Origin of the sequence: Pandoraea thiooxydans (assembly GCF_001931675.1) — a bacterium.
Lineage (GTDB): Bacteria > Pseudomonadota > Gammaproteobacteria > Burkholderiales > Burkholderiaceae > Pandoraea > Pandoraea thiooxydans.
Map to the genome: position 1 here is coordinate 2680872 of NZ_CP014839.1, position 57047 is coordinate 2737918.

Annotated in this window: 49 protein-coding genes, 5 tRNA genes and 1 pseudogene (2 of these 55 cut by a window edge); 22 read left to right on the forward strand and 33 right to left on the reverse strand. The window is 62.2% G+C overall.

Annotated features, from left to right (window positions below; genetic code table 11):
- From PATSB16_RS12300 to PATSB16_RS12320, 5 genes are all read right to left on the reverse strand, one after another.
- On the reverse strand, positions 1–1786 hold the 5' portion of the coding sequence (locus PATSB16_RS12300; RefSeq protein ID WP_047214410.1) for a RelA/SpoT family protein. 434 nt of this gene lie to the left of the window's left edge; the window shows 1786 of its 2220 coding nt (coding positions 1–1786); the start codon lies at positions 1784–1786; its stop codon lies off the left edge, out of view.
- A gap of 40 nt (positions 1787–1826) precedes the next feature.
- Positions 1827–2189, reverse strand: coding sequence for a RidA family protein (locus tag PATSB16_RS12305; protein ID WP_047214411.1), 363 nt, complete (start codon positions 2187–2189; stop codon positions 1827–1829).
- Between the two features lie 31 nt (positions 2190–2220).
- Positions 2221–3090: an alpha/beta fold hydrolase gene (locus tag PATSB16_RS12310; RefSeq protein ID WP_047214412.1), complete on the reverse strand. Its 870-nt coding sequence runs from the start codon at positions 3088–3090 to the stop codon at positions 2221–2223.
- Between the two features lie 151 nt (positions 3091–3241).
- On the reverse strand, positions 3242–3880 hold the full coding sequence (locus tag PATSB16_RS12315) for a CoA transferase subunit B (RefSeq protein ID WP_047214413.1): 639 nt from the start codon (positions 3878–3880) through the stop codon (positions 3242–3244).
- A gap of 21 nt (positions 3881–3901) precedes the next feature.
- Positions 3902–4600, reverse strand: a complete 699-nt coding sequence (locus tag PATSB16_RS12320; RefSeq protein ID WP_047214414.1) for a CoA transferase subunit A — start codon at positions 4598–4600, stop codon at positions 3902–3904.
- A gap of 159 nt (positions 4601–4759) precedes the next feature.
- Between PATSB16_RS12320 and PATSB16_RS12325 the strand changes: the two genes are divergently transcribed.
- Complete coding sequence (locus PATSB16_RS12325) at positions 4760–5305, forward strand: PAS and helix-turn-helix domain-containing protein (RefSeq protein WP_047214415.1); 546 nt, start codon at positions 4760–4762, stop codon at positions 5303–5305.
- A gap of 27 nt (positions 5306–5332) precedes the next feature.
- Here the strand turns inward: PATSB16_RS12325 and PATSB16_RS12330 are convergent, their stop codons facing one another.
- Both PATSB16_RS12330 and PATSB16_RS12335 read right to left on the reverse strand, forming a co-directional pair.
- Complete coding sequence (locus PATSB16_RS12330; protein ID WP_047214416.1) at positions 5333–6400, reverse strand: DctP family TRAP transporter solute-binding subunit; 1068 nt, start codon at positions 6398–6400, stop codon at positions 5333–5335.
- Positions 6401–6531: 131 nt separating this feature from the next.
- Positions 6532–7308 carry an SDR family oxidoreductase gene (locus tag PATSB16_RS12335; RefSeq protein ID WP_047214417.1) on the reverse strand — a complete coding sequence of 259 codons (777 nt, stop codon included), beginning with the start codon at positions 7306–7308 and terminating at the stop codon, positions 6532–6534.
- Between the two features lie 144 nt (positions 7309–7452).
- Between PATSB16_RS12335 and PATSB16_RS12340 the strand changes: the two genes are divergently transcribed.
- Positions 7453–9126 (forward strand): electron transfer flavoprotein-ubiquinone oxidoreductase, encoded by a 1674-nt coding sequence (locus PATSB16_RS12340; RefSeq protein WP_047214418.1) that lies wholly within the window; start codon positions 7453–7455, stop codon positions 9124–9126.
- A gap of 79 nt (positions 9127–9205) precedes the next feature.
- On the opposite strand, the gene aroC is transcribed toward PATSB16_RS12340, so the two are convergent.
- The 3 genes from aroC to PATSB16_RS12355 form a co-directional block, all read right to left on the reverse strand.
- The gene (gene aroC, locus PATSB16_RS12345; protein ID WP_047214419.1) at positions 9206–10315 is read right to left on the reverse strand and encodes a chorismate synthase; all 1110 of its coding nucleotides are present in this window, start codon (positions 10313–10315) and stop codon (positions 9206–9208) included.
- A gap of 55 nt (positions 10316–10370) precedes the next feature.
- Entirely contained in the window at positions 10371–12281 is a 1911-nt protein-coding gene (locus PATSB16_RS12350; RefSeq protein WP_047214420.1) for an MFS transporter, read from the reverse strand.
- Between the two features lie 108 nt (positions 12282–12389).
- A complete protein-coding gene (locus tag PATSB16_RS12355) occupies positions 12390–12842 on the reverse strand; it encodes a CBS domain-containing protein (protein WP_047214421.1) in 453 nt (150 codons plus the stop codon).
- Between the two features lie 188 nt (positions 12843–13030).
- Between PATSB16_RS12355 and PATSB16_RS12360 the strand changes: the two genes are divergently transcribed.
- The 3 genes from PATSB16_RS12360 (at position 13031) to PATSB16_RS12370 (ending at position 15537) form a co-directional block, all read left to right on the forward strand.
- Entirely contained in the window at positions 13031–14317 is a 1287-nt protein-coding gene (locus PATSB16_RS12360; protein WP_047214422.1) for an O-acetylhomoserine aminocarboxypropyltransferase, read from the forward strand.
- A 12-nt stretch (positions 14318–14329) separates the two neighbouring features.
- The gene (locus tag PATSB16_RS12365) at positions 14330–15145 is read left to right on the forward strand and encodes an alpha/beta fold hydrolase (RefSeq protein WP_047214423.1); all 816 of its coding nucleotides are present in this window, start codon (positions 14330–14332) and stop codon (positions 15143–15145) included.
- Between the two features lie 74 nt (positions 15146–15219).
- The gene (locus PATSB16_RS12370; protein ID WP_047214424.1) at positions 15220–15537 is read left to right on the forward strand and encodes an Mpo1-like protein; all 318 of its coding nucleotides are present in this window, start codon (positions 15220–15222) and stop codon (positions 15535–15537) included.
- 20 nt (positions 15538–15557) lie between these two features.
- On the opposite strand, the gene PATSB16_RS12375 is transcribed toward PATSB16_RS12370, so the two are convergent.
- A complete protein-coding gene (locus tag PATSB16_RS12375; RefSeq protein WP_237170230.1) occupies positions 15558–16796 on the reverse strand; it encodes a YihY family inner membrane protein in 1239 nt (412 codons plus the stop codon).
- Positions 16797–16883: 87 nt separating this feature from the next.
- Between PATSB16_RS12375 and wrbA the strand changes: the two genes are divergently transcribed.
- From wrbA to PATSB16_RS12405, 6 genes and pseudogenes are all read left to right on the forward strand, one after another.
- A complete protein-coding gene (gene wrbA, locus PATSB16_RS12380) occupies positions 16884–17471 on the forward strand; it encodes an NAD(P)H:quinone oxidoreductase (RefSeq protein ID WP_047214425.1) in 588 nt (195 codons plus the stop codon).
- A gap of 3 nt (positions 17472–17474) precedes the next feature.
- A complete protein-coding gene (locus tag PATSB16_RS12385) occupies positions 17475–17852 on the forward strand; it encodes a DUF2069 domain-containing protein (protein WP_047214426.1) in 378 nt (125 codons plus the stop codon).
- 10 nt (positions 17853–17862) lie between these two features.
- Positions 17863–19290, forward strand: coding sequence for an FAD-binding oxidoreductase (locus tag PATSB16_RS12390; RefSeq protein ID WP_047214427.1), 1428 nt, complete (start codon positions 17863–17865; stop codon positions 19288–19290).
- 148 nt (positions 19291–19438) lie between these two features.
- A pseudogene (locus PATSB16_RS12395) lies at positions 19439–19702 on the forward strand (type B 50S ribosomal protein L31); the annotation flags it as partial.
- Positions 19703–19877: 175 nt separating this feature from the next.
- A complete protein-coding gene (locus PATSB16_RS12400) occupies positions 19878–21587 on the forward strand; it encodes an ArnT family glycosyltransferase (RefSeq protein WP_047214428.1) in 1710 nt (569 codons plus the stop codon).
- Positions 21588–21597: 10 nt separating this feature from the next.
- Complete coding sequence (locus PATSB16_RS12405) at positions 21598–22983, forward strand: MATE family efflux transporter (RefSeq protein WP_047214429.1); 1386 nt, start codon at positions 21598–21600, stop codon at positions 22981–22983.
- Positions 22984–23049: 66 nt separating this feature from the next.
- Here PATSB16_RS12405 and PATSB16_RS12410 read toward each other — a convergent pair.
- The 7 genes from PATSB16_RS12410 to rpsO form a co-directional block, all read right to left on the reverse strand.
- Positions 23050–23126 (reverse strand) — tRNA-Asp (locus PATSB16_RS12410).
- A 93-nt stretch (positions 23127–23219) separates the two neighbouring features.
- Positions 23220–23295 (reverse strand) — tRNA-Glu (locus PATSB16_RS12415).
- Between the two features lie 71 nt (positions 23296–23366).
- A tRNA-Asp gene (locus tag PATSB16_RS12420) sits at positions 23367–23443 on the reverse strand.
- A 94-nt stretch (positions 23444–23537) separates the two neighbouring features.
- A tRNA-Glu gene (locus PATSB16_RS12425) sits at positions 23538–23613 on the reverse strand.
- A gap of 105 nt (positions 23614–23718) precedes the next feature.
- A tRNA-Ala gene (locus tag PATSB16_RS12430) sits at positions 23719–23794 on the reverse strand.
- Positions 23795–23947: 153 nt separating this feature from the next.
- Positions 23948–26110, reverse strand: coding sequence for a polyribonucleotide nucleotidyltransferase (gene pnp, locus PATSB16_RS12435; RefSeq protein WP_047214430.1), 2163 nt, complete (start codon positions 26108–26110; stop codon positions 23948–23950).
- A gap of 263 nt (positions 26111–26373) precedes the next feature.
- Positions 26374–26643, reverse strand: a complete 270-nt coding sequence (gene rpsO, locus PATSB16_RS12440; RefSeq protein WP_047214431.1) for a 30S ribosomal protein S15 — start codon at positions 26641–26643, stop codon at positions 26374–26376.
- A 235-nt stretch (positions 26644–26878) separates the two neighbouring features.
- Here rpsO and PATSB16_RS12445 point away from each other — a divergent pair, with 235 nt between their 5' ends.
- Entirely contained in the window at positions 26879–27412 is a 534-nt protein-coding gene (locus PATSB16_RS12445) for a lipoprotein (RefSeq protein WP_047214432.1), read from the forward strand.
- A gap of 81 nt (positions 27413–27493) precedes the next feature.
- Here the strand turns inward: PATSB16_RS12445 and PATSB16_RS12450 are convergent, their stop codons facing one another.
- Positions 27494–29038, reverse strand: coding sequence for a 2-isopropylmalate synthase (locus PATSB16_RS12450; RefSeq protein ID WP_047214433.1), 1545 nt, complete (start codon positions 29036–29038; stop codon positions 27494–27496).
- A 297-nt stretch (positions 29039–29335) separates the two neighbouring features.
- Entirely contained in the window at positions 29336–30544 is a 1209-nt protein-coding gene (locus PATSB16_RS12455) for a BaiN/RdsA family NAD(P)/FAD-dependent oxidoreductase (RefSeq protein WP_047214434.1), read from the reverse strand.
- 85 nt (positions 30545–30629) lie between these two features.
- Here PATSB16_RS12455 and tsaD point away from each other — a divergent pair, with 85 nt between their 5' ends.
- Positions 30630–31658: a tRNA (adenosine(37)-N6)-threonylcarbamoyltransferase complex transferase subunit TsaD gene (tsaD, locus tag PATSB16_RS12460; RefSeq protein WP_047214435.1), complete on the forward strand. Its 1029-nt coding sequence runs from the start codon at positions 30630–30632 to the stop codon at positions 31656–31658.
- A 97-nt stretch (positions 31659–31755) separates the two neighbouring features.
- Here the strand turns inward: tsaD and folE2 are convergent, their stop codons facing one another.
- The 4 genes from folE2 to PATSB16_RS12480 all read right to left on the reverse strand — a co-directional run bounded on the left by folE2 (position 31756) and on the right by PATSB16_RS12480 (position 35823).
- The gene (gene folE2 / locus PATSB16_RS12465; RefSeq protein ID WP_047214436.1) at positions 31756–32565 is read right to left on the reverse strand and encodes a GTP cyclohydrolase FolE2; all 810 of its coding nucleotides are present in this window, start codon (positions 32563–32565) and stop codon (positions 31756–31758) included.
- A 120-nt stretch (positions 32566–32685) separates the two neighbouring features.
- Positions 32686–34599 (reverse strand): 1-deoxy-D-xylulose-5-phosphate synthase, encoded by a 1914-nt coding sequence (gene dxs, locus PATSB16_RS12470; RefSeq protein ID WP_047214437.1) that lies wholly within the window; start codon positions 34597–34599, stop codon positions 32686–32688.
- A gap of 54 nt (positions 34600–34653) precedes the next feature.
- A complete protein-coding gene (locus PATSB16_RS12475; RefSeq protein WP_047214438.1) occupies positions 34654–35553 on the reverse strand; it encodes a polyprenyl synthetase family protein in 900 nt (299 codons plus the stop codon).
- A gap of 9 nt (positions 35554–35562) precedes the next feature.
- The gene (locus tag PATSB16_RS12480; protein WP_047214439.1) at positions 35563–35823 is read right to left on the reverse strand and encodes an exodeoxyribonuclease VII small subunit; all 261 of its coding nucleotides are present in this window, start codon (positions 35821–35823) and stop codon (positions 35563–35565) included.
- A 664-nt stretch (positions 35824–36487) separates the two neighbouring features.
- Here PATSB16_RS12480 and PATSB16_RS12485 point away from each other — a divergent pair.
- Both PATSB16_RS12485 and PATSB16_RS12490 read left to right on the forward strand, forming a co-directional pair.
- The gene (locus PATSB16_RS12485; protein WP_047214440.1) at positions 36488–37591 is read left to right on the forward strand and encodes an aromatic ring-hydroxylating oxygenase subunit alpha; all 1104 of its coding nucleotides are present in this window, start codon (positions 36488–36490) and stop codon (positions 37589–37591) included.
- Between the two features lie 278 nt (positions 37592–37869).
- Complete coding sequence (locus tag PATSB16_RS12490; protein WP_047214441.1) at positions 37870–38748, forward strand: sulfurtransferase; 879 nt, start codon at positions 37870–37872, stop codon at positions 38746–38748.
- Positions 38749–38797: 49 nt separating this feature from the next.
- On the opposite strand, the gene PATSB16_RS12495 is transcribed toward PATSB16_RS12490, so the two are convergent.
- Together PATSB16_RS12495 and polA are read right to left on the reverse strand one after the other, a co-directional pair.
- Positions 38798–40144 (reverse strand): NAD(P)/FAD-dependent oxidoreductase, encoded by a 1347-nt coding sequence (locus PATSB16_RS12495; RefSeq protein ID WP_047216526.1) that lies wholly within the window; start codon positions 40142–40144, stop codon positions 38798–38800.
- Between the two features lie 125 nt (positions 40145–40269).
- Positions 40270–43023 carry a DNA polymerase I gene (gene polA / locus PATSB16_RS12500; RefSeq protein ID WP_047214442.1) on the reverse strand — a complete coding sequence of 918 codons (2754 nt, stop codon included), beginning with the start codon at positions 43021–43023 and terminating at the stop codon, positions 40270–40272.
- On the opposite strand from polA, the gene PATSB16_RS12505 reads away from it, so the two are divergent.
- The 4 genes from PATSB16_RS12505 to PATSB16_RS12520 all read left to right on the forward strand — a co-directional run bounded on the left by PATSB16_RS12505 (position 43024) and on the right by PATSB16_RS12520 (position 46189).
- A complete protein-coding gene (locus tag PATSB16_RS12505; RefSeq protein WP_047214443.1) occupies positions 43024–43758 on the forward strand; it encodes an LOG family protein in 735 nt (244 codons plus the stop codon).
- 157 nt (positions 43759–43915) lie between these two features.
- Positions 43916–44266 (forward strand): hypothetical protein, encoded by a 351-nt coding sequence (locus PATSB16_RS12510; protein WP_052892673.1) that lies wholly within the window; start codon positions 43916–43918, stop codon positions 44264–44266.
- Between the two features lie 105 nt (positions 44267–44371).
- Positions 44372–45355, forward strand: a complete 984-nt coding sequence (locus tag PATSB16_RS12515; RefSeq protein WP_047214444.1) for a homoserine kinase — start codon at positions 44372–44374, stop codon at positions 45353–45355.
- Positions 45356–45370: 15 nt separating this feature from the next.
- A complete protein-coding gene (locus PATSB16_RS12520) occupies positions 45371–46189 on the forward strand; it encodes a BPSS1780 family membrane protein (protein ID WP_047214445.1) in 819 nt (272 codons plus the stop codon).
- Positions 46190–46234: 45 nt separating this feature from the next.
- Here the strand turns inward: PATSB16_RS12520 and PATSB16_RS12525 are convergent, their stop codons facing one another.
- Positions 46235–48556 (reverse strand): UvrD-helicase domain-containing protein, encoded by a 2322-nt coding sequence (locus PATSB16_RS12525; RefSeq protein ID WP_047214446.1) that lies wholly within the window; start codon positions 48554–48556, stop codon positions 46235–46237.
- Between the two features lie 117 nt (positions 48557–48673).
- Here PATSB16_RS12525 and PATSB16_RS12530 point away from each other — a divergent pair, with 117 nt between their 5' ends.
- Both PATSB16_RS12530 and galU read left to right on the forward strand, forming a co-directional pair.
- Positions 48674–51529 carry a valine--tRNA ligase gene (locus tag PATSB16_RS12530; protein WP_047214447.1) on the forward strand — a complete coding sequence of 952 codons (2856 nt, stop codon included), beginning with the start codon at positions 48674–48676 and terminating at the stop codon, positions 51527–51529.
- A 113-nt stretch (positions 51530–51642) separates the two neighbouring features.
- Positions 51643–52518 carry a UTP--glucose-1-phosphate uridylyltransferase GalU gene (gene galU, locus PATSB16_RS12535; protein WP_072628642.1) on the forward strand — a complete coding sequence of 292 codons (876 nt, stop codon included), beginning with the start codon at positions 51643–51645 and terminating at the stop codon, positions 52516–52518.
- A gap of 68 nt (positions 52519–52586) precedes the next feature.
- On the opposite strand, the gene PATSB16_RS12540 is transcribed toward galU, so the two are convergent.
- Both PATSB16_RS12540 and PATSB16_RS12545 read right to left on the reverse strand, forming a co-directional pair.
- The gene (locus PATSB16_RS12540) at positions 52587–52814 is read right to left on the reverse strand and encodes a sulfurtransferase TusA family protein (protein ID WP_047214450.1); all 228 of its coding nucleotides are present in this window, start codon (positions 52812–52814) and stop codon (positions 52587–52589) included.
- A 74-nt stretch (positions 52815–52888) separates the two neighbouring features.
- A complete protein-coding gene (locus tag PATSB16_RS12545; RefSeq protein ID WP_047214451.1) occupies positions 52889–53422 on the reverse strand; it encodes an NUDIX domain-containing protein in 534 nt (177 codons plus the stop codon).
- Between the two features lie 87 nt (positions 53423–53509).
- Here PATSB16_RS12545 and PATSB16_RS12550 point away from each other — a divergent pair, with 87 nt between their 5' ends.
- Entirely contained in the window at positions 53510–54826 is a 1317-nt protein-coding gene (locus PATSB16_RS12550) for a chloride channel protein (RefSeq protein ID WP_156884739.1), read from the forward strand.
- A 28-nt stretch (positions 54827–54854) separates the two neighbouring features.
- On the opposite strand, the gene PATSB16_RS12555 is transcribed toward PATSB16_RS12550, so the two are convergent.
- The 4 genes in view from PATSB16_RS12555 to PATSB16_RS12570 are tightly spaced (at most 48 nt apart) and all read right to left on the reverse strand, a layout consistent with a single transcriptional unit that may run on beyond the window.
- Positions 54855–55910 carry a threonine aldolase family protein gene (locus PATSB16_RS12555; protein WP_047214452.1) on the reverse strand — a complete coding sequence of 352 codons (1056 nt, stop codon included), beginning with the start codon at positions 55908–55910 and terminating at the stop codon, positions 54855–54857.
- 15 nt (positions 55911–55925) lie between these two features.
- Entirely contained in the window at positions 55926–56111 is a 186-nt protein-coding gene (locus tag PATSB16_RS12560; RefSeq protein WP_047214453.1) for a 4-oxalocrotonate tautomerase, read from the reverse strand.
- A gap of 15 nt (positions 56112–56126) precedes the next feature.
- Complete coding sequence (locus PATSB16_RS12565) at positions 56127–56900, reverse strand: class II aldolase/adducin family protein (RefSeq protein ID WP_047214454.1); 774 nt, start codon at positions 56898–56900, stop codon at positions 56127–56129.
- A gap of 48 nt (positions 56901–56948) precedes the next feature.
- Positions 56949–57047 carry the end of a YbfB/YjiJ family MFS transporter gene (locus tag PATSB16_RS12570; RefSeq protein WP_047214455.1) on the reverse strand. The gene runs 1116 nt beyond the window's last position, so 99 of the gene's 1215 nt are visible here — the last part of the coding sequence; its start codon lies beyond the right edge, outside the window; it ends in the stop codon at positions 56949–56951.

The window sequence follows — 57047 nt, forward strand, 5'->3', positions numbered from 1 at the left end:
CGAGCACCAGCACGCCGCTCGACGCTCCCTGCGCCACGCTGCTCTCCAGGCTCTTCTTGGCAACCAGCGCGTCGTCGCTACGAGCTTCCGGCGACGGCGCTCCGGAGAGGGCGCTTTCGACATGCCTGAGACTGAACTCTTCCTTGGCAACCGCTGCGTAAAACTCGTCGGCATTCTTGAACCCGAGCCGTGTGGCCAGCTCATCCAGATTGGTCGACGTTTTGCCTTCGCGCTGCAGTGTCTTGTCAATGATCGCGCGGCCATGCGCGATCGTCTCTTGCAATTCGACCGCGTTAAACCACGCGCGCACCTTGTTCCGGGCTCGCTGGCTGTGCAAATAACCGAGCTGACTGTTGAGCCAGTCACGCGATGGTCCGCCCTGCTTGACAGCCACGATCTCGACGGTCTGACCATTGCGCAGCGGCGTATTGAGCGGCACCATTGCGCCGTCGACCCGCGCGCCGCGGCAGCGATGACCCAATTCGGTATGCAGGTAATAAGCAAAATCGACCGGCGTGGCGCCTTGCGGCAAGGCAATCACGCGCGCCTGCGGGGTCATGACATAGATATGGTCATCGATGTTGGCATGCTTGAGCTGCTCCCACGGAGCGACATCGTCCTGCTCGACGCGGTCAGCGACGTCGTCTTTCCAGGCCAGCAATTGCCTGAGCCAGGCGATCTTCTCGTCATAGCTTTCGTTGGCGACGACCTGCCCGGCATAGCCACGCTGCCCGGCCTCCTTGTAGCGCCAGTGGGCGGCCACGCCGTACTCGGCGAAATGGTGCATCTCGTGGGTGCGGATCTGCACTTCGAAGGCACGTCCCTGCTCGTCGATGACAACCGTATGCAGTGATTTGTAGCCGTTTGGCTTGGGCCGCGAGATGTAATCATCGAACTCTTTCGGGATCGGCTGCCACAGGTTATGGACGATGCCGAGCACCGTATAGCAGTCTTTCACGTCGTCGACGATAACGCGAAACGCACGCACGTCGTATAGCTCGGCAAAGTCCAGCTCCTTGCCGCGCATCTTGCGCCAGATGCTGTAGATGTGCTTGGGGCGCCCGGACACTTCCGCCTTGACGCCGGCGGTGGTCAGTTCATGCTGCAGGCGTTCGATCGCCTGGCGGATAAATTGCTCCCGCTCGACGCGCTTCTCGTCAAGCAGGCGAGCGATACGCTTATACGTGTCGGGGTGCTCGAACCGGAAGGCCAGGTCTTCGAGCTCCCATTTCAATTGCCAAATGCCCAGCCGGTTCGCCAGCGGCGCGTAAATCTCCAGTACCTCGTGTGCCAGCTCGGGCGGCGGGGCGAGCTTCTGCCCCGCATACCAGCGCAGCGTCTGCACCCGCGACGCCAGACGAATCAGCACGCCCCGAATATCCTGCGCAAAGGCCAGCAACATTTTGCGCAACGCTTCGACCTGCGCCTTGCGCGCCGCCTGGGGATCCCTGCCGACCGACCGCGCGTTGGCCGTCACGCGCGTGCTCACGCCACCCAGCAGTTGCAGCTTTCGGACATTGACCACCAGCGTGGCAATTTCGGCCCCGAAGCGTTGCGTCAGCGTCTCTTGCGCATCCGTCACTCGCTCGGCCACACCGAACAGCGCCGCGGCTTTGCGGGTCAGATCGTCCACCCGCAGCGTGTCCAGAATCGACAGCATGCCCCGGGCGTGCGCCATCATGGGCTCGCCAGAACTCAGCGTAACGTCGCCGCAGAGTTCATCTGCGAAGGCCAGTGCGTCCTCCAACGTCGATTCGATAACGGGCGTTGTCTCGGGATTGTTCATACCACTTTCAAGCAGAAGCGCCGACGGATCATGGGAAAGCTCAACCGCCGCGTTGGGCAGCAACCACCACGATCTCGATCAGCAATTCGGGGCGCGCCAGGCGCGCCTGCACGGTCGCGCGCGGCGGCGCATTGCCCGGGATGGCGGCCACCCACGCATCCCAAACGCGATTCATGCCTTCAAAATTGGCCATATCCGACAAATAAATCTGACACGAGAGAATCAGCGACTTATCGCTGCCGGCTTCGGTCAGCAAGCGATCGATGTGGCCAAGCACTTCCTGCGCCTGCCCCTCAATACCCTGAGCCGTGTCGTCCGCAACCTGCCCGGCCAGGTAGACCGTGCCGTTATGAACGGCGGTGTCCGACCAGCGGGATTCCACATGAAACCGTCGTACCGTCATGATGCAATCATCCTCGATAAATACTGACAAATCATTTGACGAAGAACTCGCGCGCCACGCGAATCTGATCGTCGTGAACAAAAGTTGGGGCGTGGCCAACGCCGGGAATCTCGACGCTGCTGACCTGGCGGCCGCGTGCCTTCATCTCCGCCACTGTCTCGCGGGAAAGCAGATCCGAGTGCTCGCCCCGCACCACCAGCACCTCTCCATCGAATGCTTCGAGCGAAGCCCATAGCGTCATCTCGCCGGCCATCGCGAGTTGCGGCGTCACCGCGGCAAACGGCACGGCGATCGCCGGGTCGTAACGCAGTACGAAATAGTCATTTTCCTGCCGGATCAGCGGCAAACTGAGCGCGCGCCACTGCTCCGCCGTGTGCGGGCCGAATGACAGCGAGGTCATGCGCAGGTAGTCGATGCACGCCTCGAGCGTTGGAAAATGCGGCGCCTGCCCCAGATAATCGCCGATGCGCACCAGTGCCGGCGCATTGATGCGTGGGCCGACGTCGTTGAGCAGCATTTTCTGAATCGGTGTCTGCGGCAAACCAGCCAACCCCATGCCGATCAGCCCGCCCATCGAGGTGCCGAACCAATCGACCTGCGCTACCCCGAGCCGGGCAATCAGCGTCACCATATCGCTCACATACTGCGGCACCGCATAGCCGGCAGGGTTCTTCAGCCAGTCGGACGCACCGCGTCCTACGACGTCGGGGCACACGACGCGGTATACGTCGCTCATCGCCTGTGCCATCACGTCAAAATCGCGTCCGCAGCGCGTCAGGCCATGCACGCAGAGCAACACGCGAGGATTGGCCGGATCGCCCCATTCCGTGTACGCCATGCGGTGCAATCCGGAGGGGCTGAGGCACTGCACTGTGGCGAAGCGCGGTTGTGATATCGACATGGTTCTCTCACCTGCAGGAACAAAGGGTAGTGTCGATTCTACCGCGCTTGATCGCTTCGGGGCTCGCCAGACATCGTCGCGCTATCGCTGAACAAAAAAAGGGCGAGACATTCCGTCTCGCCCCGCATTCAGGTCGTATGACCTGTTTCGGTCAAACCGCGCTCATGTCGAGCGGCGCTCCCGTTTTTTGCTGGATTTCCTCTTTCGTGACACCGGGTGCCAGCTCCACGACCTTCAGGCCATCCGGCGTCACATCGATCACGCCCAGGTCGGTGATGATCTGGTCGACCACACCCACCCCCGTCAGCGGTAATGTGCATTCCTTAAGAATTTTGTGCACATCGCCCTTGGCCACATGCTCCATCAGCACGAGCACCCGGCCCACGCCGGCTACCAGGTCCATCGCCCCGCCCATGCCTTTGATCATCTTGCCGGGGATCATCCAGTTCGCCAGATCGCCGTGCTCGCTGACCTGCATCGCGCCCAGGATTGCCAGATTGATATGCCCGCCGCGGATCATCGCGAACGAGTCGGCCGACGAGAAAATCGACGAACCCGGCAGGGTTGTCACCGTCTGCTTGCCGGCATTGATGAGATCGGCGTCGACTTCGTCTTCGGTCGGAAACGGGCCGATGCCCAGCAGACCGTTCTCCGATTGCAGCCAGACCTCCATATTGGCCGGCACGTGGTTGGCCACCAGCGTGGGCAAACCGATGCCGAGGTTCACATAAAAGCCATCCTGCAGCTCACGCGCCGCGCGCGCTGCCATTTCATCGCGATTCCATGCCATGTCTATCTCCTCGTCGGTCCGTTATTTGGCACGTACCGTGCGCTGTTCGATGCGTTTTTCCGGGTGTTGGTTGTGGACGATGCGCTGCACGAAAATGCCTGGCGTGTGGATCTCGTCCGGATCCAGCTCGCCGGTTTCGACCAGAACCTCCACCTCGGCCACCGTCACCTTGCCCGCCATCGCGCACACCGGATTGAAATTGCGCGAGGTGCGGCGGAAGATCAGATTGCCGGCCTTATCGGCCTTCCAGGCCTTGACCAGTGCGACGTCGGCGCGCAGCGTGCGCTCCATCACATATTGCTGTCCATCGAACTCGCGGATTTCCTTGCCGTCGGCGACCACGGTGCCGACCCCGGTTTTGGTGAAGAACGCCGGAATCCCGGCACCGCCCGCACGCAGCTTCTCGGCCAGCGTGCCCTGCGGGGTGAATTCGAGCTCCAGTTCGCCGGCCAGGTATTGCCGCTCGAACTCCTTGTTCTCGCCCACGTAGGATGAAATCATTTTGCGGATCTGGCGCGTCTCGAGCAACAGCCCCAGGCCGAAGCCGTCGACACCCGCATTGTTACTGATGCAGGTCAGCTGCTTGACACCGGAGTCGCGCAACGCCGCGATCAGCGCTTCCGGAATGCCACACAGCCCGAACCCGCCCACGGCGATGGTCTGCCCGTCTTGCACGACCCCCGCAAGGGCCTCTTTGGCACTGGCGTATACCTTGTTCATCGGTTGTCCCTTTTCCTCGGTGGATGATTCAACTCAGTCGAACGACAAAAAGCTGCGTTAAATCTTGTTGTTAGCTGATTAGCTTACGCCCGGGCGGCGATCGGGCACAATACGTGAAATTACATATCGGCCAACCAAGCTGCCGCTCCACGCTCGCGTATGACGACACTCGACTACCGTACCGCCTTCCACCTCGCCCCGATCGGCCTGGTGATCTCCCGACAGCGTGTGATCGAAGATTGCAACGCGCAGGTCAGCATGATTTTCGGCTACCCGCGCGACCAGCTCATCGGCCAGTCGTTCGAAGTGCTGTACCCGTCCTCCGATGAGTTCGAGCGCACCGGCGAGCGCATTCCGCCCATTATGGTGACCCAGGGCAGCTACTCCGACGAACGCATCATGCGGCGCGCCAGCGGCGAACTGTTCTGGTGCCACGTGACGGGCCGCTCGCTCGACCTGAGTGCCCCCCATGCAGCCGGCATCTGGACCTTCGAGGACATGTCGGCGACCCGCCGCGTGGCGGTCGCGCTGACAGCGCGCGAACGGGAAATCGCCGCCCAGCTGGTGCAAGGCAAGACCAGCAAGCAGATTGGCAAGACATTGGCCATCAGTCCGCGCACCGTCGACATCTACCGAGGCCGCCTGATGCAGAAATACGCGGCGGGCACAGCCACCGAGCTGGTGCAGCGACTGCTCGGCGCATGAGCCGCGGGCTCGCGCCGGCTCCTCGACTCAGCGCGCGGCGCGCTTCTGGATCGCCGCTTCGCGCCGGGTGGCCTGCGCGACTTCCCTTTCCGCCTCGGTGACCAGATCGCGTCCGATCAGCACCTTCCATTTCAAATAAACGGGACGAGTCGCATCGACAAAGCGCTGCCGTTCCGCCGGCGTCAGGCGGGTCACCTTGACGCCGCGCTTGGCCATCGCCTGCCACACGGTCTGACCGGAATCGAGCGTGTCGTCGCGCTCGAGCGAGACCTCCAGGTGCGCCGCGTCGATTGCCGCCTCCCGTACGATCTCCTGATCGCCTGTGGTCCAACTATCCCAGACCTGGCGGTTGACCACGAATACCAGTGGGTCCGCCATGTAATCCCAAAGCGTCACATAACGCTGGCCAAAGTTGAACAGCTTGGCGCTGCAGTAAATGGAAATGGGGTTTTCCTGTCCATCGATCTCGCGAGACTTGAGCGCCGGCAGCACCTGGGACCAATTCATTTGCGTCGGGTATGCGCCCAGTGCGGTGAAAATATCGTTGAATAACAGTGAACCGACCACGCGAAAGCGCAAGCCTCGCATATCTTCGGGAGTGCGAATCGGGCGGCGCGAATTACTCAGCTCGCGAAAGCCGTTTTCGCCCCACGCCAGGGGCACCACCCCCTGCTCCTCGATGCGGGCAAACAGCTCCCGCCCCACCCGCCCGTGCATGATGGCGTCCATCGAATGCGCATCGCGCAGCAGGAATGGCAACGAAAACAGATTGAATTCGGGAATCTGCGGCGACCAGTTGATGGTGGAGCCCACCGCCATATCGATGACGCCCTGGCGCAAGGCGGCGAATTCCCTGGTCTGATCCCCGCCGACCAGCGACGCGCCGGTGTACAGTTTGATTCTGATGCGGCCCTTGGTCCGCTGGCGCACCAGATCGGCCCAGATCTGCGCGCCACGCCCCCAGGGCGATGTCGCGTCCGGCATGACCGACAGGCGATATTCGGGTTTATACTCCTGCGCCCTGGCCGGCCCTCCCGCTACGCCCAAAAGAAATGCCGCGGCCGCCAGCAGCAACCGCCAGCGGTGCCTTTGCATGCTGACCTCAAGAAAATTTCGAGCGGCACCCCATCCATTCAGGACCGCCGGTGCTCGCTTTCCGGTAACCAGTCGACATTATGCCCGTCGTTAGCGCCGCAGCATGCCCGGAAAATCCCGTAGGACTGCAATCAGGCGGCACTCATGCCATCGTCGGCGGTCATGATGGCGCCATTGATGAAATGCGATTCGTCGGCTGCCAACAGCAGCAGTAAACCGTCGAGATCGGCCGCCGTGCCCACCCGCTTGCGCGGCAGCATGTCGATCAGCTTGCGCCCGGCCTCGGTTTCCCAATGGTGATGATTGATCTCGGTGTCGATATACCCGGGGCAAATCGCATTGACGTTGATGCCGTAACGCCCCCATTCGACCGCCATGGAACGTGTCATATGGATCACTGCGGCCTTGCTCATGCAGTACACGCCAATCTGCGGCAGAGCACGCAAACCGGCAATCGAGGCGATATTGATGATGCGATGTTGCTGCCCCGGCTGCCCCTTGGAACGCAAAATCATCCGCTTGCCGACTTCCTGGGCCATGAAGAAAGCGCCGCGCACGTTGGTGTCGAAGACGAAGTCGTAGCCCTGAGGCGTCACGTCCACCAGCCGCTCCGTGGTCGAGACGCCCGAGTTGTTGACCAGAATATCGATCGCCCCCGCCTCGGTTTCCGCATGCGCGACGGCCGCCCGAATACTGTCGTGATCGGTCACGTCGACACGCACCACATGCGCCTCGCCCCCGGCGGCCTCGATCTCGGCGCGCAGTTCCTTGAGCCGCTCGACGCGCCGGCTGGCCAGCACGACCTTGGCGCCGGCTTGCGCCAGCACCTGCGAGAACCGCATGCCCAGACCGCTCGACGCCCCTGTGATCAGGGCAACCTTGCCCTCCAGATTGAGCGATCGTCCCATGAATGTCTCCTTGCACCGATGAATTAGAGGCTTATTTTCACCCACGATCGAACGATCGTGCTAAAAATACTTCTTTGCGAGGTGGCCGGCATTCCCGGAAAATGCCCGCAACCCACGAATTCTAACGTTAAGTGAGGAGAAACAATGAGCCAGAACCTACTCGAGCAATATGGCCCGAGAGAGTCCATGGAATATGACGTCGTGGTCATCGGCGCGGGTCCGGCCGGATTATCCGCCGCGATCCACCTGAAACAATTGGCACAGGAGCAGAACCGGGAGGTCTCCGTTTGCGTGCTCGAAAAGGGCTCGGAAGTCGGTGCTCACATACTGTCGGGCGCCGTGATGGATCCGCGCGCCATGACGGAGCTGTTTCCCAACTGGCAGGAACTTGGCGCACCGCTCGACACCCCCGTCACGGAAGACCAGTTTCTGTTCCTCAACGAGAACGGCAGCGCGCGCCGCACGCCCAACTGGGCATTGCCCGCATGCTTTCAGAATCACGGCAACTATATCGTCAGTCTGGCCAACGTGGTTCGCTGGCTGGGTCAGCAGGCCGAAGCGCTTGGCGTCGAGATATTCCCGGGGTTTGCCGCCGCGGAAGTGCTCTACAACGACGACGGCTCGGTCAAAGGCGTCGCGACGGGCAACATGGGCGTGGGCCGAGACGGCGAGCCGACTGAAAATTTCCAGCTTGGGATGGAGCTGCACGCCAAATACATGCTGTTTTGCGAAGGTGCCCGCGGACATCTTGGCAAGCAGTTGATCGCCCGCTACAAGCTGGCCGACGGCAAGGATCCGCAAGCCTATGGCATCGGCATCAAGGAATTGTGGGAAATCGATCCGGCCAAGCACAAGGCGGGGCTGACCATTCATACCGCCGGCTGGCCGCTCGACAGCAACACCTATGGCGGCTCCTTTCTCTATCACATGGGCAACAACCAGGTGTCGATCGGCTTCGTGGTAGGCCTGGACTACGAGAACCCCTACCTGTCGCCCTACGAGGAATTCCAACGCTACAAGACCCACCCGGCGATCCGCCATTATCTGGAAGGCGGCAAGCGCATCGCATACGGCGCCCGGGCCATCACCGCGGGCGGCATCCTTTCGCTGCCCAAGCTGGTGTTCCCCGGTGGCGCGTTGGTGGGCTGCGAGGCCGGATTCCTCAATGCGAGCCGCATCAAGGGCAGCCACGCCGCACTCAAGACTGGCATGCTGGCGGCCAAGGCCGCGTTCGACGCGCTCGCCAGTGGCCGGCAGTTTGACGAATTGACCGACTACCCGCTGGCTTTCGAAAAGTCGTGGCTGCATGATGAATTGCAAAAAGCCCGCAACTTCAAGCAATGGTTCAAGAAAGGCCGCACGATCGCCACGCTGATGACCGGCATCGAGCAGAAGTTGCTCGGCGGCAAGATGCCTTGGACGATTCATCGCACCAAGGCCGATCACGAATGCCTGAAGCCGGCCTCGCAATGCCAGCCGATCGCCTATCCCAAGCCGGACGGCAAGCTCACGTTCGACCGGCTCTCGTCGGTGTTCATTTCGAACACCAACCACGAGGAAAATCAACCGTGCCATCTGACACTCAAAGACCCGACGGTGCCGGTGGGCGTCAATCTGGCCGAATACGCCGGGCCGGAGCAGCGCTACTGCCCGGCGGGCGTGTATGAATTCGTCAAGAATGACGATGGCGCCGAGCGGCTGCAGATCAACGCGCAGAATTGCGTGCACTGCAAAACCTGCGACATCAAGGACCCGACGCAGAACATCGTGTGGGTGGTTCCCGAAGGCGGCGGTGGGCCGAACTACCCCAATATGTGATACGTCCCATCGGGCAACAAAAAGCCGCGAGGCCCTCAACAGGCCTCGCGGCTTTTATTTGTCTGGCCCGCCGCGTTGTTCAGGTCGATTCGGGCGCGCGCGCGGCGATCACCGGTGTGTCGACCGAGACCTCGCCGCACTGGGCGCGGTGCCGCAGCGCGTGATCGATCAATACCAGCGCCAGCAGCGCTTCGGCAATCGGCGTCGCGCGGATACCGACGCAGGGATCATGCCGCCCGAATGTTTCCACCATCGTGGGCTGGCCGGCCTTGTCGATCGAGCGGCGCGGCGTGCGGATGCTGGAGGTCGGCTTGATCGCGATCGACACGGTGATATCCTGGCCGGTCGAAATGCCGCCCAGCACGCCGCCGGCGTTATTGCTGAGGAACCCGGCGGGCGTCAGTTCGTCGCCGTGCTCTGAACCCTTTTGCGCGATACAGGCAAAACCCGCACCGATTTCGACACCCTTGACGGCGTTGATACCCATCATGGCATACGCAATTTCGGCATCGAGCTTGTCGAACAGCGGCTCGCCGAGCCCGACCGGAATACCGCTGGCGACCACGTTGATGCGAGCGCCAACCGAGTCGCCGACCTTGCGCAGATCGTCCATATAGGTTTCGAGCCGTCCGACCACGTCGGGGTTGGCCGCGAAGAATGGATTGTTGCGCACATGTTCCCAGCCGACGAACGGCACGTCGATCTCGCCCAATTGCGCCATGTAGCCGCGAATCTGCGTGCCGAATTTCTCGTTCAGCCACTTGCGTGCAACCGCGCCGGCCGCCACCAGCGGGGCGGTCAGGCGCGCCGACGACCGGCCGCCGCCGCGATAGTCGCGTACCCCATATTTATGCCAATAGGTGTAATCGGCATGTCCGGGGCGAAAGGTCTCGACAATGTTGCCGTAATCCTTGCTGCGCTGGTCGGTATTGCGGATCAGCAGCGCAATTGGCGTGCCGGTGGTGATGCCTTCGAACACGCCGGACAGGATCTCGACCGTGTCGGGCTCCTTGCGCTGCGTCACATGGCGGGACGTGCCGGGTTTGCGGCGATCCAGGTCGGCCTGGATGTCGGCTTCATTGAGCGCGAGCCCGGGGGGACAGCCGTCGATCACACAGCCGATGGCCGGGCCATGCGATTCGCCGAAGGTCGTAACGGTAAACAGAGTCCCTAGAGTATTGCCGGCCATGCGTCGTTATTCGTGCAGATACGGAAACCGCCATTATGCCAGCGAATCAGGCCGATCAGCATGGCCACGGCCCGCGTAACGCCAACACCTGTTCGCGCAGGTGCTCCGGCGTAGCGTCGGCGGCGCTCACCGGATCGCCGATCACGAGTTCCAGACGGTTGAGCAGGCCACGCCGGAAGGGTCGCGTCATCGCAGCACCGTCCTTGCGAGAGAAGAAGCTGCCCCACAGGCCGCGCAAGGCCATTGGCAATACCGGCACTGGCGAGCGGGACAGAATGCGCTCGACCCCGCGGCGAAACGGCTGCATTTGCCCGGTATCGGTCAAGCGCCCCTCCGCAAAGACGCATACGATCTCGCCGGCCTGCAGCGCCTGGGCGATCTGGTCATAGGCTTGCGCCAGCGTGTCGGCATCTTCGTGCGCGGGCGCGATCGGGATCGCCTTGACCGTACGGAAGAACCACGCCAGCAACGGAATCCGGAAAATGCGATGATCCATGACGAAGCGCACCGGACGCCGGATCGTGGCCCCGATCACAACGGCATCGACGAAGCTGACGTGATTGCAGACAAAAAGGCATGCCCCCTCGTCGGGCACCCGCTCTGCGCCCGTGACACGAATGCGGTAAACGGTGTGCAGCAATAACCACATCACAAAGCGAATCAGAAACTCCGGCACCAGCAAGTAGATGTAGATCGCGACCGCGGCATTGAGCAGCCCCGTGACCAGGAAAATCTCCGGAATCGAGAATCCCGCATGCGTCAGCGCCATTGCCATGAGCGCCGAGGCGATCATGAAAAGTGCATTGAGGATGTTGTTGGCCGCGATAATGCGGGCGCGATGCGTCGGCGCGCAGCGACTCTGGATCAGGGCATAGAGCGGCACGCTGTAAAAGCCGCCAAACATCGCCAGCAGGAACAGATCGACAAGGATCCGCCAATGCACGCCTCGCCCGAGGAACTCCGTCACACCCTGCAAATGAGCAAGCACCGACAGGTGGTGACTGGCGAAATAGAGATCCATCGCGAACACCGTCATGCCGATCGAGCCGAATGGCACCAGGCCCACCTCCACCCGCCCGCCGGACAGGCGCTCGCACAGCAGCGAGCCGATGCCAATCCCGATGGAAAACATCGCCAGCATCAGCGTCACGACGTTCTGATCGGCCGACAGGACGTCCTTGCCGAAATTGAAAAAGGCGGTCAGGAAAGTCGCACCGAGGAACCACAGCCACGAAATGCCCAGCAATCCCGTGAAAACCACGCGGCTTTCGCGCGCCAGCGCCAGATTGCGCCAGGTTTCCGAAAAGGGATTCCAGTTGATGCGCAAATCGGCCTGCGCAGCCGCGGACTCGGGAATCCAATGGGAAGCCACCCGCCCGGCCAGCGCCACCGAAAGACAAACGCCGCCGATCGCCAGCAAACCCGGCTCCCCTAGCCCGGCGATTTCACCGCCCGCGATCGTGCCGATCAAAATGGCGACGAACGTACCCATCTCGACCATGCCGTTGCCGCCGACCAGTTCCCGTTGATTCAAATGTTGAGGCAAGTACGCGTATTTGACCGGCCCGAAAAGCGTCGAATGCAACCCCATCAGAAATGTGCCGGTATAGAGCAGCGGCGCGCTGTGCCAGTAAAAACCCGCGGTGCCGAGCAGCATGATGCCGATTTCGAGTGTTTTGACCAGCCGAATCAGGCGCGACTTCTCCCATTTGTCGGCAATCTGCCCACTGGTGGCGGAAAACAGCACGAACGGCACGATGAAGATGGCTGAAATCAGAAACGCCGCCGTTTTGCCGTCCACCCCGGCGAACAGCGCGGTATGGTAGGTCACCAGCGACGTAAAGGCGATCTTGAAAATGTTGTCGTTCATTGCGCCGAGAAACTGCGTCCAGAAGAAGGGCGCGAAGCGGCGCTGCTTGAGCAACTGGTATTGACTGGGGGACTGGCCAGGCGCGTTTTGCGTCATGCGTATCCTTACAGAGGGTCACCGGCACAACTTTGTTGGGGGGGAGGAAAGCGACGGCGCACAAAAAAGCGCGCTTCACAGGCGCGCTTTCGTCGGCGGGAGATCGGATCACCCGGCGTTCTGCTCCTCTTCGGGCCAGTCACGAATGTAGGCCTTCAGCATCTTGTTCTCGAACGACTGCTCTTCGACAACCGCCTTGGCGACGTCGTAGAAAGAAATCACGCCCATGAGCATGTTGCTGTCCATCACCGGCAGATAACGGGCATGGCGCTCGAGCATCATGCGGCGCACTTCGTTGACGTCGGTCTCGAGCGTGCAGATCAGCGGATGATCGTCCATCACCTTGCGGATCGTCGTGCTGCCGACCGAGCCGCCGTTGGCACTGATCGTCTCGATGATTTCCCGGAACGTCAGCATGCCGACCAGATTGCCGGACTCCATCACGACCAGCGAACCGATATCGTTCTGAGCCATCGTGATCACGGCTTCGTTCAGCAGCGTATCGGGCGTCACAGTGAACAGGGTATTGCCCTTCACTTTCAGGATGTCACTCACACGCATGATTCGCTCCTCATTTTGGGGTGGCAATGCCGTCACCATATTTTGACCGGCAGCATCAAGGCCATATTTCGATGCTAGCCGAAACGCCCTGAAAAATAAAGGCGAAACTGCCCTCGTCGCCGCGGCCGAATGGCAATGTTAGGATGCATCCTACTTCGACTCAAGCAGCCGACCAACGGCTTCCGACCATGCCCGCCAATCAATTCGACACGCTGGCCCTGCACGCCGGGGCCGCCCCGGACCCCGCGACCGGCGCGCGCGCCACGCCCATCTACCTGAGCACATCGTTCGTGTTTCGCGACAGCGACCATGCCGCCGCGCTTTTCAATATGGAACGCGCCGGCCACGTCTATTCGCGCATCTCGAATCCCACTACGGCCGTCTTCGAGGAGCGCATCGCCGCGCTGGAAAATGGCGTGGGTGCGATCGCCACTGCCAGCGGCCAGGCTGCGCTGCACCTGGCCATCGCCACCCTGATGGGCGCTGGCGCCCATATCGTCGCATCGAGCGCCCTGTACGGCGGTTCGCACAATTTGCTGCATTACACACTGCGTCGCTTCGGCATCGAGACCACTTTCGTGCGCCCGGGCGACCTGGCGGGCTGGCGCGCCGCGCTGCGCCCCAACACGCGCCTGCTGTTCGGCGAGACGCTGGGCAATCCCGGTCTCGACGTACTGGATATTCCGCAGATTTCCGCCATCGCGCACGATCACGGCGTGCCGCTGCTGGTCGATGCGACTTTCACCACCCCCTACCTGCAGCGTCCCTTCGAGCACGGCGCCGATCTGGTCTACCATTCCGCCACCAAATTCCTCGGCGGACACGGCACCACGATCGGCGGCGTGCTGGTCGATGGCGGCACATTCGACTTCGAGCGCTCCGGCAAATACCCCGAATTCACGGAACCCTACGACGGCTTTCACGGCATGGTATTTGCCGAGGAGAGCACCGTCGCCCCGTTTTTGCTGCGCGCGCGCCGCGAGGGACTGCGCGATTTCGGCGCCTGCATGCACCCGCAGGCGGCCTGGCAGTTGCTGCAGGGCGTCGAGACGCTGCCGCTGCGCATGGCCCGGCACGTCGACAATACCCGTCGCGTGGTCGAGTTTCTGGCCGCTCACCCGGCCGTCGAGTCCGTCGCATACCCGGAACTGCCAAACCACCCCGATTACGCGCTGGCCAAGCGGTTGCTGCCCAAGGGTGCCGGCGCGGTCTTCAGCTTCAATCTGCGGGGCGATCGCGCCGCTGGCCGGCGTTTCATCGAGAGTTTGCAGCTGTTTTCGCATTTGGCCAACGTTGGAGACGCGCGTTCGCTGGTCATTCATCCCGCCTCGACCACGCATTTCCGAATGGACGCCGCCGCGCTGGCGGCGGCAGGCATCGGCGAAGGCACGGTGCGCCTGTCGATCGGCCTCGAAGATCCGGATGATCTGATCGCCGACCTGAAACGCGGGCTCAAGGCCGCCCAAAAATCCTGAGAGACCGATCCCATGATCCTGAACATCGCCGGACAAACCGCCTACGCCTATACGGGCGGCAAGCCGTTCGACCCCGCGCTGCCCACCGCTGTATTTCTGCACGGCGCGGAGCACGACCACAGCGTCTGGATTCTGCAGACGCGTTACTTCGCGCATCATGGCTTCAATGTGCTGGCCGTTGATCTACCCGGTCATCATCGCAGCTCCGGCGCTCCGTTGACCAGCATCGAAGCGCTGGCCGACTGGACGGTCCAGTTGCTCGACGCCGCCGGCGTGGCCCGCGCGCTTCTCATCGGACACAGCATGGGGTCGTTGATCGCCCTGGAAACCGCCGCCCGTTACCCGGAACGCGTCGAAAAGATCGCGCTGGTCGGAACCGCCTACCCGATGAAAGTATCGGATGCTCTGCTCGATGCCGCCGCGCATCGCGAGGCCGAAGCGATCGACATGGTCAACACGTGGTCGCACTCGAGTATCGCCAACAAGCCGTCGTTTCCCGCGCCCGGATTTTGGATGCATGGCGGCAATCAACGCCTGATGGAGCGCGTATCTCGCAGCAACTCCGCGCAGGTATTCCTGGTCGACTTCTCGGCGTGCAACAGCTACCGGAATGGCCTTGCCGCGGCCGCGCGGATCCGGTGCCCGGTCCTGTTCGTTCTTGGGCGGCGCGACGTCATGACGCCTCCCAAGGCCGCTCAGGCGCTGATCGACGCCATGACCGCCAGCGGCGTGACAGTCGACACGAGGTTGCTGGATGCCGGTCATGCCATGATGGGCGAACAGCCCGATGCGACACTCGATGCGCTGTACGGGTTCGCGCGACGATGACGCCCGGCCCTCACTTGCCTGGGCGGGCGAACGGGACAACAATGAACCAATAGGGAGCCTCTTCGGAGCCTGGCATGAGCAATGTCCGTACCGATCAATTTCGCACGTTCGCCGAGTTTTATCCGTACTACCTGGGCGAGCACAGTAACCGCACCTGCCGTCGCCTGCATTTTGCCGGCTCGCTCGGCGCATTGGCGTTGGTGGCGGTTTTCGCTGTCACGGGTAACCCGTGGTGGCTGTTGGGCGTGCCGGTCTGCGGCTATGCGTTTGCCTGGGTCGGGCACTTCTTTTTCGAAAAAAATCGCCCCGCGACATTTCGCCACCCGTGGTACAGCCTGATCGGCGACTGGGCGATGTTTCGCGACATTTGCCTCGGACGCATCAAGCTGTAGCGCTGCCTTATGAGCGCTGCCTACGCCGCGGGCTGGCGCAACACCTGCGCCAGCGGAACATCCCAGCGCCCTTCGCGCAGCATCGTTGCGATGCGTTCGCCATCGAGCTGACGCCGCGTCAATTGCTGCGACAGTTCGCCGAAGTCGATCGTCAGTTGCACGATCAGCCGCTCCAATGACGCGGTCTCGGGATTGACCAGCAACACCCAGCGGTCGGGCCCTTTCGGATTGGCGAGGCGGCCGATCCATTGGAATTGCTCGAGATCGCCCAGCAATTTTGCCGCATGGGTCAAGTCGGAATGCGTCTGGCGGGCCAATTCAAGCTGCGTCAGCCCCGGCTTACCGCCATCGCGCGCCTTGTCGAGCGCCGACAGTATCGTCAGCGCATCGAGCAAATAACTGCCGGGAAACTCGCGATGATGAAAGTGGCGCTCCCGGAACGACGGCAGCACCGCCGTCAGGGTCGCCCCCCACAAGGTGACCAGCCAACTCAGATAAACCCATAGCAAAAAAATCGGTATGGCGGCAAAGGCGCCATAGACAGCCGTGTAAGTCGGGAATTTTTTGATGTACAAGGCGAAACCACGCTTGGCGATTTCGAAGGCCAGCGCGGCGATCGTCCCGCCGGTCAGCGCATCGCGCCAATCGACCCGGCAATGCGGCATGTAAAGGTAGAGCAGCGTGAACGCCACCGCCGACAGCAGCACTGGCAAAAAACCCAGCGGCCAAGCCACCGCCAGCGGCAGCGTATGCACCAGCGACATCGACTGGCTCAGCGCGTAGGAACTGATCGACAGGCTCACCCCGAACAGCAACGGCCCGAGCGTGAGAATCGCCCAGTAGACCAACACCCGCTGGGCCAGCGGCCGAGGCCTGGGCACGCGCCAGATCACATTGAAGACCGATTCGATGGTCATCATGGTGGCCACCGACGTCAGCAGCAGCCCGATCAGCCCTACCGTGGTCAAGCTTTTGGCCTTGGCCGCAAACTGATTCAAATAGCGGAAGATCTGGTCGTTGACCGTGTCGGGCATCAGATGCGAGAGCAGGAATCCCTGCAGCGCATCGCGAAACGTATTGAACATCGGAAATGCCGTGAACAGCGCGAACGCCACGGCCAGCAACGGTACCAGCGCGAGCACGGTGGTAAACGTCAGGCTCCCGGCGATCTGCGGTATGCGGTCTTCCCGGCTGCGGCGCATCACGAACCTGACGATTTCCCGGATGCTTTCGAAGTCCAATCGGCTCGGTTTGTGCAAGAGTGTCCTCCCGGAGGGCTTGTGGCCGGCCGCGCGCGTGGCCGCAGTGAGAGCCCCTATAATAACTGCTTGCCCAACGAGTTCGCCATGAAAGACATCCTGGTTTTGTTCTACAGCCGACACGGCACGACCGCCCAATTGGCACGTTTTATCGCGCAAGGCATCGACAGCGTGCCCGGCGCTCAGGCAAGAGTGCGCACCGTGCCCGGGGTCTCCACCGTGTGCGAGAGCAGTGCGCCGGAAATTCCTGACAGCGGCCCGCCGTACGCCGAGTTGCGCGATCTCGAGGAGTGCGTCGGACTGGCGCTGGGCTCCCCCACCCGCTTCGGCAACATGGCCGCCGCGCTCAAATACTTTCTCGACGGCTCGACCCCGCAGTGGCTCTCAGGCGCGCTGGCCGGCAAGCCGGCCTGTGTCTTCACCTCCAGCGGCAGTCTGCACGGCGGGCAGGAAAGCACACTGTTATCGATGATGATCCCGCTGCTGCACCACGGCATGCTGCTGCTCGGCCTGCCCTACACCGAAAGCGGCCTGATGAGCACACGCACCGGCGGCTCGCCCTACGGCGCGACGCACTTCGCCCAGACCGGCGGCACCATCAGCGACGACGAGCGGCAACTGGCCGTGGCGCTCGGCGCCAGGCTCGCGCAAACCGCGCTCAAATTGGCCCATTGACCCATGCGACGCATCTGTTATGCCGGTACCATCGTCAGCCTCGTGGCGCTGATCGCACTCTGCCTTGCCTGGGAACTCTGGCTGGCGCCTCTGCGCCCCGGCGGCTCGTGGCTGGCGCTCAAAGCCCTGCCGCTGTTGCTGCCGTTGCGCGGCGTGCTCAAGCGCAACGTCTACACCTTGCAATGGTCCAGCATGCTGATCCTGCTTTACCTGGCCGAGGGCACCGTGCGCGGCATGAGCGACCCGGCGGCCACATCGGCCTTGCTGGGCTGGATCGAGAGCGCGCTGAGCTTCGCTTTCTATCTGTGCGCGATACTGTATGTGCGCCCGTTCAAGCAGGCTGCACGTGCCAGGGCGCGGGCGACTCTGCCGCGTGACTGAATTGGAGGGCATGATGAGCGATGCCGAATTTTTATCGGAGTGCGCAGCGATTGTCGGCGATTCGCACCTGCTTTGTCAGGATATCGATACGGCACCCTATTTGACCGATTGGCGCCGCCGCTACACCGGTCGAGCCCTCGCCGTGGTGCTGCCGACCGATACCGCGCAGACGGCGGCCGTGGTGCGCGCCTGCAACCGCCATGGCGTTGCGATCGTGCCCCAGGGTGGCAATACCGGCCTGGTGGGCGGGGCGACCCCATGCGAGCCAGGGCGCCAGATCGTCCTGAGCCTGCGCCGGCTGAACCGCATTCGCGATATCGATCTCGACAACCACACCCTGACGGCCGAGGCCGGCTGCATTCTGCAGCACGTCCAGAACGCGGCCCACGACGCTGGTCGGCTCTTTCCGCTCAGCCTGGCCGCAGAAGGCAGTTGCACGCTGGGCGGCAACCTGGCGACCAACGCCGGCGGCACGGCCGTGCTGCGTTACGGCAACGCCCGGGAGTTGTGCCTGGGGCTGGAGGTCGTGACCGCGCAGGGCGAGGTTTGGGATGGCCTGCGAGGACTGCGTAAAGACAACACCGGCTACGATCTGCGCGATCTTTTCATCGGGTCGGAAGGCACGCTCGGCATTATTACCGCTGCGACCGTCAAGCTGTTCCCACAACCTCGCGCTCGCATGACGGCCCTGGCGGCCGTGAGTTCGCCGCGCGCCGCCGTAACCTTGCTCGGTATGGCGCAGGAGCAGGCCGGCCCGCTGCTGACCGGTTTCGAATTGATGTCGGATTTTTGCCTGCGGCTGGTGCAAAGCCATTTCCCGGCATTGCGCTATCCGTTTGCGACCCCGCAACCTTATATGGTCTTGCTCGAGTTGTCCGATAACGAGAGCGAAGCCCATGCGCGCGGCCTGCTTGAGTCGATACTCGAGGCAAGCCTGGAGCGGGGCGTCGTGGACGACGCTTTGGTGGCGGAAAACATGCGGCAATCGCATGCCTTCTGGCATCTGCGCGAGAGCATTCCATTGGCCCAGGCCCAGGAGGGCTTGAACATCAAGCACGACATTGCCGTGCCCGTGTCTCGCATCGCGGCTTTTATCGAGGCGACCGACCCATTGATCCAACGGGATTTCCCGGGGGCGCGCATGGTCACCTTCGGCCACCTGGGCGACGGCAATCTGCACTACAACGTGCAAGCGCCGGAAGGCGGCGATCCAAAGCATTTCTTACAACATGAGGCCGCCATCAATCGGCTTGTGTTCGACTCCGTGCTCGCGCAGCAAGGTTCGATCAGCGCCGAACACGGCCTGGGCCGCCTCAAGCGCAATGCGATCGAACGGTACAAGAGCCAGGTCGAAATCGGCCTGATGCGCGCCCTCAAGGCATCGCTGGACCCCAACGGCGTGCTCAATCCGGGCAAGGTGCTGCCGGACGCCCGGTAGATTTTGCGATACGGTGGTCGGTTGATTCCAAAATTTGCCGAAAATTTTGCGCAACCTGTTGTTTTTCTGGCATAATCCGCGTTTTATCCACTCGGCAAGTGGTTCGCACAGGGGTGCGGGCTGGCTACCCAACGACAAAGGCTTGATCATGAAAGAAGGCATTCACCCGAATTATCGCGAAGTCGTGTTCCTCGACCTGTCGAACGACTTCAGTTTCAAGACCCGCTCGACCATTCAGACCAAGGAAACCATCAAGTGGCAAGATGGTAACGAATATCCGCTGGTGAAGATCGAAGTGTCGTCGGAATCGCATCCGTTCTACACCGGCACGCAAAAGATCATGGACACTGCCGGGCGCGTGGAAAAATTCCGCCAGAAGTTTGGCAACCGGACTGGCAAAACCGCCGCAAAGTAAGCGCAGCGGCAGTCGGCACCAAGCCATCAAGGCAGCTTCGGCTGCCTTTTTTCATGGCGCGGGCCCACGCGCCGCGTGTTCGTTACGGGGCGTTACAGCACACGCGGTGTTATCGAATTAGCTGTCATACTCTCGGACTAACCGAATCGGCCATCATCTGTCCTATCACCTGATGAAACGCTTCCGTCTTACTGCCTCCGCCACCAGCGCGCTGCCCCGCTCCCTGCTTTTCGCGATTTGCGTCATCTATGTGCTGGCGGGATTGTTCGGCCGCGATCCATGGAAAAACGAAGACGCCGCGGGCTTCGGCGTAATGTGGACCATGGCGCAGGGTCATTGGCACGATTGGCTGCTGCCGAATATCGCCGGCAAGTCGGTATTCGACAGCGGCCCGTTGATCTTCTGGCTCGGCGCCTTGGTCATCCGCGTGATGCATCGCTGGATGAGCGCGCCGGACGCCGCCCGCATCGTCACCGGCCTTTGCTTCTACGCCACGTGCGCGTTCGTCTGGTACAGCACATATCTGCTTGGTCGCCGCGCCGAGGTTCAGCCGTTCAAATACGCTTTCGGCGGCGAACCCGAGCCTCGCGATTATGGCCGCACGCTGGCCGACGGCGCCCTGCTGATTCTGCTCGCGTGCTTCGGCCTGGCCGAGCGCGGCCACGAAACAACAGCCGAAGTCGGGCAATTGACGTTCGTCGCCATGACGCTTTACGGCCTGGTTCGATCGCTCGACAAGCCATGGCAGGGCGCGATCTGGTTCGGTCTCGCGCTGGGCGGGTTGACGCTGACCGGGTCGCTTGCGCTGTCGCTGGCTGTCCTGCTGGCCAGCGCCATCCTCCTGCTGGTGTGCCGCCCGCTGCCCCGCCTTGCGCTGCTGGCGGCCGGCGTCCCGATCGGCATCGTTGTGTCGGCCACTTGGCCGCTTGCCACGATGAAATGGGCGCCTGGCGGCCAGTTCTGGATCGGCGAGTGGCTGGACGTCGGCTTCGATACGTTCGGCGGCCCCAATAGCGATGCGCTCTTTTATACCGCCAAGAATTTGGCGCTGTTTGCATGGCCGGCATGGCCGCTGGCGCTATGGTCACTGCATAGTTGGCGGGGCCTTCGACGCGCGCCGCACGTTGCCACGCCGTTGGCGGTGCTGGCACCGTTGGCCTTGCTGGTGCTGCTGCAGGCCCACCAGAGCAACCGGTTCTTCATTTTGCTACTGCCATCGCTGGCGATTCTTTCGGCGTTCGGCTTGCCCACGCTCAAACGCGGCGCCATCAATGCTTTCGATTGGTTTGCCGTCCTGAGCTTTACGATTCTGGGCAGTTTCGTCTGGCTGGTCTGGCTTGCCGGACTGACCGGGTTTCCCGGCCAGATTTCCAGGAATCTCCATCGCCTGGTGCCCGGCTTTCAGGTGACGTTCAGTTGGGTCACGCTGGTCTGCGCCTTTGCCGTCACAGCCGCCTGGATCGTACTGGTGGTCTGGCGCATTTCGCGTAACCCCAAGGTGCTGTGGCGCAGCGTGGTGCTCTCGGGTGGCGGCACCACCTTGATGTGGGTGCTGCTGATGACGCTGTGGCTGCCGTTGGTCAACTATGGCAGAACGTACCGCGATGTCGCAGCGCAAATCGTCGCCCACCTGCCCCGCGACTATAGTTGCATCCGCACCGCTCGGGTTGGTGACGCACAACTGGCGTCATTCGCATATTTCGGCCACATGCGATTTGGCGAGGACAACTGCAACGTTCTGCTGCGCCAGGATACGCAGGATTACGATCAGCCAGGCGCACCCGCCCCCTATGAGTGGCACCTGCTGTGGGAAGGCCGGCGCGCGGCCGACCGCGACGAGCGCTTCCGCCTCTACGCATTGCAGGAACGGCCTCGCCATTGAGACGGCATCCATGTTGAGAGATATCCGCCGGATCATCAGCCTGGCATGGCCCGTGCTGATCGGCCAGTTGGCAGTGGTCGCCTTCGGCGTCATAGACACGGCCATGGTGGCGCGCTATACCGCGACCGATCTTGCGGCACTGGCGCTGGGGGGGTCGATATACATCACCGTCTACGTCGGCATGATGGGCGTGCTGGTGGCACTCTCCCCGATCGCGGCGCAACTGTATGGTGCGCATCGTCATGCCGAAATCGGCGAGGAGGTCCGGCAAGCCCTATGGCTGGCAGCCGGTCTTTCAGTGCCGGGCATGGCGCTCTTGCTGCATCCTCATATTCTGCTGCACATCGCCGACGCAAAGCCGATGCTGGAGGGGCGCACTGTCGCGTACCTGCAGATTCTCGCGCTGGGGCTCCCGGCCGCACTGGCGTTTCGCATCTATTCGTCGCTCAGCAACGCGATTGCCAGACCGCGCATCGTGATGATGATTCAGTTGATCGGCCTGGCACTGAAAATCCCGCTGAATTTCATTTTCATCTACGGCAGCGGCCGGCTTGGCATCTCGCTCGTGCCGGAGCTGGGCAGCGCGGGGTGCGCGCTGGCGACCACGCTTATCAACTGGGTGTCCTGTCTGCTGGGATTATTTCTGATGCAACGCCATTCGCTGTTGCGCCAGTTTGGTATCTACCGGAAATTTTCGTGGCCGCAATGGCCCCGCATCAGGGCATTGCTCAAGCTCGGGATTCCCATGGGACTGGGCTACCTCATCGAGGTCACCGCATTCACATTCATGGCCATCTTTATTGCACGGTTCGGCGCCACCGTGCTGGCGGGCCATCAGATCGCCGCAAACCTGGGAACCGTCCTCTACATGTTGCCGATGTCACTGGGCATCGCCACCGCGACGCTCGTGGCCCAGGCGCTCGGTGCACGGGACTTCGCCGCGGCACGACGGCTCGGCCGCCGCGGCATCTCGTTCGCGGTCGCGCTGGCGATGTGCATCAGCCTACTCGTATGGACGAGTCGTACGAGCCTTATTGCGGCGTATACACCCAACCCACTGATCGCACGTGCCGCAGCGCCGCTGTTCGTGTTCCTGACGTTCTATCATGTGTTTGATGCAATGCAGGTAAGCACGATTTTTGTGTTACGCGCCTATAAGGTTGCGGTCGTGCCAACGGTAATTTACGCAGTGGCGTTGTGGGGGGTCGGGCTTGGCGGCGGTTATGCGCTCGGTTTCGATACGTTCGGCATAACGCCACGCTATTTGCTCGGAGCATCGGGCTTTTGGTTTGCCAACAGCCTGAGTCTGGGCTTGGCCGCGGCAGGTCTGATGCTGTATCTGCGTTGGATCAGCGCCTGCAGCGCAGACCCTGTGCCCCGAACTCAGGCCAAATAAAAAAGCCCGCGACGACGCGGGCTTTAAGCGGTCTTTGAGTCGTCGACTGCGACGAGACCGAGCATTTGGCGGAGCGGACGGGGCTCGAACCCGCGACCCCCGGCGTGACAGGCCGGTATTCTAACCAACTGAACTACCGCTCCAAACTCAACAACACCCGCTTGTCTTGCGGGCTCGCACCAGCTTGCGCCAGCGTGTCATTCAAAACTCAACCGGATTGCTCCGGTGTCGAATCCTGGCGTCCCCTAGGGGATTCGAACCCCTGTACTCACCGTGAAAGGGTGATGTCCTAGGCCTCTAGACGAAGGGGACAAAATCAACGTGGATCCCTTCTTGGACCCACTCAAAAAATAAAAGCCCAGAATCTTTCCGGGCTTGTAGTTTGGCGGAGCGGACGGGGCTCGAACCCGCGACCCCCGGCGTGACAGGCCGGTATTCTAACCAACTGAACTACCGCTCCAAACTCCAACAAAAAACCCGCTCTTCTCGCGGGTTTGCACCGACTCGCGCCGGCGCCGTTCAGAACTCAACCGAATTGCTTCGGCGTCGAATCCTGGCGTCCCCTAGGGGATTCGAACCCCTGTACTCACCGTGAAAGGGTGATGTCCTAGGCCTCTAGACGAAGGGGACAAAATCTTGGCAGATTTCGCCTCTATTTCAGCGAAGGCGCATATTATATATGCTTTTACTTCGCTTGCGAAGTTTTGCTTGATCCGACCAAACAAAACAGTTCTGTGGTGGAGGTAAGCGGGATCGAACCGCTGACCTCTTGCATGCCATGCAAGCGCTCTCCCAGCTGAGCTATACCCCCCGAACAGAGAAATGAGATTTTATAGATGATCCAAAATCTTGTAAATACCTAGCCTCGCTTTTTTACCGGGTTGCGGCAAAAAAAAGCGAGCCGAAGCTCGCTTTTTCCGATGCAATCACCGAGCTGCTGCAAGCCCGGCGTTGATCTCCTCGATTACTGCGCCGGCGCCTCGGACTCCGACGAGCGCTTGACCAGCGGCGTGCCCTGCTCTTCCGGTGTCAGTGCCTTGACGGACAGACGCAGACGGCCCTTGTCATCATGCTGGATCACCTTGACACGCACCGCCTGGCCTTCCTTGAGCCATTCGTTGATGTCCTTGATTCGCTCGTTGGCGATCTCGGAGATGTGCAGCAAACCGTCCTTGCCCGGCAGGACGCTGACGATCGCGCCGAACTCGAGCAGCTTCAGCACGGTACCGTCGTAGACCTGCCCCACTTCGACTTCAGCCGTGATGGCTTCGATGCGACGCTTGGCCTCGGCCATGCCCTCCGAATTGGTGCTGGCGATGGTCACCACACCGTCGTCGGAGATGTCGATACTGGTGCCGGTTTCCTCGGTCAGCGCACGAATCACCGAGCCGCCCTTGCCGATCACATCGCGGATCTTTTCCGGATTGATCTTGAGCGACACCATGCGCGGCGCGAACTCGGACAACTCGGTACGGGCACCCGATACGGCGTCCTGCATCTTGCCGAGGATGTGCATGCGGCCTTCCTTGGCTTGCGCCAGCGCGACCTGCATGATTTCCTTGGTGATGCCCTGGATCTTGATATCCATCTGCAGCGCGGTCACGCCATCGGCGGTACCGGCCACCTTGAAATCCATATCGCCGAGGTGATCTTCGTCACCCAGAATATCGGTAAGGACGGCGAACTTGTTACCCTCGAGAATCAGGCCCATGGCGATGCCGGCGACGTGCGCCTTCATCGGCACGCCGGCATCCATCAGCGCGAGGCAGCCGCCGCACACCGAAGCCATCGACGACGAACCGTTCGACTCAGTGATTTCCGATACGACACGAATCGAATAGCCGAATTCCTGCTCGCTCGGCAAGCAGGCCAGCAGCGCTCGCTTGGCCAGACGCCCATGGCCGATCTCGCGGCGCTTGGGCGAACCGACACGCCCCGTCTCGCCGGTGGCGAACGGCGGCATATTGTAGTGAAGCATGAAGCGGTCGCGGTACTCGCCTTGCAGCGCATCGATGATCTGCTCGTCGCCCTTGGTACCCAGGGTCGCGACGACCAGCGCTTGCGTTTCGCCGCGCGTGAACAGCGCCGAGCCATGGGTGCGCGGCAGCACGCCGGTGCGAATGCTGATCGGGCGGACCGTGCGGGTATCACGGCCGTCGATACGCGGCTCGCCATTGAGGATCTGGCTGCGCACGATGCGCGCCTCGAGATCGAACAGGATGTTATCGACTTCGACGTCGTCGGGGGCGGCCGCGCCATTCGCGGCAGCTTGCTCGGCCAGCTTGGTCTTGACCTGAGCATACACACCGCGAACCTGCTGGGTGCGAGCCTGCTTTTCGCGCACTTGATAAGCGGCGCGCAAATCCTGCTCGGCCAGCGCCAACACATTGGCGATCAGCGGCTCGTTCTTGGCCGACGGCGTCCAGTCCCATTCCGGCTTGCCGCCTTCGCGCACCAGTTCGTGAATCGCGTTGATGGCCGTTTGCATTTGTTCGTGGCCGAACACGACCGCGCCCAGCATGACATCTTCCGGCAATTGGTCGGCTTCCGATTCGACCATCAAGACCGCGCGCTCGGTACCGGCGACCACCAGGTCCAGTCGCGACGACGCGATTTGCGTGCGCGTCGGATTCAGGACGTACTGGTTGTCGATGTAGGCGACCCGTGCCGCGCCAACCGGTCCGTTGAACGGCAGGCCGGAGACGGCCAGCGCAGCCGAGGCGCCGATCAGGGCCGGAATATCGGTCGGCACTTCCGGATTGATCGACAAAACGTGAATGACGATCTGGACTTCGTTGTAGTAGCCCTCCGGAAACAACGGGCGAATCGGACGATCGATCAGGCGGGAGGTCAGCGTCTCGTTCTCGGACGGGCGGCCTTCGCGCTTGAAGAAGCCGCCGGGGATCTTGCCGGCCGAATAGGTTTTTTCGATGTAATCGACGGTCAGCGGGAAGAAGTCCTGACCCGGCTTAGCATTCTTGGCGCCCACCACGGTGGCCAACACAACGGTTTCATCGATGTCCACCAGAACGGCACCGCTGGCCTGACGAGCGATTTCGCCCGTTTCCAGGCGTACCGTGTGCTGTCCCCACTGGAAGGTTTTCACGATTTTATTGAACATTTGCACTCCTGTATCGAGTCGCGCTCATTGGTGCAGCGGCGCGACAACGCTGCCGGGCAAACCCGACGAATCGTAGGGGGAGTGTTATGCCATTCCAACAACCGCCGCACCGTTTCAGTGCTGGTCTGGCTCGCTGCTGGAATGACACAAGTCCTACTTGCCGGGGTCCCGAGAATTCAGGCAAAACACTGTGCCAGCGCTTTGCCGCCAAAAAGCAAAATGCCTGCATCAGCGTGCTGATACAGGCATCTTCAATCAATTCCTCCGGCTTACTTGCGCAGCCCGAGCTTTTCGATCAACGAACGATAGCGGTCGGCGTCCTTACCCTTCAGGTAGTCGAGCAGCTTGCGGCGGCGGCTCACCATACGCAGCAAACCGCGACGGCTGTGGTGATCCTTCATGTGCGCCTTGAAATGCGGCGTCAGTTCATTGATGCGCGCCGTCAAGAGGGCAACCTGAACTTCGGGCGAACCGGTATCCTTGGCGCCTCGCGCGTATTGCGCAACGACGTCCGATTTTTTGATGTCTGCAACTGACATTGATTTTCCTTAAATGAACAAGCGGTCACGGAAGAAGGGCCGTGCCGTGGATTTACAAAAACCGCGCCTGATGAAATGCAAAAAACGCGGTTCAACTGCAAGTGCAGGATTATATGGCAAAAATCCCCTGATTGCCAGCACCACTCGCCCCGAAATACTCGGCGGCCATACCGCGTCGCCACCATCGCCCGCTCAGGCAGCGCATAATGAGGGCCAGGACGACCAAGGAGGAAACATGGCATTCTTGCGACGCATCGTCCGCCTTGCCCAGACTCGCAGAGGGTCGCTGGCCGCGTTGCTGGTGGCGGGCTGCCTGGCGGGCTGCACCCCGATTTGGCAGACCATTCCCGCGGGCGTATCCCGCGCGGACGTCGAAACCCGCCTCGGCACGCCGCGCGAGGTATATCAATTGCCAGATGGCGTCACGCGCTGGCTCTACCCGACCCGCCCATACGGCCAGCACACGATCGCCGTCGATTTCGACGCGCATGGCCGGGTGTTGCACGTGCAGGATGTCATGACCAGTCGGGCGTTCGACCAGGCCCAGATCGGCAAATGGACCGAGGACGACGTCCGGCGGCGTTTCGGCATTCCAGTGGAAACCGCCTATTTCCCGCTCATGAAGCGCGAAGTCTGGACTTACCGCTTCAAGCAATATGGCACCTGGGACATGCTGATGCATTTCTATTTCAGTCCGGACGGCATATTGCGCATGACCCAGACCACCCCCGATCCGCTGCACGACCCCGATCGGCGGTTGCTGTTCTGACATCGGCCCTGCCGTAATGCAAACGGCGCCCTCTTCGGGGCGCCGTTTGTGCATCGGGGGCGTGCCACCCCTGCCAACGTATCAGGGTGTCAATTGCGGGTTCAACTTCTCCGCCTTCGAGTACAACTTGTTCAGCGCCGAAAGATACGCCTTGGCCGACGCCGCGACGATGTCGGGATCGGTACCGACGCCGTTGACGATGCGGCCGGCCTTGGACAGGCGCACCGTCACCTCGCCTTGCGACTGCGTGCCGGTGGTGATTGCGTTGACCGAATAGAGCACCAGTTCAGCACCGCTCTTGACCTGTCCCTCGATCGCGTTGAACGTCGCATCCACCGGCCCATTGCCGTCGGCCTCTCCGGTCTGCTCGGAGCCGGCTGCCTGGAACACCACGCGCGCATGCGGGCGCTCGCCAGTCTCCGAATGCTGCGACAGCGAGACGAATTCGAAGTGCTCGCCGCTGCCGGTCTGCGCTTCGTTCGACACGATCGCCAGAATGTCTTCGTCGAAAATTTCTGCTTTCTGATCCGCAAGTTCCTTGAAGCGGGCAAAAGCACTGTTGACCTCACCCTCGGAATCCAGCGCGATGCCCAGCTCCTGCAGACGCTGCTTGAAAGCGTTGCGGCCGGACAGCTTGCCCAGCACGATTTTGTTGGTGCTCCAGCCCACGTCCTCGGCCCGCATGATTTCGTAGGTGTCCCGTGCCTTGAGCACCCCGTCCTGGTGAATGCCCGAAGCATGAGCAAAGGCATTGGCGCCGACCACCGCCTTGTTGGGCTGCACCACGAAACCGGTAATCTGGGAGACCAGCTTGGAGGCCGGTACGATTTGAGTCGTGTCGATGCCGAGGTCGAGCCCGAAGTAATCCCGGCGCGTCTTGACCGCCATCACGATCTCTTCGAGCGAGGTATTGCCGGCGCGCTCGCCCAGACCGTTGATGGTGCACTCGACCTGCCGCGCGCCGCCGATTTTCACGCCGGCCAGTGAATTCGCGACCGCCATGCCCAAATCATTGTGGCAATGCACCGACCATACCGCCTTGTCCGAATTGGGTACGCGCTCGCGCAGCGTGCGAATCAATTGGCCGTACAGTTCCGGCACGCCGTAACCAACCGTGTCGGTGACGTTGATGGTGGTGGCGCCTTCGTTGATCACGGTCTCCAGCACCCGGCACAGGAAATCCATGTCCGAACGGCTGCCGTCCTCGGGGGAAAACTCGATGTTGTCGGTAAATTGGCGCGCAAATCGCACCGCCAGTTTGGCCTGTTCCAACACCTGCTCCGGCGTCATGCGCAGCTTCTTTTCCATGTGCAGCGGAGAAGTCGCGATGAACGTGTGGATTCGTGAGGAGTTGGCGTCCTTGAGCGCCTCCGCGGCACGCCCGATGTCCCGGTCGTTGGCGCGCGCCAGGCTGCATACCGTGCTGTCCTTGATCAACCCGGCAATAGCCTTGATCGCATCGAAATCGCCATTGGAGCTGGCGGCGAATCCGGCCTCGATGACGTCGACTTTCAGGCGTTCGAGCTGACGGGCGATGCGAATTTTTTCTTCCTTTGTCATCGATGCGCCGGGCGACTGCTCGCCGTCGCGCAACGTCGTATCGAACACAATCAGCTTGTCAGCCATTTTTCTTCTCCTGTGGGGATCGTCGGTGCTTTGAATTCAGAATGTTTCCAGCCTGGGCCAGACAAAAAAATCGTGCTTGGAATACGCCGGGGGCGAAGTGCGAAAACGATAACAGCGTATTCAGCAGCGCGTCGAGCGCAATAGCAGCCCCGGCTCGACCAAAGGTAGCGGGCTGGCTGGCAAATGCGAGACGAAGGGACTGGCCGCAGACCGGGCCGAACGAAAGTTCATGGCGCAAATATAGACGCAAATAGGGTTTTCCGCAACGCCGCGCAGCCCTGTCCGAGGGCCCGATTTTCAACCGTTTTCGGCGGCAATGGCACTTGCCGCAGCCACCGCCGAAGCCCATGCCCACTGGAAATTGTAGCCGCCCAACCAGCCGGTCACGTCGACCACTTCGCCGATGAAATACAGGCCCCGCACGGCATTGGCCTGCATCGAGGCAGACGACAGTGCGCGCGTGTCGACCCCGCCGCGCGTGACTTCGGCCTTGCGCCACCCCTCCGAGCCGCACGGCTTGAGTGTCCAATGGTTCAGTGCTGCCGCCATGCGGCGCAGCGCCTTATCCGGCAACTCACTGGTGCGCGCCTGTGCCGGCAGCCCCTGGTGGCGGATCCAGACATCGGCAAGGCGGGACGGCAGCCATTGCGCCAGAAGATTCGACAGGTGCTTGCGCGACGCCGCCTTGCCCTCGAGCAGCAAGGGCTCGGCTGACGCGGCCGGCAACAGGTCGAGCTCAATGGCTTCACCCGGTTGCCAATAGCTCGAGATTTGCAGGATCGCCGGCCCGGAAAGACCGCGATGCGTGAATAACAGATCTTCGACGAAGCTGCCGCGCGAGCGCCCGGCCCCGGTCTCGACCCGTACTTCCAGCGAGACCCCGGCCAGCTCGGCAAATGGCTCCCAAGTGGCGGCGTCGAACATCAGCGGCACCAGCGCCGGACGAGGTTCGACCACCGGCAAGTCGAACTGCCTGGCCAGGCGATACCCCCAATCGGTCGCGCCGATTTTCGGGATCGACAAACCGCCGGTGGCCACCACCAGATGCCGGGCGAGCAACTCGCCGCCGTCAGCGGCGATCCGGAACGCGTCGCCACTGCGCGTCACCTCGCTGACACGACAGGGCATGCGCCAGTGCACCCGTCCGGCGTCGCACTCACGTCGCAGCATGGCGATGATGTCCTCGCTCGAGTCGTCGCAGAACAGTTGTCCCTTGTGCTTTTCGTGCCACCGAATGCGATGGCGTCGCAGCAGTTCCAGAAAGTCTTGCGGGGTATAGCGGGCCAGTGCAGAGCGGCAAAAATGCGGGTTTTCGGACAAAAAATTAGCCGGGCCGGCATGAAGGTTGGTGAAATTGCAGCGACCGCCCCCGGAGATGCGGATTTTCTCGGCCAATTTCTCCGCATGATCGATGATAACCACGCGCAACCCCGCCTGCCCGGCCCGCGCCGCGCACATCATGCCGGCCGCTCCGGCCCCCACTACCGCCACATCGAATTTATCCATGGCGCGCATTGTACCTGCGGGCGCGGCCGGGACGGCGCTGCTATACTGGCTGATTGATCCACCGACCTTCTGATTGGCCGTAGCTATGCTGGTGTTGGGTATCGAGAGTTCTTGCGACGAGACCGGGCTTGCCTTGTATGACACCGAGGCGGGTCTGCTTGCCCACGCGCTGCATTCCCAGATTGCCATGCACCAGGAATACGGCGGCGTGGTGCCGGAACTTGCCTCGCGCGACCACATCCGCCGCGCCTTGCCGCTGCTCGATCAGGTCTTGCTGGAGGCCGGCAAGACGCGCCAGGACATCGACGCCATCGCCTACACGCAAGGTCCCGGGCTGGCTGGCGCCCTGCTCGTCGGCGCCAGCCTGGCCAACGCGCTGGCTTTTGCGCTGGATATCCCCGTGGTTCCGGTCCACCATCTGGAAGGTCACCTGCTCTCGCCGCTACTGTCGGCCGATCCGCCGGCTTTTCCGTTTGTCGCGCTGCTGGTGTCGGGCGGTCATACGCAGTTGATGGAAGTCGACGGCTTTGCCCATTACACGATTCTCGGCGAGACACTCGATGACGCCGCCGGCGAGGCGTTCGACAAAACCGCCAAACTGCTGGGGCTGAGCTACCCCGGCGGCCCGGCCATCTCGCGCATGGCGGAGTTCGGTATTCCCGGGCAATACAAACTGCCTCGCCCGATGCTGCACTCAGGCAACCTGGACTTCAGCTTCAGTGGCTTGAAGACCGCGGTGCTGACCCAGGTGCGCAATGCCGGCACCAATATTTGCGATCAATACAAAGCCGATCTGGCGCGCGCGTTTGTCGACGCCATCGTCGAGGTACTGGTGGCAAAGTCGCTGGCGGCCCTGAAGCAAACGCACCTGAAAACGCTGGTGGTGGCCGGCGGCGTGGGCGCCAATAGCCAGTTGCGCGAGGCGCTGAACAACGCGGCCCGGCAACGAGGCTACCGCGTGCATTATCCCGAATTGGCGTTTTGCACCGACAACGGTGCGATGATTGCCTTTGCCGGCGCGATGCGGCTCAAGCACTGGCCCCAAACCGCCGACACGCGCTATGAGTACACCGTTCGCCCCCGTTGGGATCTGGCCGAGGTCATGCTGCCGTGAGGCCATCGGCCTCACTCCACACCGTCTTGCGCCATAAAAAAACCGCCTGGTCGAGAGGCGGTTTTTTATTTGATGGCGATCCTGCCGGTCGAGCAGATCATGCGTCAATACGCTTGTCCCGCTCGATAACCGCATAGGCGCTGTGGTTGTGGATCGACTCGAAGTTCTCGGCTTCGAGCACATACGCCACAATGCGCGGCTCTTCGTTCAGGCGGCGCGCCACGTCACGCACCAGATCTTCAACGAACTTCGGATTATCGTAGGCGCGCTCGGTGACGAACTTCTCGTCCGGGCGCTTGAGCAATCCCCACAACTCGCACGATGCCTCTTCTTCTGCCATGCGCACGATCTCCTCGACGCTGACGTCGGCCGCCAATTCTGCGGTGATCGTCACGTGCGAGCGCTGGTTGTGAGCGCCATAGTCCGAAATCTTCTTCGAGCACGGGCACAGGCTGGTGACCGGCACCAACACTTTGAGCCAGCAGCGCGCAACCCCTTCACGCAATTCTCCGACCAGCGCCACCTCGTAATCCATCAGGCTTTGCACGCCGGAAATCGGCGCTGTCTTGGTGATGAAATACGGGAAAGTCACTTCGATGCGCCCTGCCGTCGCTTCCAGCTTCTCCAGCATGCCGGCCAGCATACTGCGGAAGCCGGCCAGATCGAGGGGCGTCTTGCGCTCCTCGAGCAACGCCACGAAACGCGACATATGCGTGCCTTTTTGTTCGGCCGGCAGATGAACGTCCATATTGAATACGCCGACGGTCGCCTGCACCTGGCCGTCGGGCGTTCTGAGCGTAAGCGGATGACGCACCGCGCGCACCCCGACCCGTTGGATCGGAATCTGGCGCGTATCGACGCTGCTCTGCACGTCGGGCATCACGAAAGCGGGGTTCATCTGATTCATCTGTATTTTTCCTTTAGCACACGGATTGCCTCGCCGGACAAATACCGCGGGCTAAAAACCTTCTGGCTTGAACAAGCAATGACGACAATATGAGCCTCGGCTCAGCCGGCGACAGGCTCGTCAAGCCACCAACTTGGTCACGCCGTCCGTCTTTTCAAGCGGCTTCACGCCGGTCAGTTTGAAACGCGCAACGATTGACTCGGTGATGCCGGCGGCATTGAGCCCGCACATGGCAAGCAATTGAGCCGGATCCCCGTGATCGATGAACTTATCGGGCAGCCCCAATTGTAGTATGGGTCGATTAACCCCATCCTCAAGCAGGGATTCCGCGCAGGCCGACCCGGCCCCGCCCATGATGCAGCCCTCTTCGACGGTGACCAGATAATCGTGCTCGTCGGCCAGGCGCCGCACCAGCTCGGCGTCGATGGGTTTGACGAAACGCATGTTCGCCACCGTGGCATCGAGCGCCTCGGCGGCCGCCAGGGCTGGTGCCAGCATGCTGCCGAATGCCATGATCGCCACCCGCCGTCCCTTGGGGGCCGACGAGGTGCGGCGAATTTCGCCCTTGCCGAGCGGCACGGCGGTCATCTCCTGTGCAATGGCCGCGCCAATCCCGGCGCCGCGCGGGTAGCGCACCGCCGCAGGCCCGTCCTGCAGGAAAGCCGTGTACAACATTTGCCGGCACTCGTTTTCATCCGACGGGGTCATCACGACCATGTTCGGGATGCAGCGCAGATAGGCGATATCGTAGGCGCCCGCGTGCGTGGCGCCGTCCGCGCCGACCAGTCCAGCGCGATCAAGCGCAAAAACGACCGGCAGATTCTGCAATGCGATATCGTGGATCAGTTGATCGTATGCGCGCTGCAGGAATGTCGAGTAAATCGCGACGACCGGCTTCATGCCTTCGGTCGCCAAGCCACCGGCAAAAGTGACAGCATGCTGCTCGGCGATGCCGACGTCGAAATAACGGTCCGGAAAACGACGCTCGAACTCCACCATGCCCGAGCCTTCACGCATTGCCGGCGTGATGCCCATCAGACGCCCGTCCTTGGCGGCCATGTCGCACAGCCAGTCGCCAAATACCTGCGTGTAGGTCTTCTTGCCACCGGTCGAAGGCTTGATGCCCTCGGCCGGGTTGAATTTACCCGGTCCGTGATACAACACCGGATCGGCTTCGGCCAGCTTGTAGCCGTACCCCTTGCGCGTGACGACGTGCAGGAATTGCGGGCCTTTCAGGTGTTTGATGTTTTGCAGCGTCGGAATCAGCGAATCCAGGTCGTGCCCGTCGATCGGCCCGATGTAATTGAAGCCGAATTCCTCGAACAAGGTGGCCGGCACCATCAATCCCTTGGCATGCTCCTCGAGTTTGCGCGCCAACTCGAGTACCGGCGGCGCCACGCTCAAGACCCGCTCCACGCCCTTTTTCGCTGCGGCATAGAACTGGCCCGACATCAGCCGCGCCAGATAACGGTTGAGCGCCCCGACCGGCGGCGAAATCGACATATCGTTGTCGTTCAGGATCACGATCAACGGCAAATCGTCGTAGACGCCGGCATTGTTCATGGCCTCGAAGACCATGCCGGCGGTCATCGCGCCGTCACCGATCACCGCAATGCTGAAATTCGACTTGCCCTGGGCCTTGGATCCGAGCGCCATGCCCAGCGCCGCCGAAATCGACGTGCTGGAGTGCGCGGTGCCGAACGTGTCGTAGACCGACTCGCTGCGGCGCGGAAATCCCGAAATGCCGTCGAACTGGCGCAGCGTCTTCATGCCTTCGCGGCGCCCGGTCAGGATTTTGTGAGGATAGCTCTGGTGGCCAACGTCCCAGACGATGCGGTCTTCCGGGGTGTTGAACACATAATGCAAGGCGATGGTCAATTCCACCGTGCCAAGATTTGACGACAAGTGCCCGCCCGTGCGCGACACGCTCTCCAGCACGAAAGCGCGCAACTCCTCGGCCAGGGGCGCGAGTTGGCGGCGCTCGAGCTGGCGCAGCGCTACCGGATCATCAATGGTTTTCAGTAGTTCGTACATCGTCGTTCCATATTGAGCGGGTTGCCAACACCGCGCCGATTCTGTCGGGCATGATCAGTTGATTCGATCGACCACCAGGTCGGCCAGCGAGCGCAGGCGGGCCGCCGCCGAGCCGAATTCGCGTATTGCGGCATGAGCATCGCGCCGCAAATCCTCGGCGAGCACCCTGGCCTCGGCCAGCCCCAGCAGCGACACATAAGTCGGCTTGTCGTTTGCGGCATCCTTGCCCGCGGTCTTGCCCAGCGTGGCCGAGTCGGTGGTTGCGTCGAGAATGTCGTCGACCACCTGAAAAGCCAGGCCAATGGCGCTGGCATAGGCATCGAGCGCCACCGCCTCGTCATCGACCAGCGCACGGCCGCAGCCCGCACCCATGCGCACCGAGGCGCGCAGCAGCGCGCCGGTTTTCATCCGGTGCATCGTCTCGAGCTGATCCCGCGTGAGCCGCTTGCCGACGCTCTCCAGGTCGATCGCCTGGCCGCCGGCCATGCCCAGCGAGCCACTCGCCAACGCCAACTCGTGAACCAGCGCGGCCGTCTGCCCCGCGGCCAATGCCGGCACCGGCTCGCTCAGCAGCACGAATGCCTGAGTCTGCAGCGCATCGCCCACCAGCAATGCGGTAGCCTCGTCATACTGCACATGCACGGTGGGCTTGCCGCGACGCAACGCGTCGTCATCCATGCAGGGCAAGTCGTCGTGCACCAATGAATACGCGTGAATCATCTCGAGCGCGCAAGCCGCGCGATCGAGCACTTCCGGCAAAGCCTGCATCAATTCGCCCGCCGCATGGCACAGCAGCGGCCTGACACGCTTGCCGCCGCCCAGCACGGCATAGCGCATCGCCTCATGCAGGCGCGCGGGATGCATTGCTGCCGGGGGCAACCATTGATCGAGCGCAGCTTCGGTACGAGCCTGGATCGCCTTGGTCCAGGTGGAAAATTCATCTTTTGACGTCATTGATCTGTTCTATTCATCCGCCGGTGCGGTATCGAGCGGTTCGAGAGTGTCGTTTTCGAGGACTTTGACCTGCTGCTCGACGCGCGCCAGCATGCCCTGACAGTATTTCACCAGTTCCGCGCCGCGCCGATACGCCGTCAGGGATGCCTCCAACCCCAACTCGCCACTTTCCATACGCCCCACCAGCTCCTCGAGCTCGGCCAGGGCGGCCTCGTAACTGCGGGGCGCTTCAGACGGCTGTGCCTGAGTCGATGTCACGGTCTTCGCCATGGATCTAAAAATTCGGATCGAATATTCCATTTTACGGCAAAGCGGCGCCAACCGCAGGCCAGTTTGACATATGTCACCCAATCCGCAAAGACGGTTCCGAGCACCGATTTACCGTACCAGGACTTTTACTCCTGCCACACAAGCCTGCACTGGCAAGCGCCATCGGCCAGCGGGATGTCCCTCGCCAACGCCCAGCGGCTGCGCTCACGGCATTCGATTAGAGGACAACGTTCAATGTTTGTGATGCGTGAGCCGGTCCCTCCCGCAGCACGCCGGTCATATCCCGCTTGCCGGCTTCCGGGAACAGGTAGCCCCGTAGCGCGATTCTTCCGCATTCTCATCACGACAATTACGGGTTTACCTGACTCGCCCCCCGGTGATCACGCTTGCCGCCGCCGGCCAGCGGCCGACAGAGCGGGAGCGTTCAATCCGGGCAACACGCCGGAACCCACGCCCACCGGCATTTTCAGCGCCCGAACCCACCAAGCGTCGCGCACCGGCCACGCCTGGACCCGGCGACACGGGCGTACGCAGCAGAAATCGACGAATTTCCGTATTGATCCACGATTTCCCGTATATCTGCCGGTATAATTACGGGTTTCCCTAAATCGATTCTTCGATGGTTGGGTTGTTCACTGCTTTCAAGCTTTCGACGGGAGTGGGAATGTCCAATCTGAGCAGCGCGTTGCAACTCAAGCCAGCGCACAGTCAGTTACCGGTATATAGCTATTTCGACGAAGCGCTTCTCGCGCGTGAGGTCGAAACGTTGTTTAAACGTGGTCCGCGTTATGTCGGACACGAATTGATGGTGCCGGACGCCGGCAATTATTTCGCTCTTCCCGCAGAACAGGAGGGGCGTTTGCTCGTGCGTAACGATCACGGGGTCGAGCTGCTCTCCAACGTATGCCGCCATCGCCAGGCGCTGATGCTCAACGGCCGGGGTACCGCCCGCAACATCGTTTGCCCGCTGCACCGCTGGACCTATGACACGCGGGGTGAATTGCTGGGAGCGCCGCATTTTCCCGAAAATCCGTGCCTGAACCTCAACAAATTCCCATTGCAGCGCTGGAACGGCCTGCTGTTCGAGGCCGAGGGCCGGGACGTGCAATCGGATCTGGCCAAGTTGGGCGTCGCGCACCACCTCGACTTCTCGGACTACATGTTCGATCACGTCGAGATGCACGAATGCAATTACAACTGGAAAACCTTCATCGAGGTCTATCTCGAGGATTACCATGTTGTGCCGTTCCACCCCGGTCTGGGCAGCTTCGTGTCATGCGATGACCTGCGTTGGGAGTTCGGCGATTGGTACAGCGTGCAGACGGTAGGCGTGCATCAGGGCCTGACCAAGCCCGGCAGTCCGATATATCGTAAGTGGCACGACATGCTGCTACGGTTTCGCGAGGGCAAGGCGCCGGATTTCGGGGCAATCTGGATGGTCTACTACCCGAATCTGATGATCGAATGGTATCCCCACGTCCTCGTGGTGTCGTGGCTCATCCCCCGCGGGCCGCAAAAGACCACGAATGTCGTCGAGTTCTACTACCCGGAAGAAATCACGCTGTTCGAACGCGAGTTCGTCGAGGCCGAACGCGCCGCCTATATGGAGACGGCGCGCGAGGACGACGAAATCGCTGAGCGCATGGATGCCGGTCGCCGCATTCTGCTCGATCGCGGCGTGTCCGAGACCGGCCCCTACCAGAGCCCCATGGAAGACGGCATGCAGCATTTCCACGAATTCCTGCGCCGCCAGCTCGGCGAGCTATAGTCGCCCTTACCTCGCGCCTCAACCCACTGTGCACGGCGGACTTTGGTCCGCCGTTTTGCTTTTGCCGTTCGCGTCGTCGCCGTCGGTCGGCAAACGCATTCCACGAAGGCCTTTTCACAATTTCGGGCAGATTCTTCGCTACACTAGGAAGCGGGGTGGTTGCAGGCAATCGATGCGCGGTGCTCGACCGGCCCGATGCAGTGATCATTCCATTGAACGGCATGGCCGGGTCGCGCCAGTCGGCGCCGGCAGTTCGTCCATGCTCTCCCGGAGACATCATGGTCCATACACATTTCACCACGCTCATCAGCGCGCAAAATCTCGACGCACTGATCAACGCGGCCGATGCCGGCCCAACGCTCACCGTGTTCGATTGCCGTTTCGATCTGGCCAATCCGGCGGCAGGCGAAGCCGCCTATGTCGACGGTCATATCTTCGGCGCCTTCTACATGCACCTCGAGCGCGACATGTCCGGCAAGGTGACCGGCAAGAACGGCAGGCATCCGCTGCCCGACCGGGACACATTGGTCCGTCATCTGGCCGATTGCGGCGTCTCACGAGGTCAGCAAGTGGTCGCCTACGATGCGCAGGGGGGCGCATATGCGGCACGTCTTTGGTGGCTGCTGCGCTGGTTGGGTCATGAATCGGTCGCCGTGCTCGACGGCGGCCTGCAAGCCTGGGAGGCCGCAGGTCTGCCGCTCTCGGCAGCCCCGCCGGAGCCGCCGCCCCCGGGGGATTTCACCCCCAGCGATCCACTGGCGACCACGGCGGACGTCGAGGCCGTCACACGCAACCTCGCCACGCATGAAAGACTGGTGGTCGACGCGCGCGCGCCGGACCGTTATCGCGGCGAGAACGAAACGCTCGATCCTGTCGGCGGCCACATCCCCGGTGCCGTCAACCGGTTCTTCAAAGACAATCTCGGCGCCGACGGCCGCTTCAAATCGGCCGCCACGTTGCGCGCGGAATATGCTCTGGTGATGGGCGACACGTTGCCCGAGCGCGTCATCCTGCAATGCGGATCCGGTGTCACTGCCTGCCACAATGCGCTGGCGATGGAAGTTGCCGGCCTGCACGGGGCGAGCGTCTATCCCGGCTCGTGGAGCGAATGGTGCGCGAACCGGACGCGCCCGGTGGCCACCGGGCCGAAACCCTGACCAGGCGCAGCGGGCCGGCAAAGGTTGGCCGGCCCAGCCGTGGCCGCCGTCAGTGCAGCTTGACGCGCGGCAGCGTCGTGCGCCGCAGGCGGTGCGCGATCGTATCGAGCACCATGCGAGGCAATCCGTGCAACGCCATCACGTGCATCCGATACAGCGACGTATACATCAACCGTGCCATCAAGCCTTCAATGAACATGCTCCCGCCGATCAAGCCGCCCATCAAATTGCCGACCGCGCTGAAACGCCCCAGCGAGACCAACGAGCCGAAATCGCGGTAATGGAAGGCCGGCAACGGCTGACCGGCCAGGCGGCGTTGCAGCGCCCCGAACAGGAAACTGGCTTGCTGGTGAGCCGCCTGAGCGCGCGGCGGGACGACGCTGCCGCGCTCGGGCCAGGCGCAGCTCGCGCAATCGCCGAAGGCAAAAATGTCTGGATCGGTTGCGCATTGCAGTGTCGCGCCGACCTGAATTTGATTTTGTCGATTGACCGCCAAACCATCGAGTTCAGCCAGAATCTGCGGAGCCTTGATGCCAGCCGCCCAGACCGTCAAGTCGGCCGGGATGACGCGCCCGCTGGCGGTGAGTACCTGATTGGCGCAGACTTCGCTGACCGGATCGCCGGCCGAGATCTCGACATTGAGCTTGCCGAGCAATCCCGCCGTGACCGTGGCCACGCGCTCCGACAAGGCAGGCAGGATGCGAGGCCCGGCCTCGATCAAGGTAATCCGAATATCGTTGTGCGGATCGAGCCGGTGTAACCCGTAACTGCTTAAGACCTGCGCGGTGTTGCGTAACTCCGCCGAGAGTTCGACCCCCGTCGCGCCGGCCCCGACGATGGCAATGTGCACTTGCCGAGCCGCTGGCTCGGGCTGGCCCGAGCCAGCCGCGGCCGGGTCGAGCTCGACTGCGTGTTGCGCGCGCATGCAGGCCGCAATCAGCCGGCGGCGAAATCTCTCCGCCTGCTCGGCGGTATCCAGCGCAATCGCGTGCTCCTGCGCCCCCGGCACGCCAAAGAAATGCGTGGTGCTGCCGATTGCCAACACCAGCGTGTCGTAGCCGATCGCCCGTTGCGGCAGCAAATCCCCAATACCATCGTCCTTGCCAGCCGGAAGCGCGGCCAGCGTGATGGTCTTCGCCGAGCGGTCGAGCCCGATCAGTTCCCCCTGCTGAAACTCGAAGCCATGCCAACGCGCCTGCGCCGCGTACTCCAGTTGATGCGCGAACGGATCCATGCTGCCGGCGGCCACCTCGTGCAGCAGCGGCTTCCAGATATGGGTCGGATATCGGTCGACCAGAATCACGCGCGCCTTGCCGGAACGCCCGAGCTTGTTGCCCAGCCGGGTCACCAACTCCAGGCCCCCGGCGCCACCGCCCACGACAACGATACGATGCAGGCTCACATAGCCTCCCCAGCCAGTCTGTGCATAAATGTTGTTGTTACGTGCAAATTACCGCAAGTCGGGCGCGGCGACATACCGCCGGACACATAACCCTTATCGGGTTGATCGATCCGACCGCGTCAATGGGCCTCTTCCCAGTTCCGGCCCACGCCCACTTCCGCGACCAGCGGCACCCTGAGTTTCGCCACCGAGCACATGAGTTCCGGCAGTTTTTCGCGCACTACGGCCAATTCCGTATCCAGGACTTCCAACACCAGTTCGTCATGGACCTGCATGATCATCAGCGTGCCCAGTCGGTCCTGTTCGAGCCAGTCCTGCACCGCGATCATCGATAGTTTTATCAGATCCGCCGCGGTTCCCTGCATCGGCGCGTTGATCGCCGCGCGCTCCGCCGCCTGCCGGCGCGGACCGTTGCCGCCGTTGATCTCCGGCAACCACAGGCGGCGACCAAAGACGGTTTCGACGTAACCGTGCTCCTTGGCGCTCTTGCGGGTCTGCTCCATATAGTTGGCAACACCGGGATAGCGCATGAAATAGCGATCGATGTAATGCTTGGCGGCGTCGCGTTCGATGCCGAGGCTGGAGGCCAGGCCAAACGCGCTCATGCCGTAGATCAAGCCGAAATTGACCACCTTGGCATGGCGGCGCTGCTCGCTCGACACGTCCTGCGGGCTCACGCCAAAAATCTCCGCGGCGGTGGCTCGGTGAATGTCTTCGCCGTCGGTGAACGCCCGTGTGAGGCGCTCGTCGCCTGAAATATGCGCCATGATGCGCAGCTCGATTTGCGAGTAATCCGCCGACACGATGCTGCGCCCGGGCGGCGCAATGAACGCCTCGCGAATCCTGCGGCCCTCGCCGGTGCGCACCGGAATGTTCTGCAGGTTGGGATCGTTCGACGCCAGACGGCCGGTCACCGCCACGGCCTGCGCATAATTGGTGTGGACGCGGCCGGTGGCAGGATTCACCATCTTGGGCAATTTGTCCGTGTAGGTCGACTTCAGCTTGGACAGGCCGCGATAGTCGAGCAGCACTTTGGGCAACGGATAATCCTCGGCCAGCTTCTGCAGCACTTCTTCGTCGGTCGAGGGAGCGCCGCTGGCGGTCTTTTTCACCACCGGCAACTTGAGTTGCTGGAAGAATATCTCGCCGATCTGCTTGGGCGAGTTCAGGTTGAATGGTTGTCCGGCCAGCTTATGCGCTTCGGCTTCGAGCTCGATCATCCGGGTGCCGAGTTCATGGCTTTGCTTGACGAGCAGCGCGCTGTCGATCAGCACGCCGTTGCGCTCGATGATGCCGAGCACGCGTGCCACCGGCAGCTCGATCTTTTCGTAGACGTAGCGTAGTCCCTCCGAGCGCTCGATGTCGGGATAGAGCGCGTAATGCAGCCGCAATGTGATATCGGCGTCCTCGGCCGCGTATTCGGTCGCGCGCTCGATGGGCACCTCGTCGAAGCCGATTTGGCCGGCGCCCTTGCCGCACACCTCTTCATATTTGATCGTCTTGACGCCCAGGTGGCGCTCGGCCAGGCTATCCATATCGTGCGAGCGATGCGACTCCAGCACGTAGGATTCGAGCAGCGTATCGTGCGCCACGCCGCGCAGCGCGATGCCGCGATTGGCCAGAACGTGGGTGTCATACTTCAAATGCTGCCCTACTTTTTTGTGCGCCTCGCTCTCCAGCCAGGGCTTGAGCCGGGCCAGCACTTCGTCTCGCGGCAGTTGCGTTTGAGCCCCGGGCGCGCGGTGCGCGAGCGGCACGTAAGCGGCATGCCCCGGCGCCACCGATACCGACAGCCCGACGATCTGCGCCTGCATGGCGTCCAGTGAAGTGGTTTCGGTATCGAATGCCGTCAACTCGGCGGCTTCGATCTTTTGCAGCCACGCATCGAAAGTCTGCCAGTCGACCACCATCTCGTAATCGCGCGGCAGCTCCCCGCGCCCCTCGCTCGGACTCGCGCCGACATCCGCGTCACTCTCGCCGTCATCGGCGTCGCCCGCCTCGACTTCGCGCAACCAGGTTTTGAAGCCGTGGCGCTTGAAAAACGATCGCAACTGGTCACGTTGCTCGGGTTGCGCGGGCAGCGAAGCTTCGATGGATTCCACATGCGGATCCAGATCACAATCCGTCACCACGGTTACCAGCTTGCGCCCCATCGGCAGCCACGACAGCGCCTCGCGAAGATTGTTGCCGACCGCGCCCTTGATCTCCTCGGCATGGGCGATCAGGTTGTCCAGCGTGCCGTATTGGCCCAGCCACTTGGCCGCGGTCTTCGGCCCGACTTTCGCCACCCCGGGCACGTTGTCCACGGTGTCTCCCATCAGCGTCAAATAATCGACAATGAGCTCTGGCGGCACGCCGAATTTGGCACTCACGCCAGCGGGATCGAGCGTCTCGTTGCTCATCGTGTTGACCAGCGTGACCTGATCATCCACCAGTTGTGCCAGGTCCTTGTCGCCGGTCGAAATGACCACACGCATGCCAGCGGCCGCAGCCCGCCGGGCCAGTGTGCCGATCACGTCGTCGGCCTCCACGCCGTCGATCATCAGCAGCGGCCAGCCCAGGGCTCGCACGGCCTCGTGGATCGGCTCGATCTGACGCGCCAGATCCTCGGGCATCGAAGGCCGGTTGGCCTTGTACTGCGGATACCAGTCATCCCGGAAAGTCTTGCCCTTGGCGTCGAACACACAAGCGCTATACTCTGCATGAACGTCCTTGCGCAAGCGCCGCAACATATTCACGATGCCGTAGACGGCGCCAGTCGGCTCCCCGGTCGGGCCTCGCAAATCAGGAAGGGCGTGGTAGGCTCGATAGAGATAACTCGAACCATCGACCAATAAGAGAGTCTTACCTTTCAGGTAGTTTTGTTCCGACATATGACCAAGAGAAGAAAAGTAATCCCGAGTCTGCGCATGCTGGCAGACCATGAGCGGGCCACAGCAAAGAAGGCGCGCGCATCGTGGCAGATGTTCACGATTATGGCAGAGTTCATCGAGGCGGCCGAATACCTATCCGAGATCCGGCCCGCGGTGAGCATCTACGGCAGCGCCCGTATCAAACCAAAGTCGCCCTACTACAAATTGACGATGTCGATCGCCCGCAAATTCTCCGATGCGGGTTTCGCCGTCATCTCCGGCGGCGGCCCCGGCATCATGGAGGCGGCGAACAAGGGCGCGCATGGCGGCGCCTCGCCCACGGTCGGGCTGAACATCGAACTGCCGCACGAGCAGAAAGGCAATCAGTACCAGGACATTTCACTGCGTTTTCGCCACTTTTTCACACGCAAGGTCACCTTCGTCAAGAACTCGGACGCGTTCATCATCATGCCTGGCGGCTTCGGCACGCTCGACGAGCTCTCGGAAGTGATGACGCTGATTCAAACGCAAAAATCGCGGCACGTGCCAATCATTCTGGTGGGCTGCGAGTTCTGGCAGGGCCTGCTCGACTGGTGCCGCAGCACGATGCTGCCGATGGGCCTGATCGGGCCGCACGATCTGGATCTGGTTACCGTGCTCGACGATCCCGATGCCATTCTTCGGGCGGTTTTCGATTTTTACGACGACCACACGGAAGCCGAGCCGCAAGCCAGCGACAAAATGTTCTACCTCTAAACGCCCCCCTTGCCCGGCGCGGCACCTCGCGCAATGCGTCACAAGGCGTGCAAACCGGGGGCGCAGCGCTTGCGTGAACCGGCGCCAATGTAGCGCCAGGGCGCGTTTCGCCGCGCTGCATTTGCTAGAATACTCAGCATAAACCCGGAGAAAAAACATGAAACCGCTCTTTGTGTCGATCGGGCTCGGCGCGTTGGCCTTTGCCGCGCTGCCCGCCCTTGCTCAACCTCACATCACAGAAGCAGAGCGGGTGCAGCAAGCCACTGCGGCGGCCACCAGCCATGCCACCGTCGACCTGAATCAGGATCGCAAGCCAAGCTTCTATACCCGGGACAAGGACGGCACGACCGTCACCGAATTCCGCGATCGCGGCAAATTGCCGGAAATCGACGTTCACTCCGGTTTCGGCACCAACTATCATATGGCCCAGCCACTGGACAGCTCGCCCAAGATCCGCGACAACAACTCGCAAGATCAACGCCTGCCATCCGTCGGATTGAAATTCTGACTTCGCCCCGTCAGCTGGCCTGGCCCAGCCGGACGCGACTCATCCCGGGCAGCCTGGCGCGCCGCGCCGGCCCCGGATTGCTTGTTTGACCTCGACATTGCTTGCATGGCCGTCTTTACTTCCGTCACCCGCGACCAACTCACCGACTGGCTGCAAAACTATGCGCTGGGGCAGGTTCTGGATTTTCGCGGCATTTCCTCCGGGATCGAAAACACCAACTACTTTCTCACCACCGAGCGGGGCGAATTCGTCCTGACGCTGTTCGAGAATCTGACGGCTGAGCAATTGCCGTTTTATCTTCACCTGATGCGGCACCTTGCCGGCCATGGCATTCCGGTGCCCGACCCGGTGCCCGATGGCAACGGCAACCTGCTCGGCGAACTATGCGGCAAGCCGGCGACCATCGTCACCAAATTGGCGGGTCGGTCGCACCTGCAGCCGACGGCGCTGCACTGCGCGCAGGTTGGCGACATGCTGGCGCGTCTACACCTGGCCGGGCAGGACTACCCGCGCTTTCAGCCGAATCTGCGCAGCCTGCCCTGGTGGCGCCAGGCGGTACCGGCCGTGCTGCCGTTCCTCGACGAGCAGGAAAGCACGCTGCTGCGTGCCGAAATGGCCTACCAGGAGCAGGTCTTTGCCTCGGCCGATTACCTTAGCCTGCCCCAAGGCCCCTGCCATTGCGACCTGTTCCGCGACAATGTGCTGTTCATCGACGGCGACCCGCAAGCCGGGACCACGGATCGCCTGGGCGGATTCTTCGATTTCTACTTTGCCGGCTGCGACAAGTGGCTGTTCGACCTTGCTGTCACCGTCAACGACTGGTGCTGCGAGCCGGAATCCGGCCAGATCGATGCCACGCGCTGCCTTGCACTGCTCCAGGCTTATCACGCCGTGCGCCCCCTGGGTCGGGCCGAAGCTGCTTGCTGGCGCGCGATGCTGCGCGCCGGAGCGCTGCGCTTCTGGCTCTCGCGCCTGTATGATTACCACCTGCCGCGCGCGGCGGAAATGCTCAAACCCCACGATCCCGGCCACTTTGAGCGCATTCTGCGCCAGCGCATTGGCGCACCGGCCGTGCCTTGGCCGCAATAACCCTTTCCTCGATCTATGCAACTGCTAGAAGTCTCGCCCAAAACCGGTTACGTGTGGCTGCGCCAAGGCCTTTGGCTGTTTCGCAAAAGCCCGCTCACGTTCCTCACGCTGCTGTTCGCCTACCTGTTCGCCATGATGGCCATTTCGCTGCTCCCGTTCGTGGGCGCAGTGCTGCCGTTGCTGTTCATTCCCGGCCTGTCGGTGGGTTTCATGGCGGCTTGCCGCGACGTTATCAAGAACAAGCCGGCCTACCCCACGGTTCTGGTTGCCGGCTTTCGCGCATATGGCCGTTCGGTGGCGCGGCGTCTGATCGCGCTGGGCGTTTGCTACATCCTGGCCGTGGCGCTGGTATTCGCAGTCTCGGCAATCATGGACGGTGGCGAACTCTTCAAGTTCATGCTGTTCGGCGGCCGTCTCGACGACAGCGTCTTCGAGACCACCAATCTGTCGGGAGCGATGCTGATCTCGGCCATCGCCTATATTCCCGTCGCCATGGTGTTCTGGTTCGCTCCCGTGCTGGTCGCCTGGCACGACCTGCCGCCCATCAAGGCGCTGTTCTTCAGTTGGATCGCCTGCTGGCGCAATCGGGGCGCCTTCATCACCTACGCCCTGTTGACCGGCACGATCGCCACGCTCGTGCCGCTGGCCATCGTGCTGCTGTTTACCGCGCTGGGCATCGGCAAATTCGCCAGCATCGTCCTGATGCCGTTCTCGATCCTGCTCACGGCCGTCCTGTATTGCTCGTTCTACGCCACCTATCGGGGATGTTTCGGCGTCCAGGAAATCGGTGCGATCGACGAGAAGAACGTCACGCCGCCCACCACCGGACTGTAGGGGAGCCCGGCGCTCGAGCCGCCCCCGTCGCGCCAGGGGCGATCATCAATCGATGGCCTGCAGCTTGGCCACCGAGAGGGCCAGCCATTTCGTGCCGTGGCGCCCGAATTTGACCTGGGCGCGGGCATCGGCACCGCTACCCTCCAATCCGACGATAATGCCCTCGCCAAACTTGGTGTGGAAAACCCCCTGCCCCACGCGAAAGCCGGCCTCGGCCGCGCGCGAACGCTGCGCCAGCGCAACATCGCCGGGCGTCGCGGCCCAAGCCTCGGGCTGTGCGGGCGCTTGCGGCTTGCCGAACCAATTGCGCCCCCACGCACTATCGTTGCCGGTCCAGCGGGAGCCTGCGGCGACGCGCGGCGTCAGCCACTTCAATACCCCCTCGGGCAACTCCTCGAAAAAGCGCGAGCGCACGTTGTAGCGAGTCTGACCGTGCAGCATCCGGCTTTGCGTGAAAGACAGGTAGAGCCGTTCCTTCGCGCGCGTGATGGCCACGTACATCAGACGGCGCTCCTCTTCGAGCCCGTCCTGCTCCATCGCGCTGTTTTCATGCGGGAACAGCCCTTCTTCCAGGCCGGTCACGAACACCGCGGCGAACTCGAGCCCCTTGGCTGCATGCACCGTCATCAACTGGACCGCGTCCTGGCCGGCCTCGGCCTGGTTGTCGCCCGCCTCGAGCGACGCATGCGAGAGAAAACCCGCCAACGGCGTCATCTCGATCGGGGTATCGGCGTCGACTACCGTGCCGCCTGCCTCGCCATCCGTTCCAGGCAGTGCCTGCGCCCTGCTGCGCACGGCGAGCATGCGCGCCGGCGCATCCAGCCCGTAGCCCTCCTCGCTGACAAAGGCCGCCGCCGCGTGCACCAGTTCCTGCAGGTTTTCCAGCCGATCCTGCCCTTCCCGCTCGGTCTGGTAGTGCGCGTTCAGCCCACTGCCCTGAATGACGTATTCGACAGTCTCGGGCAACGTCGACTGCCGTGTTTCAGCGCGCATTTGCTCGATCAGCTTCACAAAGGCGCCAAGGTTGGTGCCCGCCTTGCCGGTCATGTAAGGCACCGCCTCGAACATCGCGCAGTTATACAGGCGGGCCGCATCCGCCAATTGCTCCAGCGAACGGGCGCCAATCCCGCGCGCCGGGAAATTCACCACGCGCGCGAACGCCGTGTCGTCCCGCGGATTTTCCATCAGCCGCAGGTAAGCCAATGCGTGCTTGACCTCCTGCCGCTCGAAAAAGCGCAGCCCGCCATACACGCGATAAGGGATCCCCGCACCGACCAGCGCGTGCTCGAGCACGCGCGATTGCGCATTGCTGCGATAGAGTACGGCCACATCCTGGCGCGCGGCGCCCTGATTGATCAGCGCCTTGATCTCCTCGATCAGCCAATTGGCCTCCTGCAGGTCGGTCGCGGCCTCGAACACACGCACCGGCTCGCCATGACCGGCGTCGGTGCGCAGATTCTTGCCCAGGCGATGCGCGTTGTGGGCAATCAGCGCATTGGCCGCATCGAGAATATTGCCGTGCGAGCGATAGTTCTGCTCGAGCTTGATCAAATGCCGCACATGGAATTCGCGCTCGAAATCCGCCATATTGCCGACGTTCGCGCCGCGAAACGCATAGATGCTCTGATCGTCGTCGCCGACCGCGAAAATCGCATTGTGCTGCCCAGCCAGCAGCTTCAGCCAGGCATACTGCAGGCGATTGGTGTCCTGGAATTCGTCGACCAGGATGTGCCTGAAACGGGCCTGGTAATGCACGCGCAGCGGCTCGTTATGCTGCAGCAGCTCGTAGCAGCGCAACAGCAACTCGGCGAAGTCGACCACTCCTTCGCGCAGGCACTGTGCCTCGTAAGCGGCATAGAGCTCGACGAACTTTCGGTTGAACGCGTCGTTGGCCTCCACCTGCCCAGAGCGCAAACCCTGTTCTTTCGCGTTGTTGATGAAATACTGCAGGTTCTTGGGCGGATATTTCTCGTCGTCGACATTCAACGCCTTGAGCAGACGCTTGATGGCCGACAACTGGTCCTGGGAGTCGAGAATCTGAAACGTCTGGGGCAGCCCGGCATCGTGATAATGCGCCCGCAGCAAGCGGTTGCACAGGCCGTGAAAAGTGCCGATCCACATACCGCGGGTATTGATCGGCAGCAGCGCGGACAGGCGCGCCTGCATCTCCTTGGCCGCCTTGTTGGTAAATGTCACCGCCAGCACCCCGGCCGGGCTCACGCGCCCGTTCTGCAGCAGCCAGGCGATGCGGGTGGTCAGCACACGCGTCTTGCCGCTGCCTGCCCCCGCCAGGATCAGGGCTGGCTCGTCGGGCAGCGTCACGGCGGCCAGTTGTTCGGGGTTCAGGTTGGCAAGCAGATCGGGCATGAGGGTAGGCAGGGGAAAAAGACGGAGCAAAACTCATCAGCCACGATTATAAAGCGCGGCCGCACTGGCTATCTCTTATAATTATTTGTTTACTGCACAAATCCCCGACTTCGACCCATGAGCGACACCACGCTAGCCAAAAGCTTCGAACCACACGACATCGAGGCCCATTGGGGCCCCATCTGGGAACAGCGCGGGTATGCGCGCCCGACGCTCGACGCGGGCAAGGAAGATTTCAGCATCCAACTGCCGCCGCCGAACGTCACCGGCACCTTGCACATGGGCCACGCCTTCAACCAGACCATCATGGACGGCCTGGCCCGCTATTACCGGATGAAAGGCGCCAATACCCTGTGGGTGCCCGGCACCGATCATGCCGGGATCGCCACCCAGATCGTGGTGGAGCGCCAGCTGGACGCGCAGGGTGTGTCGCGTCACGACCTGGGCCGCGAAAAGTTCGTCGAACGGGTCTGGGCCTGGAAGGAGCAGTCGGGCTCGTCGATCACGCGCCAGATTCGACGTCTGGGCGCTTCGATCGACTGGAGCCGCGAATATTTCACGATGGACGACAAAATGTCCCGCGCGGTGCGGGAGGTGTTCGTCCGGCTATACGAGCAGGGCCTGATCTACCGCGGCAAACGGCTGGTCAACTGGGACCCGAAACTGCTCACTGCCGTGTCCGACCTCGAAGTCGTCAGCGAGGAGGAAGAAGGCCATATGTGGCACATCCGCTACCCGCTGGCCAGCGGAGCGGGCCATCTCACGGTGGCGACGACCCGCCCCGAGACGATGCTTGGCGACTCCGCCGTGATGGTTCACCCGGACGACGAACGCTACCGGCATCTGATCGGCCAGTCCGTGCAGTTGCCGCTGTGCGGGCGCGAGATCCCGATCATTGCCGACGACTATGTCGATCGCGAGTTCGGCACCGGCTGCGTCAAAGTGACGCCAGCCCACGATTTCAACGATTACGCGGTTGGCCAGCGCCACCATTTGCCGCTGATCAGCATCCTCACGCTGGATGCCAAAATCAACGAGCACGCGCCGGAGAAATACCGCGGCCTGGACCGCTACGATGCCCGCACGCAAATCGTCGCCGATCTCGACGCGGCCGGACTGCTGGCCTCGGTCAACAAACACAAGCTCATGGTGCCGCGCGGCGACCGCACCGGCTCGGTCATCGAGCCGATGCTCACCGACCAATGGTTCGTCGCCATGAGCAAACCCGCGCCGGCCGGCACCTTCACACCGGGCAAGTCGATCGCCGAGACCGCGCTCGACGTGGTGCGCGACGGCCAGATCAAATTCGTGCCGGAAAACTGGACCACCACCTACTACCAATGGCTGGAAAACATCCAGGACTGGTGCATCTCCCGCCAACTCTGGTGGGGCCACCAGATTCCCGCCTGGTATGGCGACGACGGGCAAATCTTCGTCGCGCGCAGTGAAGAGGAAGCCCGCGACCAGGCCAAAGCCGGCGGCTACACCGGCCCGCTCACGCGAGACGCCGACGTGCTCGACACCTGGTTCTCGTCGGCGCTGGTGCCGTTCTCCTCGCTGGGCTGGCCCGAACAAACGCCGGAGATGCAACACTTCCTGCCCTCGTCGGTGCTCGTCACCGGTTTCGACATCATCTTCTTCTGGGTCGCGCGCATGGTCATGATGACCACGCACTTCACCGGCCAGGTGCCGTTCCATACGGTATACGTGCACGGCCTGGTGCGTGACGCCGAAGGCCAAAAGATGTCGAAATCCAAGGGCAACACGCTCGATCCGATCGACATCGTCGACGGCATCGATCTGAATACCCTGGTCGCCAAGCGCACCACCGGCCTGATGAATCCCAAGCAGGCCGCCACCATCGAGAAGAAAACCCGCAAGGAATTCCCCGCCGGCATCGGCGCGTTCGGCACCGATGCGCTGCGTTTCACGTTCGCCTCGATGGCCACGCTCGGCCGCAACATCAATTTCGACCTCGCGCGCTGCGAAGGCTATCGAAATTTCTGCAACAAGCTGTGGAATGCCACGCGCTTCGTACTCATGAACTGCGAGGGCCACGATTGCGGGCTGGCGCCGTGCAATCACGACTGCGGCCCCGAGGGCCAGCTCGATTTCTCGCGCGCCGACCGCTGGATCGTGTCGCTGCTGCAGCGGGTCGAAATGGACGTGGCCAGGGGATTCGCCGACTATCGCTTCGACAACATCGCCAGCGCCATCTACAAATTCGTCTGGGACGAATACTGCGATTGGTATGTCGAGTTGGCCAAATGGCAACTGCAGCACGGCACGCCCGCACAGCAGCGCGCCACGCGCCGAACCCTGCTGCGGGTGCTGGAAACCACGCTGCGCCTGGCCCATCCGGTCATCCCGTTCATCACCGAAGCGCTCTGGCAAAAGGTCGCGCCGCTGGCAGGCCGCTATCCGGCCGATGCGGCGCCGGGCGAGGCCAGCATCATGGTGCAGCCGTTCCCGGTGGCCGAGCCGGGCAAGATCGACGAAGCCGATGAAGCATGGATGCAGCAACTCAAGGCGGCAGTCGATGCGTGCCGCAACCTGCGCGGCGAGATGGGCCTCTCGCCGGCTCAGCGCGTGCCGTTGCTGGCCGCAGGCGACACCGCATTCTTGAATTCGATCGCGCCGTATCTGCAAACGCTGGCCAAGCTCTCCGAAGTGCAGGTGCTGGCCGATGACAGCGCGCTCGACGCCCAGGCGCCGGGTGCGCCGGTGGCCATCGTCGGCAGCAACCGGCTCGCGCTCAAGGTCGAAATCGACGTCGGCGCCGAGCGCGCGCGCCTTGGCAAGGAAATCAAGCGCCTGAGCGACGAAGTCGCCAAGTGCCAGGGCAAGCTCGGTAACGAGAGCTTCGTCGCCAAGGCGCCCGAGGCGGTCATCGCGCTCGAGCGCCAGCGCCTGCAGGATTTCGAGGCGACGCTGCTCAAATTGCAGGCCCAGCTGGCGCGCCTGCCGGCTTGAATCGACGCGCGGGTCATTGCAAAATGACCGCGTGCCTCGCGCCGCCGCGGTGCCCGCGGCACTGCGGCATGGTTTAGATGCCGTAAGAAATTTTTGCGGCTGACCAGGAGAATATGTCAATGCAAGTCACCAAAGCCGTCTTTCCGGTCGCCGGTCTGGGCACCCGCTTTCTGCCGGCCACCAAGGCGAGCCCGAAGGAAATGCTGCCGATCGTCGATAAGCCCCTGATCCAGTATGCCGTCGAGGAAGCCGTGGCAGCCGGTATCACGGAAATGATCTTCGTGACCGGGCGCAACAAACGCGCCATCGAAGATCATTTCGACAAGGCCTACGAACTCGAGGCGGAACTCGAGGCCAAGCACAAGCAGGCGCTGCTCAACGTCGTGCGCTCGATCAAGCCGGCCAATGTCGACTGCTTCTACGTGCGGCAACCGGAAGCGCTTGGCCTGGGCCATGCGGTGCTGTGCGCGCAGAAGCTGGTCGGCGACGAACCGTTCGCGGTCATTCTGGCCGACGACCTGCTCGACGGTGATCCGCCGGTACTCAAGCAAATGGTCGACGTGTTCAATCACTTCCACAGCTCGGTCCTGGGGGTCGAGGAAATCCCGCGCGAACAGAGCCGCTCATATGGCGTGATCGAGGGCAAGGAGTGGGAGGACCATCTCTACATGCTCTCGGGTATCGTCGAGAAGCCAGCCCCCGAGGACGCGCCTTCCAACCTGGGGGTGGTCGGCCGCTACGTGCTGCGTCCGGCGATCTTCAAGCACATCCGCAACCTGAAGCCGGGCGCGGGTGGCGAGATTCAATTGACCGACGCGATTCAGTCGCTGCTGCAGGAAGAGCAGGTGTTGGCGTACCGGTATCACGGCACGCGTTACGATTGCGGCAGCAAGCTGGGCTATCTCAAGGCGACTGTCGAGTTCGCGCTGCGCCACGAGGAAGTCAAGGATGAATTCACTGCGTATTTGAAGCAGGTGCAGCTCAAATAACACCGTGCGCCCCGCATGAAAAAGCCGGCACTCGATGGCGCCGGCTTTTTTTGCGTGCTTGGTTCGGGTTATCGCCGGCGCATCAGGAAATAAAACGTCTTGTCTTCCTCGCGCGACTCCACCAGCTCGTTGCCAGTCTGCTTGGCAAACGCGGCAAAATCGCGTGCCGAACCGGGATCGGTCGCCATCACCCTCAGTATTTCCCCGCTCTGCATATCGGCCAGCGCCTTCTTGGCGCGCAAAATCGGCAACGGGCAGTTCAAGCCACGCGCGTCGACTTCTCGTTGAAACTCCATGGTACGGTCCCTTTCATGCGGCCGCGTGATGCGCGGCCCGATCCAACAGATATTACTCCAGCCCTCGCGCCGCGTTAGCCTTCGGCGGCCGGCAGGCGCGGCGAATCCACGTAGTCGAACGGCAAGCCACGCTGCCGCATCCACTCGGCCACCGCGTGTCCGGTGCCGGCTCGCCATGGCCGCAAGCGATGCGGCGCGATCAAGCGATAATCGACCAGCTCGTCGGACAGCACGATCTCGCCCTCGCAACGTGCATGATACGCAATGATCAACTCGTTCTTGCGCATGAACTCATAGACGCCCAGCAGCGTCAGCCCGCTGACCTCCAGATTGGTCTCCTCCCTGATTTCGCGCCGGATGCCGTCTTCCGGAGTCTCGTCGCGCTCGAGAAATCCGGTGATCAGCGCAAACATGTCTTCCGGCCAGGCCGCATTGCGGGCCAGCAGCACCTGGCCGTCGTACTCGATGAGCGCAGCGACCACCGGCAGCGGATTATCCCAATGAACATAGCCGCAAGCCCTGTCCGGACACGCGCGGCGCCGGCGGCCGGCGATCTCGAGATCGGCCAGGGCCGCGGCGCATTGCGGGCAGTATTTCAATAAGCTCATGATTGACGGACTCGATACGGATAGCGGACTCGACAAGGCAAACGCCATACGACGCTATAATGCACAAAATTTGCTTCCCTCGCCTTCATGCTGTTCCGTCCCCGCCAACTCTCCAGTCCAGCCGTGCGCCACTTGCAGCGGCTTTGGTTCAATTATGGCGTCTTTTGGCTTGGCGCCATCCTGGTCGGGCTGGTCGCCGTGTTTTACGCCAAGCTGATCGACTGGACCTTCGAGATATTCCAGTCGATCGAGCATCGGGCGTTCTGGCTGCCATTGATCATTACCCCGCTGGGCTCGGCGCTGGCAATCTGGCTCACGCAAAAATACTTTCGCGGCTCGGAGGGCAGCGGCATCCCGCAGGTCATCGCAACCCTCGAGGAGAGCAAGCTCGGCCCGACGCTGCTCTCGTTTCGCATCATGTTCGGCAAGATCGCCATTTCGTTGCTGGGCATCCTGTGCGGCTTCACCATCGGCCGCGAGGGCCCGACCGTGCAGGTCGGCGCATCGCTGATGTACGGAATGCGCCGTACCTATCGACGCAGCAGTATCCAGATCGAACGGCAATTGGCCCTGGCGGGCGCTGCGGCAGGCCTGTCGGCCGCCTTCAATACGCCGCTGGCGGGCGTCGTGTTTGCCATCGAAGAGTTGAGCCGCTCGTTCGAGCAACGCGCCAGCGGTACGTTGATCACCGCGATCATCTTTTCGGGGATCGTCACGCTCGGCATTCAAGGCAACTACCTTTACTTCGGCCGCATTCAGGCCACTGGCGCCTTCAGTTCGACGGTCATCCTGGCCGTCGTCGTGATCAGCATCGTCACCGGGCTCATGGGCGGTCTGTTCAGCTGGCTGCTGCTCAATATTTCGCGCTGGATTCCGTCGCCGCTGTTGACACTGCGCCATAGTCGCCCCGTTCAATTCGCGCTGGTGTGCGGCGCGCTGATTGCGGTACTGGGCATCGTCTCCGGCGGCACGACATACGGCAGCGGCTACGCCGAAGCGCGCGGCCTGCTCGAGGCCCACCACCTGCTCTCTCCCTTCTATGCGTTCCTGAAGTTTGCCGCGCTGGTCGTGTCATACATCAGCGGCATTCCAGGCGGGATCTTCTCGCCGTCCCTGTCGATCGGCGCCGGCCTCGGGCAGTTGCTTTCATATCTGTTCTCGAGCATACCGATGCCGTTCCTGATCGCGCTGTGCATGGGCGGCTATCTGGCCGCCGTCACGCAGGCGCCCATCACGGCATTCGTGATCGTGGTGGAAATGATCGACGGCCACCAGATGGTGATTCCGCTCATGGCCTGCGCCCTGTTGTCCAGCCGGGTCTCACGCCTGTTCTCGCGGCCGCTCTATCACACCATCTCGCACCGGTTCCTGCAGCCCACGGTACCGGCCCCCGAGCGCGCGTAAGGCACGCAAGCGCCGCCGCCGCCGCGGCTCACGCCGCGCAAAGCGCGGCAATGTCGGCGGCGATCTGCTCGACCGTCTCGGGCCGGGTGTCCCACGCGCACATCAGGCGGCACCCGCCGGCACCGATAAACGTGTAGAAACGCCAGCGGCGTGCCCGCAATTGCTCGATCACGTGCAGTGGCAATTCGGCAAACACCGCATTCGCCTGCGGCTCGAACATGATCCGCACGCCGGGAATCACGCGCAGGCGCTCATGCAGCAACCGGGCCATGGCATTGGCATGGCGCGCATTGCGCAGCCACACGTCGTTGTCCAGCAGCCCCAGCCAGGGCGCCGAGATAAAGCGCATTTTCGATGCCAGTTGCCCCGCCTGTTTGACCCGGTAAGCGAAATCCTCGGCCAGCGTGTGATCGAAGAACACCACCGCCTCGCCCACCGGCAAACCATTCTTGGTGCCGCCGAAACACAGCACGTCGACCCCGGCGCGCCAGGTGATTTCCGACGGATGCACATCCAGCGAGGCAACCGCATTGGCAAAGCGCGCGCCATCCATGTGCACGCGCAGATGCCGGCGCTTGGCGATCGCCGCGATCGCCCGCACCTCCTCCACCGTATAGACGGTGCCGACTTCGGTCGACTGTGTGAGCGTCACCACCTTGGGTTTCGGATAGTGAATATCGGCGCGACGCATCACCACCGACTCGATCGCATCGGGTGTCAACTTGCCGTTCTCAGGACCGCCCTGGGCCACCAGCAGCTTGGAACCGTTGGAAAAAAACTCGGGGCCGCCGCACTCGTCGGTCTCCACATGGGCCAACTCATGGCAAATCACCGAGTGATACGACTGGCACAGCGAGGCAAGCGCCAGTGAATTGGCGGCCGTGCCGTTGAAAACGAAAAATACTTCGCAATCGGTCTGGAACAGATCGCGCAGGCGGTCGCACACACGCTGCGTCCACGAATCGTCGCCATACGCCACCTCGTGGCCACTACCATTGGCTTCGACAATGTATTTGAGCGCCTCGGGACAAATCCCCGCATAGTTGTCGGAGGCAAAGTGCTGGTTCGGCGCAGGGCTCGACATGACGTGGCCCGCCGCTCAGTCGTCCGACCACAATTTGCCGGCGGTCGCCCAATTCTCGCGTTTGACGTCGGCGATGATGATGTCGACCGACTCCGGGCCGCAGCCAAGCACCTCGCAGGTCGTTCGGGTAATGGCCTCGACGAATTGGCGCTTCTGCTCGACCGTGCGTCCCTCGAACATCTCGACATGGAAAGTAGGCATGACAATCGCTCCTGATCAGTTTCGAAAAGTGGGATCTATTTTATCCAGTTTGCGCAGCAACGCCGGCCACTCCAACTCCCCTTCAACCGCGCCGCCAGCCTCCAGTTGCTCGGCCGTCCTGGCCTGCACAGCCGGCGACGGCAGCACCGGCGCCGCGCCGCCGCACAGCGCCTGCACCTGGATCTCGCACGCCTTGATCAGCGTGGCCATCAGTACATAGGCTTCGGCCACCGTGCGGCCCACCGTGAGCGTGCCGTGGTTGCGCAATAACATGGCTGGATGCTCGCCCAGCGAAGCCACCAGTCGCTCCCCTTCGGCCGGCGAAAACGCCAGCCCCTCGTACTCGTGATAGCCCAGGCGCTCATGAAAGCGCAGCGCGTGCTGCGAGATCGGCAACAGGCCATGCGGCTGGATCGACACCGCGATGCCGGCGGTATTGTGCAGATGCATCACGCACATCGCATCGGCGCGCGCGGCATGCACCGCGCCATGCAAGGCAAAGCCCGTCACGTTGACGGGATGCGTGGGATCGCCGACGATCGTGCCCTGCAAGTCGATCTTCATCAGGTTCGACGCGCACACCTCGTCGAAGGCAAGTCCGAAAGGATTGATCAGGAAATGCCCGGGCTCGCCCGGCACGCTGGCCGAAATATGCGTATAGATCAGGTCGTCCCAGCCGTGGAGCGCGGCCAGCCGGTAAGCCGCGGCAAGATCGACGCGCACGCGCCGCTCCGCTTCGCCGACGGGCCCGCTCGCGGCGACGCTCTGTGGGCGCAAGGAAAATGACATCGAAAGATCTCCCAAATAAACTGAACGGGCTGACCGGGGCGGTGCAGCTCAGGCCGCGCGCTGCATGGCGCGGCGCCACACCACGACGTAGCCGGCCGCACCGATGAGCAGCGTGGCGGCAGCAAGCAGCAGCGCCAGAATAAAGCT

What these genes read in the sequence shown, in the direction of transcription:
- PATSB16_RS12305 (WP_047214411.1), bottom strand. Translation starts at nt 2,189, where the DNA reads ATGACGGTACGACGGTTTCATGTGGAATCCCGCTGGTCGGACACCGCC.
- PATSB16_RS12310 (WP_047214412.1), bottom strand. Translation starts at nt 3,090, where the DNA reads ATGTCGATATCACAACCGCGCTTCGCCACAGTGCAGTGCCTCAGCCCC.
- PATSB16_RS12315 (WP_047214413.1), bottom strand. Translation starts at nt 3,880, where the DNA reads ATGGCATGGAATCGCGATGAAATGGCAGCGCGCGCGGCGCGTGAGCTG.
- PATSB16_RS12320 (WP_047214414.1), bottom strand. Translation starts at nt 4,600, where the DNA reads ATGAACAAGGTATACGCCAGTGCCAAAGAGGCCCTTGCGGGGGTCGTG.
- PATSB16_RS12325 (WP_047214415.1), top strand. Translation starts at nt 4,760, where the DNA reads ATGACGACACTCGACTACCGTACCGCCTTCCACCTCGCCCCGATCGGC.
- PATSB16_RS12330 (WP_047214416.1), bottom strand. Translation starts at nt 6,400, where the DNA reads ATGCAAAGGCACCGCTGGCGGTTGCTGCTGGCGGCCGCGGCATTTCTT.
- PATSB16_RS12335 (WP_047214417.1), bottom strand. Translation starts at nt 7,308, where the DNA reads ATGGGACGATCGCTCAATCTGGAGGGCAAGGTTGCCCTGATCACAGGG.
- PATSB16_RS12340 (WP_047214418.1), top strand. Translation starts at nt 7,453, where the DNA reads ATGAGCCAGAACCTACTCGAGCAATATGGCCCGAGAGAGTCCATGGAA.
- aroC (WP_047214419.1), bottom strand. Translation starts at nt 10,315, where the DNA reads ATGGCCGGCAATACTCTAGGGACTCTGTTTACCGTTACGACCTTCGGC.
- PATSB16_RS12350 (WP_047214420.1), bottom strand. Translation starts at nt 12,281, where the DNA reads ATGACGCAAAACGCGCCTGGCCAGTCCCCCAGTCAATACCAGTTGCTC.
- PATSB16_RS12355 (WP_047214421.1), bottom strand. Translation starts at nt 12,842, where the DNA reads ATGCGTGTGAGTGACATCCTGAAAGTGAAGGGCAATACCCTGTTCACT.
- PATSB16_RS12360 (WP_047214422.1), top strand. Translation starts at nt 13,031, where the DNA reads ATGCCCGCCAATCAATTCGACACGCTGGCCCTGCACGCCGGGGCCGCC.
- PATSB16_RS12365 (WP_047214423.1), top strand. Translation starts at nt 14,330, where the DNA reads ATGATCCTGAACATCGCCGGACAAACCGCCTACGCCTATACGGGCGGC.
- PATSB16_RS12370 (WP_047214424.1), top strand. Translation starts at nt 15,220, where the DNA reads ATGAGCAATGTCCGTACCGATCAATTTCGCACGTTCGCCGAGTTTTAT.
- wrbA (WP_047214425.1), top strand. Translation starts at nt 16,884, where the DNA reads ATGAAAGACATCCTGGTTTTGTTCTACAGCCGACACGGCACGACCGCC.
- PATSB16_RS12385 (WP_047214426.1), top strand. Translation starts at nt 17,475, where the DNA reads ATGCGACGCATCTGTTATGCCGGTACCATCGTCAGCCTCGTGGCGCTG.
- PATSB16_RS12390 (WP_047214427.1), top strand. Translation starts at nt 17,863, where the DNA reads ATGATGAGCGATGCCGAATTTTTATCGGAGTGCGCAGCGATTGTCGGC.
- PATSB16_RS12400 (WP_047214428.1), top strand. Translation starts at nt 19,878, where the DNA reads ATGAAACGCTTCCGTCTTACTGCCTCCGCCACCAGCGCGCTGCCCCGC.
- PATSB16_RS12405 (WP_047214429.1), top strand. Translation starts at nt 21,598, where the DNA reads ATGTTGAGAGATATCCGCCGGATCATCAGCCTGGCATGGCCCGTGCTG.
- rpsO (WP_047214431.1), bottom strand. Translation starts at nt 26,643, where the DNA reads ATGTCAGTTGCAGACATCAAAAAATCGGACGTCGTTGCGCAATACGCG.
- PATSB16_RS12445 (WP_047214432.1), top strand. Translation starts at nt 26,879, where the DNA reads ATGGCATTCTTGCGACGCATCGTCCGCCTTGCCCAGACTCGCAGAGGG.
- PATSB16_RS12450 (WP_047214433.1), bottom strand. Translation starts at nt 29,038, where the DNA reads ATGGCTGACAAGCTGATTGTGTTCGATACGACGTTGCGCGACGGCGAG.
- PATSB16_RS12455 (WP_047214434.1), bottom strand. Translation starts at nt 30,544, where the DNA reads ATGGATAAATTCGATGTGGCGGTAGTGGGGGCCGGAGCGGCCGGCATG.
- tsaD (WP_047214435.1), top strand. Translation starts at nt 30,630, where the DNA reads ATGCTGGTGTTGGGTATCGAGAGTTCTTGCGACGAGACCGGGCTTGCC.
- folE2 (WP_047214436.1), bottom strand. Translation starts at nt 32,565, where the DNA reads ATGAATCAGATGAACCCCGCTTTCGTGATGCCCGACGTGCAGAGCAGC.
- dxs (WP_047214437.1), bottom strand. Translation starts at nt 34,599, where the DNA reads ATGTACGAACTACTGAAAACCATTGATGATCCGGTAGCGCTGCGCCAG.
- PATSB16_RS12475 (WP_047214438.1), bottom strand. Translation starts at nt 35,553, where the DNA reads ATGACGTCAAAAGATGAATTTTCCACCTGGACCAAGGCGATCCAGGCT.
- PATSB16_RS12480 (WP_047214439.1), bottom strand. Translation starts at nt 35,823, where the DNA reads ATGGCGAAGACCGTGACATCGACTCAGGCACAGCCGTCTGAAGCGCCC.
- PATSB16_RS12485 (WP_047214440.1), top strand. Translation starts at nt 36,488, where the DNA reads ATGTCCAATCTGAGCAGCGCGTTGCAACTCAAGCCAGCGCACAGTCAG.
- PATSB16_RS12490 (WP_047214441.1), top strand. Translation starts at nt 37,870, where the DNA reads ATGGTCCATACACATTTCACCACGCTCATCAGCGCGCAAAATCTCGAC.
- polA (WP_047214442.1), bottom strand. Translation starts at nt 43,023, where the DNA reads ATGTCGGAACAAAACTACCTGAAAGGTAAGACTCTCTTATTGGTCGAT.
- PATSB16_RS12505 (WP_047214443.1), top strand. Translation starts at nt 43,024, where the DNA reads ATGACCAAGAGAAGAAAAGTAATCCCGAGTCTGCGCATGCTGGCAGAC.
- PATSB16_RS12510 (WP_052892673.1), top strand. Translation starts at nt 43,916, where the DNA reads ATGAAACCGCTCTTTGTGTCGATCGGGCTCGGCGCGTTGGCCTTTGCC.
- PATSB16_RS12515 (WP_047214444.1), top strand. Translation starts at nt 44,372, where the DNA reads ATGGCCGTCTTTACTTCCGTCACCCGCGACCAACTCACCGACTGGCTG.
- PATSB16_RS12520 (WP_047214445.1), top strand. Translation starts at nt 45,371, where the DNA reads ATGCAACTGCTAGAAGTCTCGCCCAAAACCGGTTACGTGTGGCTGCGC.
- PATSB16_RS12525 (WP_047214446.1), bottom strand. Translation starts at nt 48,556, where the DNA reads ATGCCCGATCTGCTTGCCAACCTGAACCCCGAACAACTGGCCGCCGTG.
- PATSB16_RS12530 (WP_047214447.1), top strand. Translation starts at nt 48,674, where the DNA reads ATGAGCGACACCACGCTAGCCAAAAGCTTCGAACCACACGACATCGAG.
- galU (WP_072628642.1), top strand. Translation starts at nt 51,643, where the DNA reads ATGTCAATGCAAGTCACCAAAGCCGTCTTTCCGGTCGCCGGTCTGGGC.
- PATSB16_RS12540 (WP_047214450.1), bottom strand. Translation starts at nt 52,814, where the DNA reads ATGGAGTTTCAACGAGAAGTCGACGCGCGTGGCTTGAACTGCCCGTTG.
- PATSB16_RS12545 (WP_047214451.1), bottom strand. Translation starts at nt 53,422, where the DNA reads ATGAGCTTATTGAAATACTGCCCGCAATGCGCCGCGGCCCTGGCCGAT.
- PATSB16_RS12550 (WP_156884739.1), top strand. Translation starts at nt 53,510, where the DNA reads ATGCTGTTCCGTCCCCGCCAACTCTCCAGTCCAGCCGTGCGCCACTTG.
- PATSB16_RS12555 (WP_047214452.1), bottom strand. Translation starts at nt 55,910, where the DNA reads ATGTCGAGCCCTGCGCCGAACCAGCACTTTGCCTCCGACAACTATGCG.
- PATSB16_RS12560 (WP_047214453.1), bottom strand. Translation starts at nt 56,111, where the DNA reads ATGCCTACTTTCCATGTCGAGATGTTCGAGGGACGCACGGTCGAGCAG.
- PATSB16_RS12565 (WP_047214454.1), bottom strand. Translation starts at nt 56,900, where the DNA reads ATGTCATTTTCCTTGCGCCCACAGAGCGTCGCCGCGAGCGGGCCCGTC.